The organism is Corynebacterium variabile (assembly GCF_006539825.1).
Taxonomy (GTDB): Bacteria; Actinomycetota; Actinomycetes; order Mycobacteriales; family Mycobacteriaceae; genus Corynebacterium; species Corynebacterium variabile.
Map to the genome: position 1 here is coordinate 55,902 of NZ_BJNT01000005.1, position 57,671 is coordinate 113,572.

50 protein-coding genes, 2 tRNA genes and 4 pseudogenes (2 of these 56 cut by a window edge) are annotated in these 57,671 nt (G+C 65.3%); 37 read left to right on the forward strand and 19 right to left on the reverse strand.

Translation table 11 applies throughout. The annotated features are described in order from the left end of the window. The 5 genes and pseudogenes from clpB to CVA01_RS03555 form a co-directional block, all read right to left on the reverse strand. Positions 1–1,525: the 5' portion of an ATP-dependent chaperone ClpB gene (gene clpB / locus CVA01_RS03535; protein ID WP_141328681.1), read on the reverse strand. It extends 1,058 nt beyond the left edge of the window; only the first 1,525 of its 2,583 coding nucleotides appear in the window; its start codon is at positions 1,523–1,525; the stop codon falls past the left edge of the window. 411 nt (positions 1,526–1,936) lie between these two features. Continuing rightward, positions 1,937–3,154, reverse strand: a complete 1,218-nt coding sequence (locus tag CVA01_RS15180; RefSeq protein WP_244938149.1) for an FAD/NAD(P)-binding protein — start codon at positions 3,152–3,154, stop codon at positions 1,937–1,939. A 131-nt stretch (positions 3,155–3,285) separates the two neighbouring features. Next, a pseudogene (locus CVA01_RS15185) lies at positions 3,286–3,618 on the reverse strand (FAD/NAD(P)-binding protein); the annotation flags it as partial. Then, positions 3,615–4,307 carry an LLM class flavin-dependent oxidoreductase gene (locus CVA01_RS03550; protein WP_141328687.1) on the reverse strand — a complete coding sequence of 231 codons (693 nt, stop codon included), beginning with the start codon at positions 4,305–4,307 and terminating at the stop codon, positions 3,615–3,617. The pseudogene CVA01_RS15185 and the gene CVA01_RS03550, both read right to left, overlap by 4 nt. Next, a complete protein-coding gene (locus CVA01_RS03555; protein WP_373862658.1) occupies positions 4,304–6,046 on the reverse strand; it encodes an NtaA/DmoA family FMN-dependent monooxygenase in 1,743 nt (580 codons plus the stop codon). The genes CVA01_RS03550 and CVA01_RS03555 overlap by 4 nt, the downstream gene beginning before the upstream one ends. 86 nt (positions 6,047–6,132) lie before the next feature. Here CVA01_RS03555 and CVA01_RS03560 point away from each other — a divergent pair, with 86 nt between their 5' ends. Together CVA01_RS03560 and CVA01_RS15420 are read left to right on the forward strand one after the other, a co-directional pair. Next, positions 6,133–7,455: a ferredoxin reductase domain-containing protein gene (locus CVA01_RS03560; RefSeq protein ID WP_141328689.1), complete on the forward strand. Its 1,323-nt coding sequence runs from the start codon at positions 6,133–6,135 to the stop codon at positions 7,453–7,455. Beyond that, positions 7,452–7,943, forward strand: a complete 492-nt coding sequence (locus CVA01_RS15420; protein ID WP_280528058.1) for an iron chelate uptake ABC transporter family permease subunit — start codon at positions 7,452–7,454, stop codon at positions 7,941–7,943. Before CVA01_RS03560 ends, CVA01_RS15420 begins: the two co-directional genes overlap by 4 nt. On the opposite strand, the gene CVA01_RS03570 is transcribed toward CVA01_RS15420, so the two are convergent. After that, positions 7,940–8,869 (reverse strand): carbon-nitrogen hydrolase family protein, encoded by a 930-nt coding sequence (locus CVA01_RS03570; protein ID WP_073884392.1) that lies wholly within the window; start codon positions 8,867–8,869, stop codon positions 7,940–7,942. The two genes, CVA01_RS15420 and CVA01_RS03570, sit on opposite strands and share 4 nt — an antisense overlap. Positions 8,870–9,002: 133 nt before the next feature. Between CVA01_RS03570 and CVA01_RS03575 the strand changes: the two are divergent. Next, a pseudogene (locus tag CVA01_RS03575) lies at positions 9,003–10,070 on the forward strand (SulP family inorganic anion transporter); the annotation flags it as partial. A 1,206-nt stretch (positions 10,071–11,276) separates the two neighbouring features. Here CVA01_RS03575 and CVA01_RS03580 read toward each other — a convergent pair. Beyond that, a complete protein-coding gene (locus tag CVA01_RS03580; RefSeq protein WP_141328691.1) occupies positions 11,277–11,576 on the reverse strand; it encodes a hypothetical protein in 300 nt (99 codons plus the stop codon). 171 nt (positions 11,577–11,747) lie between these two features. Here CVA01_RS03580 and CVA01_RS03585 point away from each other — a divergent pair, with 171 nt between their 5' ends. After that, positions 11,748–12,446 carry a recombinase family protein gene (locus CVA01_RS03585; protein ID WP_141328693.1) on the forward strand — a complete coding sequence of 233 codons (699 nt, stop codon included), beginning with the start codon at positions 11,748–11,750 and terminating at the stop codon, positions 12,444–12,446. Positions 12,447–12,953: 507 nt separating this feature from the next. Here CVA01_RS03585 and CVA01_RS03590 read toward each other — a convergent pair. Next, entirely contained in the window at positions 12,954–14,195 is a 1,242-nt protein-coding gene (locus CVA01_RS03590) for a tyrosine-type recombinase/integrase (RefSeq protein WP_170209683.1), read from the reverse strand. A gap of 111 nt (positions 14,196–14,306) precedes the next feature. Between CVA01_RS03590 and CVA01_RS03595 the strand changes: the two are divergent. The 7 genes and pseudogenes from CVA01_RS03595 to CVA01_RS03630 all read left to right on the forward strand — a co-directional run. Next, positions 14,307–14,747, forward strand: a pseudogene (locus CVA01_RS03595) (STAS domain-containing protein); the annotation flags it as partial. A 72-nt stretch (positions 14,748–14,819) separates the two neighbouring features. After that, a complete protein-coding gene (locus CVA01_RS03600) occupies positions 14,820–15,062 on the forward strand; it encodes a hypothetical protein (protein ID WP_141328697.1) in 243 nt (80 codons plus the stop codon). A 156-nt stretch (positions 15,063–15,218) separates the two neighbouring features. Beyond that, entirely contained in the window at positions 15,219–15,527 is a 309-nt protein-coding gene (locus CVA01_RS03605; RefSeq protein WP_041629754.1) for a hypothetical protein, read from the forward strand. After that, positions 15,524–16,999: an alpha/beta hydrolase gene (locus CVA01_RS03610; protein WP_141328699.1), complete on the forward strand. Its 1,476-nt coding sequence runs from the start codon at positions 15,524–15,526 to the stop codon at positions 16,997–16,999. The genes CVA01_RS03605 and CVA01_RS03610 overlap by 4 nt, the downstream gene beginning before the upstream one ends. 22 nt (positions 17,000–17,021) lie before the next feature. Next, positions 17,022–18,230, forward strand: coding sequence for an NAD(P)-binding domain-containing protein (locus CVA01_RS03615; protein ID WP_141328701.1), 1,209 nt, complete (start codon positions 17,022–17,024; stop codon positions 18,228–18,230). Positions 18,231–18,302: 72 nt separating this feature from the next. After that, the gene (locus CVA01_RS03620; RefSeq protein ID WP_141328703.1) at positions 18,303–18,500 is read left to right on the forward strand and encodes a hypothetical protein; all 198 of its coding nucleotides are present in this window, start codon (positions 18,303–18,305) and stop codon (positions 18,498–18,500) included. Positions 18,501–19,134: 634 nt separating this feature from the next. Further along, on the forward strand, positions 19,135–20,214 hold the full coding sequence (locus tag CVA01_RS03630) for an LLM class flavin-dependent oxidoreductase (protein ID WP_073884388.1): 1,080 nt from the start codon (positions 19,135–19,137) through the stop codon (positions 20,212–20,214). Here the strand turns inward: CVA01_RS03630 and CVA01_RS03635 are convergent. The 3 genes from CVA01_RS03635 to CVA01_RS03645 form a co-directional block, all read right to left on the reverse strand. Next, positions 20,190–21,071 (reverse strand): exodeoxyribonuclease III, encoded by an 882-nt coding sequence (locus tag CVA01_RS03635; protein WP_141328705.1) that lies wholly within the window; start codon positions 21,069–21,071, stop codon positions 20,190–20,192. The genes CVA01_RS03630 and CVA01_RS03635 overlap by 25 nt on opposite strands. Before the next feature lie 179 nt (positions 21,072–21,250). After that, positions 21,251–21,547: a hypothetical protein gene (locus tag CVA01_RS03640; protein ID WP_141328707.1), complete on the reverse strand. Its 297-nt coding sequence runs from the start codon at positions 21,545–21,547 to the stop codon at positions 21,251–21,253. Between the two features lie 120 nt (positions 21,548–21,667). Next, positions 21,668–21,856: a hypothetical protein gene (locus tag CVA01_RS03645; RefSeq protein ID WP_141328709.1), complete on the reverse strand. Its 189-nt coding sequence runs from the start codon at positions 21,854–21,856 to the stop codon at positions 21,668–21,670. Between the two features lie 243 nt (positions 21,857–22,099). Between CVA01_RS03645 and CVA01_RS03650 the strand changes: the two genes are divergently transcribed. From CVA01_RS03650 to CVA01_RS03675, 7 genes and pseudogenes are all read left to right on the forward strand, one after another. Further along, the gene (locus tag CVA01_RS03650) at positions 22,100–22,474 is read left to right on the forward strand and encodes an ArsR/SmtB family transcription factor (RefSeq protein ID WP_141328711.1); all 375 of its coding nucleotides are present in this window, start codon (positions 22,100–22,102) and stop codon (positions 22,472–22,474) included. 12 nt (positions 22,475–22,486) lie between these two features. Further along, positions 22,487–23,494, forward strand: a complete 1,008-nt coding sequence (locus tag CVA01_RS03655) for an SRPBCC family protein (protein ID WP_014008894.1) — start codon at positions 22,487–22,489, stop codon at positions 23,492–23,494. 15 nt (positions 23,495–23,509) lie between these two features. Then, positions 23,510–24,799, forward strand: a complete 1,290-nt coding sequence (locus tag CVA01_RS03660) for an alpha/beta fold hydrolase (RefSeq protein WP_141328713.1) — start codon at positions 23,510–23,512, stop codon at positions 24,797–24,799. Between the two features lie 180 nt (positions 24,800–24,979). Continuing rightward, positions 24,980–26,530, forward strand: coding sequence for a basic amino acid/polyamine antiporter (locus CVA01_RS03665; RefSeq protein ID WP_141328715.1), 1,551 nt, complete (start codon positions 24,980–24,982; stop codon positions 26,528–26,530). 242 nt (positions 26,531–26,772) lie between these two features. Beyond that, positions 26,773–26,955 (forward strand): annotated as a pseudogene (locus CVA01_RS15425) (lipase family protein); the annotation flags it as partial. A 103-nt stretch (positions 26,956–27,058) separates the two neighbouring features. After that, a complete protein-coding gene (locus CVA01_RS15430) occupies positions 27,059–27,571 on the forward strand; it encodes a lipase family protein (RefSeq protein ID WP_280528059.1) in 513 nt (170 codons plus the stop codon). Between the two features lie 96 nt (positions 27,572–27,667). Continuing rightward, positions 27,668–28,039 carry a DoxX family protein gene (locus tag CVA01_RS03675; RefSeq protein ID WP_014008880.1) on the forward strand — a complete coding sequence of 124 codons (372 nt, stop codon included), beginning with the start codon at positions 27,668–27,670 and terminating at the stop codon, positions 28,037–28,039. A gap of 25 nt (positions 28,040–28,064) precedes the next feature. Here the strand turns inward: CVA01_RS03675 and CVA01_RS03680 are convergent, their stop codons facing one another. Both CVA01_RS03680 and dnaJ read right to left on the reverse strand, forming a co-directional pair. After that, complete coding sequence (locus CVA01_RS03680; RefSeq protein WP_014008879.1) at positions 28,065–28,493, reverse strand: heat shock protein transcriptional repressor HspR; 429 nt, start codon at positions 28,491–28,493, stop codon at positions 28,065–28,067. Positions 28,494–28,539: 46 nt separating this feature from the next. Beyond that, on the reverse strand, positions 28,540–29,706 hold the full coding sequence (gene dnaJ / locus CVA01_RS03685) for a molecular chaperone DnaJ (protein ID WP_141328717.1): 1,167 nt from the start codon (positions 29,704–29,706) through the stop codon (positions 28,540–28,542). A 120-nt stretch (positions 29,707–29,826) separates the two neighbouring features. Here dnaJ and CVA01_RS03690 point away from each other — a divergent pair, with 120 nt between their 5' ends. Together CVA01_RS03690 and CVA01_RS03695 are read left to right on the forward strand one after the other, a co-directional pair. Continuing rightward, positions 29,827–30,843 (forward strand): DUF1444 domain-containing protein, encoded by a 1,017-nt coding sequence (locus CVA01_RS03690; protein ID WP_014008877.1) that lies wholly within the window; start codon positions 29,827–29,829, stop codon positions 30,841–30,843. A gap of 4 nt (positions 30,844–30,847) precedes the next feature. Beyond that, positions 30,848–33,517: a hypothetical protein gene (locus tag CVA01_RS03695; protein WP_141328719.1), complete on the forward strand. Its 2,670-nt coding sequence runs from the start codon at positions 30,848–30,850 to the stop codon at positions 33,515–33,517. Positions 33,518–33,620: 103 nt separating this feature from the next. On the opposite strand, the gene grpE is transcribed toward CVA01_RS03695, so the two are convergent. Together grpE and dnaK are read right to left on the reverse strand one after the other, a co-directional pair. Beyond that, positions 33,621–34,226, reverse strand: coding sequence for a nucleotide exchange factor GrpE (grpE, locus tag CVA01_RS03700; protein WP_014008874.1), 606 nt, complete (start codon positions 34,224–34,226; stop codon positions 33,621–33,623). Next, positions 34,223–36,070 (reverse strand): molecular chaperone DnaK, encoded by a 1,848-nt coding sequence (gene dnaK, locus CVA01_RS03705; protein ID WP_141328721.1) that lies wholly within the window; start codon positions 36,068–36,070, stop codon positions 34,223–34,225. Before dnaK ends, grpE begins: the two co-directional genes overlap by 4 nt. A gap of 203 nt (positions 36,071–36,273) precedes the next feature. On the opposite strand from dnaK, the gene CVA01_RS03710 reads away from it, so the two are divergent. From CVA01_RS03710 to CVA01_RS03730, 6 genes are all read left to right on the forward strand, one after another. Further along, positions 36,274–37,197, forward strand: coding sequence for an alpha/beta hydrolase fold domain-containing protein (locus tag CVA01_RS03710; RefSeq protein WP_244938123.1), 924 nt, complete (start codon positions 36,274–36,276; stop codon positions 37,195–37,197). A 71-nt stretch (positions 37,198–37,268) separates the two neighbouring features. After that, positions 37,269–38,153 carry a hypothetical protein gene (locus CVA01_RS03715; protein WP_141328725.1) on the forward strand — a complete coding sequence of 295 codons (885 nt, stop codon included), beginning with the start codon at positions 37,269–37,271 and terminating at the stop codon, positions 38,151–38,153. Positions 38,154–38,190: 37 nt separating this feature from the next. Beyond that, positions 38,191–39,447, forward strand: coding sequence for a pyridoxal phosphate-dependent aminotransferase (locus tag CVA01_RS03720; RefSeq protein ID WP_073884241.1), 1,257 nt, complete (start codon positions 38,191–38,193; stop codon positions 39,445–39,447). A gap of 57 nt (positions 39,448–39,504) precedes the next feature. Then, on the forward strand, positions 39,505–40,641 hold the full coding sequence (locus CVA01_RS03725) for a sensor histidine kinase (RefSeq protein ID WP_141328727.1): 1,137 nt from the start codon (positions 39,505–39,507) through the stop codon (positions 40,639–40,641). 13 nt (positions 40,642–40,654) lie between these two features. Beyond that, positions 40,655–40,831: a hypothetical protein gene (locus tag CVA01_RS14860; RefSeq protein ID WP_170209684.1), complete on the forward strand. Its 177-nt coding sequence runs from the start codon at positions 40,655–40,657 to the stop codon at positions 40,829–40,831. 78 nt (positions 40,832–40,909) lie between these two features. After that, entirely contained in the window at positions 40,910–41,575 is a 666-nt protein-coding gene (locus tag CVA01_RS03730; protein WP_244938146.1) for a response regulator, read from the forward strand. On the opposite strand, the gene CVA01_RS03735 is transcribed toward CVA01_RS03730, so the two are convergent. Then, positions 41,527–42,849: a UDP-glucose dehydrogenase family protein gene (locus tag CVA01_RS03735; protein WP_141328729.1), complete on the reverse strand. Its 1,323-nt coding sequence runs from the start codon at positions 42,847–42,849 to the stop codon at positions 41,527–41,529. The genes CVA01_RS03730 and CVA01_RS03735 overlap by 49 nt on opposite strands. A gap of 259 nt (positions 42,850–43,108) precedes the next feature. Beyond that, positions 43,109–43,717, reverse strand: a complete 609-nt coding sequence (gene dcd, locus CVA01_RS03740; protein WP_141328730.1) for a dCTP deaminase — start codon at positions 43,715–43,717, stop codon at positions 43,109–43,111. A 101-nt stretch (positions 43,718–43,818) separates the two neighbouring features. Between dcd and CVA01_RS03745 the strand changes: the two genes are divergently transcribed. The 6 genes from CVA01_RS03745 (at position 43,819) to CVA01_RS03770 (ending at position 50,951) form a co-directional block, all read left to right on the forward strand. Next, a tRNA-Gly gene (locus CVA01_RS03745) sits at positions 43,819–43,889 on the forward strand. A 27-nt stretch (positions 43,890–43,916) separates the two neighbouring features. Continuing rightward, positions 43,917–43,992 (forward strand) — tRNA-Thr (locus tag CVA01_RS03750). Between the two features lie 442 nt (positions 43,993–44,434). After that, on the forward strand, positions 44,435–45,964 hold the full coding sequence (locus CVA01_RS03755) for a sugar transferase (RefSeq protein ID WP_141328731.1): 1,530 nt from the start codon (positions 44,435–44,437) through the stop codon (positions 45,962–45,964). Beyond that, entirely contained in the window at positions 45,964–47,061 is a 1,098-nt protein-coding gene (locus tag CVA01_RS03760; protein WP_141328732.1) for a glycosyltransferase, read from the forward strand. The genes CVA01_RS03755 and CVA01_RS03760 overlap by 1 nt, the downstream gene beginning before the upstream one ends. Beyond that, entirely contained in the window at positions 47,062–49,740 is a 2,679-nt protein-coding gene (locus CVA01_RS03765; RefSeq protein WP_141328733.1) for a polysaccharide biosynthesis tyrosine autokinase, read from the forward strand. 59 nt (positions 49,741–49,799) lie between these two features. Next, positions 49,800–50,951 carry a hypothetical protein gene (locus CVA01_RS03770; RefSeq protein WP_141328734.1) on the forward strand — a complete coding sequence of 384 codons (1,152 nt, stop codon included), beginning with the start codon at positions 49,800–49,802 and terminating at the stop codon, positions 50,949–50,951. On the opposite strand, the gene CVA01_RS03775 is transcribed toward CVA01_RS03770, so the two are convergent. After that, entirely contained in the window at positions 50,945–51,811 is an 867-nt protein-coding gene (locus tag CVA01_RS03775) for a polysaccharide pyruvyl transferase family protein (RefSeq protein ID WP_141328735.1), read from the reverse strand. The two genes, CVA01_RS03770 and CVA01_RS03775, sit on opposite strands and share 7 nt — an antisense overlap. Beyond that, positions 51,808–52,977: a glycosyltransferase family 4 protein gene (locus CVA01_RS03780; RefSeq protein WP_170209685.1), complete on the reverse strand. Its 1,170-nt coding sequence runs from the start codon at positions 52,975–52,977 to the stop codon at positions 51,808–51,810. Before CVA01_RS03780 ends, CVA01_RS03775 begins: the two co-directional genes overlap by 4 nt. A gap of 174 nt (positions 52,978–53,151) precedes the next feature. Between CVA01_RS03780 and CVA01_RS03785 the strand changes: the two genes are divergently transcribed. The 5 genes from CVA01_RS03785 to CVA01_RS03805 all read left to right on the forward strand — a co-directional run. Next, positions 53,152–54,231: an acyltransferase family protein gene (locus CVA01_RS03785; RefSeq protein WP_141328738.1), complete on the forward strand. Its 1,080-nt coding sequence runs from the start codon at positions 53,152–53,154 to the stop codon at positions 54,229–54,231. After that, a complete protein-coding gene (locus CVA01_RS03790) occupies positions 54,228–54,737 on the forward strand; it encodes an arsenate-mycothiol transferase ArsC (RefSeq protein ID WP_141328740.1) in 510 nt (169 codons plus the stop codon). Before CVA01_RS03785 ends, CVA01_RS03790 begins: the two co-directional genes overlap by 4 nt. Before the next feature lie 3 nt (positions 54,738–54,740). After that, entirely contained in the window at positions 54,741–55,313 is a 573-nt protein-coding gene (locus CVA01_RS03795) for a hypothetical protein (RefSeq protein WP_244938124.1), read from the forward strand. Positions 55,314–55,465: 152 nt separating this feature from the next. Continuing rightward, on the forward strand, positions 55,466–56,521 hold the full coding sequence (locus CVA01_RS03800; protein WP_141328742.1) for an acyltransferase family protein: 1,056 nt from the start codon (positions 55,466–55,468) through the stop codon (positions 56,519–56,521). Positions 56,522–57,069: 548 nt separating this feature from the next. After that, positions 57,070–57,671, forward strand: partial view of a (Fe-S)-binding protein gene (locus tag CVA01_RS03805; protein WP_141328744.1) — the 5' portion only. 223 nt of this gene lie beyond the right edge of the window; the window shows 602 of its 825 coding nt (coding positions 1–602); the start codon lies at positions 57,070–57,072; its stop codon lies beyond the right edge, outside the window.

The following is a 57,671-nucleotide window of genomic DNA, read 5'->3' on the forward strand; positions in this document are numbered from 1 at the left end:
GGATCCGGCCGTAGCGCAGCTCGGCGACACGGGCGTAGTCCCCGTCGCGCTCGGCGATCTCAGACTCGGTCTTCAGCGAATCCAGTTCCTCCTTGATGGAGCGGACCGCGTCGATGGAGCCCTTCTCGTTCTCCCAGCGCGCGGTGAGTCCGGAGAGCTTCTCACGCTCGTCCTCCAGCTCTGCGCGCAGCTTCTCGAGACGGTCCTTGGACGCGTCATCGGTCTCCTGGCTCAGCGCCATCTCCTCGATCTCGAGGCGACGGACGATGCGCTCGGCGTCGTCGATCTCCTCCGGGCGGGAGTCGATCTCCATGCGCAGCCGGGACCCGGCCTCATCGACGAGGTCGATGGCCTTGTCCGGCAGGAAACGGCTGGTGATGTAGCGGTCGGACAGGGTTGCGGCGGCGACCAGGGCGGAGTCCTGGATCCGGACGCCGTGGTGGACCTCGTAGCGCTCCTTGAGACCACGGAGGATACCGACGGTGTCCTCCACCGTCGGCTCACCGACGTAGACCTGTTGGAAACGACGCTCCAGGGCGGCGTCCTTCTCGATGTACTTGCGGTACTCGTCCAGCGTGGTCGCACCGACCAGGCGCAGCTCACCACGGGCGAGCAGCGGCTTGATCATGTTGCCGGCGTCCATCGCGGAATCACCGGTGGCACCGGCGCCGACGATGGTGTGCAGCTCGTCGATGAAGGTGATGACCTCGCCCTCGGCCTCCTTGATCTCGTCGAGGACGGCCTTGAGGCGTTCCTCGAACTCACCGCGGTACTTCGCACCGGCGACCATGGAACCGAGGTCGAGGGAGATGAGCTTCTTGCCGCGCAGCGACTCGGGCACGTCGCCGGCGACGATGCGGCGGGCGAGGCCTTCGACGATGGCGGTCTTGCCGACGCCGGGCTCGCCGATGAGGACCGGGTTGTTCTTCGTGCGGCGGCTCAGCACCTGGACGACGCGACGGATCTCCTGGTCGCGGCCGATGACCGGGTCGATCTTGCCTTCGCGGGCGCGGGCGGTGAGGTCGGTGGAGTACTTCTCCAGGGCCTGGAACTGGCCTTCGGGCTCCTCGGTGGTGACCTTGCGGTTGCCACGGACGGACTCGAAGGCGCCGCGGACGGCCTCGAAGGTGCCGCCACGGTTCTGCAGCGCCTCGGCGGCGTCCCCGGAACCCTTGGCGATACCGGCGAGCAGTACCTCGGTGGAGACGTAGGTGTCGCCGAGTTCGGCGGCGAGTTCCTGGGCCGCGGTCAGGGCGTTGAGTGCGTCCCGGTTGAAGTTCGGGTTGGCCAGGCCGTCGCCGGCGGCGGTGGCGTAGCCGGCGACGAGGTCGCGGGCGTCGGCGAGGACGCCGTCAGCGTCCACACCGGCAGCCTGGAGGACCGGGCGGGCGATGGAATCCTCCTGCTCGAGGATCGCGACCAGCAGGTGGGCGGGCCGGATGTCCGGATTGCCCTTCGCCGAGGCAGACTGCAGTGCGGCCTGCATGGCCTCCTGGGTACGGGTGGTGGGGGTGAAACTGCTCATGTGACTCCCTTTCTGTCTCGACGGCGCTCGACTGTGCTCTGCTGCTTTAGTTTAGCGCGATACTGTCAACTCTGTGTTTCTGCCTGTTCCAACGCGACTTAAGTTGAGCCTGTTCCACTCAGGTAGGGATATTAATGTGATGTGCGACACTTCTGTGGACAACTCTGTTCCGATTCGCGGCAAGTTGTCCACAGGTTCAACGGTCGCATTGGACGGACCGGCAAAGCTGCGCCATCATCCCCAACAGCATTTCGGAAGCTTCGGCTGCAGGGCTGGAACTCAGCACGTCCAACGGCTACTCCACGATCTGGCTGGCGGACGCCCTCGTTGACGGCGCCCCCTTCACCACGGTCGACAACGACCCGGGCCGGGCCGGCGAGGCTACGGGGAAGATCGCCGCCGGACTGCAGGTCATCGCGAAGCAGGGCTGAGTTTCTGCGGCCGCCCCACCAACGCGTCCGCCACCGCCTCCGCGACCCGCCGGTTCGCCGGGAAGACCCGGGTCCGCTGCCCAGGGCGTCCGAACCCCTCCCGCACCGGGTCGGAGGTCGACGGTCCCACCAGGAACAACCCGTCCCGCGCCACGCCGTCCGCTCCGACCGCCCGGTTGTCGCCGTCGACGACGAACACCGACTCCGCCGCACCGGACGCCCCGGTCCCGGCGACGAGTTCCCCGTCCGCCAGCAGACCACGCAGCACCGGATCCGTGACCCGCGGCACCGTGACCTGGGCCAGCCGGGCGTCCACCAGGTGGTCGGCGGTGACCGGGTCGCCGACCACGACGGGACTGTCGGCGAGGAAACGAGGACCGGCACCGGGGTTCCGACGGAACCGGGTATCCGGGCCGAGGCACCGGACCACCCCGGCGCGGTGCAGTGCCAGCAGGTTGCCGAGCCGTTCCGGTGGCGGACCGGAGCACACGTAGGAGAACGAGCCCTCCACCTGCGCGACGAGGTCACGGTCCGCATCATCGAGCAGCCCCTCGGCGAGCAGTGAGTGCAGCACAAAGTAGGACGCCACCAGCGTGCTGTACAGCAGGCCGTCCTGCGGGTGCCGCCGGTCGGTCGCCCGACCGAGGTTCGTCAGCACCACTGCCTCCACTTCGCGCTCCACGGCGTGGCGGTCCGGGAAAGCGAGACCGTCGAGCGGACGGTCGATGCGGCGCAGGTCCAGCGGCTCGTCGGTGACCGCCGACCACTGACCGTGCAGTTCGGCGGTCAGCAGTCGCCGCAGGTGACCGGGTTCCAGGTGCCCGTCGGGTGTCCGCGGTATCCCGTCGAGGGTCGCAGGGACCAGGTGGTGCAGTTCCACGGCCGGTGGCCCGTCGACCGGCTTGGACCGGTAGGGCACCCCGCGCCGTGAGCCGACCCACAGCACCGGTTCCCGCCCGGAGGGGACGTAGGTCGGGACAGCATCACCGGCACCACGCTCGAACCGGCCGCCGCGTCCTTCGGTGAGGATCTCCATGAGGTCGATGAAGGCCAGACCGAACCCGCGGACGAGGACGCCCTCTCCCGCCGGTATCGCGGAGAAGTCCTGGTCGACGGTGTAGCCGGGCGGGATATGTCCCTCCCCGACTGTGCCGGGATCGCCCGGGTCGACATCGAGATGCCCCTGGGCCAGCAGCACCGCATCGGCCCGGAGTTCTGTGCCGTCTGCCAGACGCGCCGTCCGGACGCCGCCGTCCGGCGGGGTGACGTGCTCCGCGCGGTGCGGTGTTCGGTGACGGTGATGCCGGGGTGGGTCGCCGGGTCGGTGAGCACCGCGACTGCGCGGTCGAAGGCGTCCCGCAGGTAGGCGGCGGCGTCCCGGCGGGGGACGAAGCGCCGCTCCCCGGCCCACTCCGCGAGCCCGGGGCCGGGCACCGCCGCCGGTACGGCGGGGTCACCGTCGGCGTAGACGGTGATCTCGTCGGAGGTGTTGTTCATCCACACCTCGGTCGGCTGGGCGGCGCGCCAGATGCGGCCGGGACCGGCAGGGTACGGGTCGATGACGTGAATCTCGGTCGCCGGTACCTCCGGGAGGGCCGCCAGCGCCAGGAGGATACCCGTGGTCCGTGGCCCGGCACCGACGATGACCAGTGCCCGGCTCATGCGCTGACCTGTGCTGCGAGGGCGAGGAGGCCGATGACGTCCGTGATGTGGCGAACCTCCCCTGCCACGCCGTCCGAGGTGTGGAAACGGTCGCCGAGGATGGTGACGGTCGGCAGCTCGCCCTGCGGGGGACGTGGCACGATGGACGGTCCCTTGACCGACCACGGCTGCCCGACCGAATCAGTGCCGGTGACGTCGACGTAGTGGACCTTGTCCCGGTCGATGAACCGGTGGGTGACCTCGTCACGGATCTCCGCGTCCGACTCCCAGGAGGTCCACAGCGCCCGGACGGCGGCGACGACATCGGGGACCTCCCCCCCCCACGCCGCGTCGACGGAGGCGGCGGGTCGGCGCCCGACGGCGTCGGCGGCGGCATCCGTGGTCTGTGCGACAGGCGACCAGCCGGCACGCCCGGAGGCGGCGTAGTCCAGGGTGGCGGTGGAGGTGGCGACGTGGAACGGCTCGGTGTGCGTCACCGGCACCTCGGGCACGATGCGCAACCGGGTGGTCTGCAGTGCGAGCCAGGCGACGAGGGTGACGGCGTTCTGGCCGGAGGTGTAGTCGTCGCCGAGGATGAGCAGGTAGTCGTCGGTGTCTGCACCGGACGCCGCGTCAAGTGCCCGGGCGGTGGCGGACAGCGCGTCGAAGTCGAGCGCGGCGGTCGGTGAGACGTGGTAGGCGGTGGTCATGCGGAGACCTCCTGACTGGTGGAGTGGTTGTATGCGGGCAGGTCGAGGTTGTCGCGCAAGGTGGTGCTCCCGGCGTAGCTGGTCCGGTACACACCGCGGTCCTGCAGTTCGGGGACGACCCGGTCGACGATCTCGTCGAGCCCACCGGGGGTGATGTGCGGGACGACGATGAAGCCGTCAGCGGCACGCTGCTGCGTCAGGTCATCGAACTTCGCGGCGACCTGGGCCGGGGTGCCGATGAGGGTGCCGCCGCGCCCGGAAACCTCGGTGACCAGCTCACGGATGGAGAGGTTCTTCTCCTCCGCCAGCGCCCGCCAGCGCCGGGCGACCGCACCGTAGTCCTTCTCATGGCGGACGCGGCCACGGGTGATGTCGGCGTTGTCGAGGTCCGGCCCGACGTCCGGCAGTGGGCCGTCAGGGTCGTAGCCGGAGAGGTCGCGGCCCCACACCTGCTCGAGGAAGGCGATCGCGCCGGGTCCGTGGACCTGGGCGTGCCGGACCTCCCGGTACCGTTCCTGAGCCTCGGCCTCGGTGTCACCGAGGATGTCAGAGATACCGGGGTAGATCTTCAGGGAGTCGGGACGTCGCCCCACCGCTGCGAGCCGCTGGTCGATGTCGGTGCGGAAGGCCTTCCTGTCCTCCGCTTCGGTGTGGGCGGAGAAGATGACCTCGGCATGACGGGCGGCGAAGTCGCGGCCCTCGTCGGAGTCCCCGGCCTGGAAGATGACCGGGGAGATCTGCGGGGTCTCGGGGACGGGGAAGGTGCCGTGGACGTCGAAGAAGTCGCTGTGCCAGTCGAAGGAACCGTCACTCCCGCGGTGGGACTCCCACAGGGTGCGGGCGAGGGAGACGAAGTCGGCGGCACGCCGGTAGCGGTCGGCGCCGTCGAGGTAACCGCTGCGCCGGAAGTTCGCCCCGGTGAAGGCGTTGTGGCTGGTGACCACGTTCCACGCGGCACGGCCGCCGGAGACGCGGTCGAGCGTGGCGAGGGTGCGGGCGAGGTCGTAGGGCTCGTTGAAGGTCGAGTTGAAGGTGCCGGTCACTCCGATGTGTGTGGTGACGGCGGCGAGGGCGGAGAGGACCGTGGCGGTCTCGGGGCGTCCGACGACGTCCTGGTCGAAGACCTGTCCCTTGTGTTCGCGCAGGCGCAGGCCCTCGGCGAGGAAGAGGAAGTCGAAGAGGCCGCGTTCGGCGGTGCGGGCGAAGTGCTCGAAGCCTGCGAACTCGATGTGGGAGCCGGAGTCGGGGTCGGCCCACACGGTGGTGTTGTTGACGCCCGGGAAGTGGGCGGCGAGGTAGGTCGAGCCCAGGGAGGATTTCGCGCCGAGGTCGACTATGCCCTCCAAGTTGTCCTTCACCGACTGTGCGGTGAACGGGGTGCCGTCGGTGAAGGTCACGCCGTAGCGCAGGTGGAAGGTGAAGGTGGTCGAGTCGTCACTGACGTCCCAGCTCTCGGCGAGCCAGGGAACGATCTCCCCTGTCTCCGGGTCCTGGTCGGTCAGGGAGTCGGCGATCTGCCGGGAGACGTTGAGGGCGGTGTTGTTGCCGGCCTGTTGGCCGTCGGCGCAGGTGATGTCCGCGTCGAAGGCGACCCGCAGCGTCCCTCCGTTCACCGGTGGGCCGGTGTAGTCGTCGTCACCCTGACCGGCGGCCGTGCCGCAGGAGGTGAGGACGCCGAGGCAGAGGACCGCGGTGAGGGAGGCCGCCGCCGTCACTGTAATAGACCGAGCTGTCTGCATGGAGCGCAACGCTAGTCCGGGGTCCGCCCCAGCCCACACCCTTAGGATCACCGCGAACAGAAAACGCCCTGTGCCAGAATGAATCCATGAGCCACGAGCCGTCCCACCCGGGGTCCCGACATTTCCGCGCCGTCAGCGCACCGGACCTGTCGACCCTCTCCGGCGCCGTGAACGCGACCTATGACCGGCTCGACGACCTCGTCCGGGTCGCCCAACGGCACTACAGCCGTCTCGCACCTCCGGTCGGCGAGGTGCCGCAGCCGACCACCGCCGACGGCACCGTCCTGCCGCCCCATGTCCCGGACGTGGCCTGGGTTCGCCGCGCCGCCCTCATCGCGGCCGACGGCCTGACCATCACCGCCAACGGCACCGCAAACTTCGACGGGAACAGCACCGCCTTCCTCGCCGATCTTGGCCGTGACCTGCGCAAGGACGGCATCACCGTCGCACACGTCGCGGCCGCCGCCGAGGCTCTCGGCCGGGCCCTCTGCGACCTCTACAACCACTCCTACCCCGGCACCGACCTCACCTACCAGGCCGCTGAACAGGCCGGTATCCCTGTCGGGCTCACCGAGCTACTGCAGACCGTGGACCTCGGCGTCCGCATCGCCGCCCTCGGCGCGGTCGAGGACGAGGACGCCGGCATCCCCGCCGCGGCCGACGCCGAAGTCCTCGAGATCCAGCACCGTTCACCCCGCGTGACGGTGGTCCGGCTGACCGCCACTCCGCCACAGACCGGCTGGGCCGGACAGTTCCTCGAGGTCCGCACCCCGGCAGAACCGGAGCAGTGGCGGTCCGCGGCGTCCGCCATCCCGCCGAACCACGGCGGCCTGCTGGAGTTCCCGCTTGTCCACCCGGTCGGCGCCCCCCCACAGGTCACGGTCGGTGAACACTGGGTGGTCGCCAACCCGACCGGCGGGCTGGAACTGTCCACGGACACCCCGACGCTGATGATCGCCCTCGGCGCCGGCCTCGCCCCGTTGCGCGCCCTCATCCTGGACGCCTCGACCCACGACACCGTCCCGCCGGTGCACCTCTACTGGCAGGTCGACAATCCCGATGACCTGCACGAGTACACCGGCCTGTTGGGGCTCGCCGGTGTCTTCGACTGGCTGACCGTCACCCCGGTCGTCACCGACGCCACCGCCACCGGGGACGAGGACTGGTTCGCCACCCCCGAACGCGAACGCTTCACCATCTACTCGCGCCCCGGCCCCGAACAGCTGGTCAACGGCGAGGACCTGCGCCACGGCACCGCCGCCGAGGTCGCGGTGGCAGACAACCGTCAGGCAGGACGCCGCGTCCTCGTCGCCGGTGGACCGGAGGACGCCACGGCAGTCAACGAGGCGGTCAACGCCCTCACCGCTGCCGGCGTCGACCCGGCGATGATCACCGCGGAGCCGATGTGACCGACCTCGCCCTCGAACCGGCGGAGATCACCGCCCCCTTCGTCATCCTCTCGGAAGGCCAGTGGCCGCGCGTCCCGGAGCACTGGCCGTGGCACACCCACTCGGTCCACGAGCTGGTCTGGGTCCGCCACGGGACAATGACCACCCGGATCCGCACCGACGACGGCGAGCACCTGTTCACCGTTCCGGAAGGTCGGGGCATGTGGCTGCCCGCCGGGGTCCACCACGCCGGACAGCTCACCGCGGTGGCGGTCGTGGCGGTCGGGACTGTCGGCTTCGTCGGTCCGGTCGCCCCGCACCTGGCCCGCTCACTGGTCGGGGCGCGGCATGGGCGCGTCATCCCGGTGTCCATGCTGCTCGGCGCGGTTCTGGTCGGGGTGGCCGACATTCTCGGCAGGACGTTCATCGCCCCCTCCCAGATCCCGGTGGGCCTGATGATCGCCCTGATCGGCGCGCCGTACTTCGTGTGGCTGCTGCGGAAGAGCTAGTCCTTCTGCTCCCCCAGCGCCCGCACGCCCTCGGCGTGCACGTCGACTCCGCTGACCTTCAGGTCACGGTCGTGTCCGGCGAGGACCGGCAGACCCTTTCGGACCTTGTCCACCCGGTTGGGGTCGATGTCGACGAGCAGCACCTGGGAGACATAGCCGGTCTCGGCGAGACGTGCCCCGTCCGGCCCGATGACCATCGAATGGCCGATACCGGTGGGCCCGTCGTTGACGCCGTAGCGGTCCGGGGACCCGGGACGGGACTGGCCGGCCGCGACAAGGTAACTGGTGGTGTCCAGGGCGCGCGCCGAGGTCAGCGTGCGCCACTGGCCGAGCTTGCCCGGACCGTCGGTCCAGGACGTCGGCACGACCATCACCGTCGCCCCCGCCTTCGCCAGCGCGTAGAAGTGCGCCGGGAAACGGATGTCGTAGCAGGTCGCCAGTCCGATGGTGACACCGTCGATCTCGTAGACCACCCGACGGTCGCCGGGCTTGACCGTGTCGGACTCCCGGTAGCCGAAGGCGTCGAAGGTGTGGATCTTGTTGTAGTGGTCGGTGCCGTGCGGCCCGGTGATCAGCAGGGTGTTGTAGACCCGGCGGAACCGGTTCGTCTCCCCCGCCCCGGCGATCGGCTCGGTGGTGCGGCGTCCGTCCGGGTACCGGTAGACGGTGTCCGCCGGGGTGAACATGCCGACCACCACGGTCACGTCGTGCTCGACCGCGGCCTTCGTCACCGCGGTGGCGAAGGGTCCTGACAACGGCTGCGCGACGATGTCGAGGCGTCCCGCATCGAAGGGGAACATCGCCGCCTCGGGGAAGACCACGAGGTCAGCGCCCAGGCGCGCGGCCTCGGCGATGTAGGTGCGGATGGTCGTCAGGTTCGTCGCCACATCCGGTTCGGAACTCATCTGGATCGCTGCGATGCGCATGCGCCCCAGGGTACGTGAGGACGTGTGTCCCGCACGTCCACAATCAGACGACGGCGACGACGAGATCCTCGCCACCGACCGGGGTGAGCCCGTCGCCGCGGTCCCCTGCGCCCGCTCGGGATACCATCACTGCGTGCCCGAACAGTCCACACAGCCCACCTCCGCCCAGCCGAAGCCCGCGACCGTCCTCGCCGCGCTGAAGAGCCCGAAACTGCTCACCGTGGAGATCCTCGGCGGGCTGGTCACCGCGTTCGCCCTGATCCCCGAGTCTCTCAGCTTCGCCATCGTCGCCGGACTCGACCCGAAGATGGGCCTCTACGCCGCCTTCACCATGGCGTGCGTCACCGCGCTGCTGGGTGGACGCCCCGGCATGGTCTCCGGTGCCGCCGGCTCTATCGCCCTGGTCATCTTCCCTGTCGCCCGCGACCACGGGGTGGAGTACCTCGTCGCCACCGTCATCCTCGGTGGCGTCCTCCAGGTCGTGATGGGTGCGCTGGGCGTGGCGAAACTGATGCGTTTCATCCCGCGGTCGGTGATGACCGGCTTCGTGGACGCCCTGGCGATCCTCATCTTCACCGCCCAGCTCGACAACCTCATCGACGTGCCCTGGGCCGTCTACCCGCTGGTCGTCGCCGGCCTGGCGATCATGGTGGTCTTCCCGAAGCTCACCACCCGCGTGCCCGCGCCTCTGGCATCCATCCTGCTGGTCACCCTCGCCGTCGTCACCCTGTCGATCGACGTGCCGACCGTCGGTGACCAGGGTGAACTTCCCGAGTCCTTCCCCGGGTTCGGCATCCCCGACATCCCCTGGAACCTCGACACCCTCGGCGTCATCGCCCCCTACGCCGTAGCCCTGGCGCTGGTCGGCCTGATGGAGTCCCTGCTCACCGCGAAGCTCGTCGACGACCTCACCGACACCCACTCCGACAAGACCCGCGAGACCTTCGGTCAGGGCATCGCGAACATCGTCACCGGCTTCTTCGGCGGCATGGGCGGCTGCGCGATGATCGGCCAGACGATGATCAACGTCAAGCAGGCCGGGGCGCGCACCCGGATCAGCTCCTTCCTCGCCGGCGCATTCCTCATCATCCTCTCGGTCAGCCTGTCGGACATCGTCGGCAAGATCCCGATGGCAGCCCTCGTGGCGGTGATGATCATCGTCGCGTTCACCACCTTCGACTGGAAAAATGCTCGTAGGCTTTTGAGCAGGGGTTATGAGAGTTTGGGTTTCAAGTTGGGGCATGTTGGGACATGTGTTGGGACTTTTTTGTTGTTGGGTCATAACTTTTTTGTGTAGTGATTTGTTTTGTTGGTGTGCGGTCATGTGTTCTATTGTTTGTTTGTGGGTTGTGGTGAAAAAAGAAAAAAATGGGTGGTTGGTTTTTGTTGTGTTGGGAGAATTGATAACTCTTAACCCTCAATACTGTTCTTAAACTTTTTCTTTAAAGTTTTAGAATGGTGTTGCGCTTTGCGTAATTTTTAGTTTGGGGTTGAGGCTTGGGTGTGATAGCGATGGGGTTTATGTCGTGTTAAATGCGCGACTCCCCTGAGCTATTAGTGCTGATTCACCACTGCCCTGTGATGGTGCGCATACTTTGTCAATTTTCGTCAATTCATATCTGTGATATGTGTTGTTGTTTTTTTTGCGTTTTGTTTTTGGTGCGATATTTTGTTTGGGTTTTTGGTATAATTGCTGGTGTGGGGGTGTTTTGGGCTATATAAGGGTTGTTTTTTCTATACATTTTTTGCCTAACAGAGTGTTTTTTAAAAAAGTTTTGATATAATGTAGTAGCTTGATACCACTCTAGCGACCTCCCAGGGTTTTTGATTCTGGGAGGTTTTTTTTATGCCCATTTTGTTGTTGGTTGTGATTGTTTTAAAAAAGTTTTGATATAATGTTTGTAGATACACTTTCATACCGTTGAAAAAATTCATATTATCACTTGGCAGTGGTTGAAAGTGGGCGTTTAAAAACTATTGTAGGCCGATAGTTATAGCTGAGCGCCGTTAGAATAGAGCAGTGTAGAGTGGTATCAAGCTGTTCATGTAGAATATTTTTTCTATCTGGAGCTCGTGGGGCCGCTAGGGAGAAAGGCAAGTTCTCCGGACGCGGGCACTGTTATAAGGGTAGAGCAGAACTATTGATACTACGCCTGTTTTTGCAGGGACAGCCCATTGGGAAAGCTTGTTTTTAAAGTTTTTCTTTCCCATAGGGTTAAAATTCTAGGCATGCTTTTTTAATGGTTTAGTTTCGTAATGGTTCAATAATTGTTGGTTTCAACAAGGTTCAATAATGTTTTATGTTATTGAAGGTTATTGAAGTTTGTTGTTGTTGAAGGTTATTGAAGTTTGTTAAACCACCTGTGATTGTATAATTACAGGTGGTTTTTGTTGTGTGTTGGTTGTTTTAGAAGAGTTGTTTGTTGTTCGTTTGTGTTTGTGGGTATGGTAATTTGTTTTTTTTGATGAAGCCTCTGGCTGTGCTTTCTGCTACGTTCGCTTTTTGTGCTGCTTGTCTAAATGTTTGTTGTTCTGTTTGTATGTGGTAGCAGATTTGGTAGTATTTTTGTTGTGTCATTTCGTCCCATTTGTTCTGTTTTTTGTGTTGTGTTGGTTGTGTTGGTTGTTGTGTTTGTATTGTTTGTTGTATTTGTTGTATTTGTTGTGCGATAATGTTTAGTGCTGTTGTGATTGTTGTTTCTGTCATTTTTTCTCCTGTTGTGTTTTGTCTGTTGTTGTTTATATCTATTTTTTGTTGTGTGTTAGTGTGTTTGAGAGTGCCCCCTCTTGGATACACACTTTTGATACCACACTTTTAAACACGTTTTGATATTAGAAGTGTGTAGAGCGCACGATTATTAAAATATGGAGGTTTACGATGGGTAAAATTAAAACGCTTGGTTATGTGAGATTGTCGAGAAAGGAGGAAAGTTCGTGGAGTGTTAAAAACCAGGTCAAGGAGATTAAACAGTATAATTCTGCTGCTGTTATTTATGTGGATGATGGTGTTAGTGGAAAGGATAATTTGGTTAGTGGTGATGGTGCGTGGAGTGATTTGTGGAAAGAGTTTTTGAAGGAACCACAAAACAGTGAGATTGTTGTTTGCCATTTAGATCGGTTGGGCAGAAGGAAGGGTAAAATTCTGTCTATGAGTGAGGATGTTTTTGATTTCGGTGGTAGTATTTTAGATTTAAGTAGTAATATGCGCTATGATTCGTCGGATGATTTTTCAAAACAGGTTGGTTTTACGTTTAGTGCTTTGATGAGCGATGCGTATCGGCAGGAGATTGCCCGTAAAAGTAAAATTGCGCAGGATTCTTTGAAGGATGCCGGTTTGTTTTTCGGCCCGGTGCCCAAGCTTTCAAAAAAGGATTGTGATGAGATTCGTGATTTACATAATAGAGGTTTGGGTTTGAGGAGTATCGGGAAGGTGGTTAGAACTAAAAATTCAAAAGGTGTTTGGGTTAATACGGGGCCTGCTGTGGTGAGGAAGGTGTTGGATGGTGTGTATGTGCCCCGGGAGGCGTTTTTGGCCCACAATGCGGCTGTCAGGGCCGGTTTAAGGGGTGTTAGATAATGGTTGCAGCGTGTAGTGTTCTGTTGTGTTTTGTTGTGGTTGTTGTCGTAATGTTTATGTATTTGCAGCGCCACACAAAATATATTGAGATAGAGTATTTGAAAGTTTTTGTTTATGTGTTGATGGTTTCTGTTTTGGTGCTATCATTTTGGGTTTTGTTTTTGTTGTTGTTGTAGTTTGATTGTTTTTGTTTTTAGAGCAGCACAGGATTGATTCTGTGCTGTTTTTTTTGTTGTTTGTGGGGGTGGATACGTGTTTTGTAAAATATGGTGTTTGACCTGCGGTTTTGTGTTTGGTGTTTTTTGATGGTTGTTGTTTGGTAATAATGCCGGTTTTATGGGGGTTTTTCGTGTTTTGGTGGGTTTTTTGGAGATACAGGAGCGTTTTTGTCGTGTTTTTGTTGGGCAGCGTAAAAGCCCAGTTTTGTGTAGAACCGGGCTGTATGGCTGTTTGAGGGGTTTTTGGGGGTTGTTGTGGGTGGTTGGTGGGGTTGGGTGTTTCAGGCCGTTAGAACAGTGTTGTGAGCCATTTTTGTAGTTGTTGTGCCGCCTCCTGCTGTTGTTTGCGTGAAGCGTGTGAATAGTATTTGTCCAGAACCGCCTCCTTGTCTCCGATGATTGATTGTGTTGTTTGTGGTGATTGTGATTGTAGAAGCAGGTTTGCTGCTATGTGTCGCATGTAGTGAATGGTGAATTTGTTAGATTCATAATTCTCCCTGTAGAACTCTTTCCAGATTCGTTTCCAGATCCCGCGTAATTTATTGGGTGTTATGATTTCTCCGGTGTCGTCAATAAATACCAAGCTTTCAAGATTTTCGTATTTTTCAATGTTGTTGTAGATTTTTCGGTTTTGTTGTTTCCTTTTTAGTAGAGCGTGCCGTATATCCTCTGGTAGATAGATTGTGCGTATTTCGCTTGTTTTTGTGGTTGGCTTGATTCTAAAACCTTTTTTGTCGTCAAGCTGCTGTTTTACGAGTAATTGTGCTTGTCCCTTTTTTTCGATGTTTAATATGCAGTCCCAGGTTAGTCCTAAAAGTTCCATTCTGCGTAAACCCATTAGCAGTAATAGTAGTAGTAGTGTTTCTGTTTCTTTGGTTTTGTCCTGGCTGTATTGTTTTACGATGGTTCTAACGTCGTCGGTGGCGGTATCAATGATAGTGTTATTGCGGGTTTGGTTTTTGGGGGTGTATTTGGGTTTGGGTATTTGTGATAGTGGGTTTTGTGCGATGTAGCCGTAGTTGATGAGATACGTGGTTAGTGCTCTAATTTGTGAGTAGATGGTTTTTGTTGTTGCGGGTTCCGTTGATTTGTTGAGTATTTTTTCTATTAGTTCCTGGTTGTAGTTGTCTATTGTAGTATTATTAACATATGGCAGAATGTGTTTTTTGAAGATGCCCTGCCGGTTGTCGTTTGTTTTTTGTTGTGTGCGTTCCTCTTTGTATGGCAAGTATTTTGTTTCAATGATTTCTTTGATTGTGATGTTGTTTATAGCGTTAGTGTCTGTTTGATGGTTGTTGAAGAATTGTAGTAGTTCCTGAATTGTGGGTTGTTGTGTTTGTGGTTGTGTGATTTTTTTCACAATGTTTTTTTCCAGGTTTGCTTTTGCCTCTTTTTGTGTTTCTCCAAAACCTCTAATTTTTTTTCGTTTGCCGTTTGGGTTTTTGCCTGCTGCTTTTTCGGCACACCATAATTCTTTTCCTCGCACTTTTGTTCTATAAATGCTGCCGGTGCCGTATGCTCGTCTTGCCATAATTGTGATTGTATCATGTTGGGACATGTGTTGGGACATTTTTTTGGTAGTTTTTTGCTTAGTGTTTGTTCTCAATGCCTGGTTGTTGGGTTGTTGGTTCTGAGCGCTTAATTCGACTGGAACTCGGTGCGCACCCTGCGCGTCATGCCCCTGTCGGAGACCTGCGTCCTGCTGGTCACCGTCATCGCCACGGTCGTCACCGACAACCTGGCGGTGGGCGTCATCCTCGGCGTCCTCACCGCGATGGTCGGCTTCGCCCGGCGCGTCGCCCACCTCACCCGTGTCGAGCGCACCGGCGAGGGCACCTACCGGGTGGAGGGGCAGCTGTTCTTCGCCTCCTCGAATGACCTGGTGTACCAGTTCGACTACGCCGGAGACCCGGACGAGGTCTCCGTCGATTTCTCGGCGACGACCGTGTGGGACTCCTCCACCGTCGCCGCACTCCAGGGCGTGCGTGAGCAGTACGCCCGGCGCGGCAAGCAGGTCACGTTCACCGGGTTGGACGCCACGAGCCAGGGCTACATCGACCGCCTGGAGGGACGCCTGGGATAGCGGCGGGGGTGACGCAGGCGCGTAGGGTCAGTCGGCACGGACACCATTTCCGGTCAGAACGGACCTTCCACCATGTCCGCACGTCGCATCACCACCGCTGCCGCCGCCGTCGCTCTCGCTGCCGGCACCGCATTCACCGCAGTCCCCTCCGCCGGCGCGGAGACCACCGGTCTCCCGCCGGTCTCTGAGGTCACCGACGGGATCCAGCAGTCGGTCCTGGGTTCCGTCATCCTCCCCGTGATCGCCGGCGGTGCCGTCTACTGCCTGATCACCAGCTCCTTCTCTCCGACCGGAGAGGACACCTGCCCCTCCTGACCTGGTTGTCCACAGGCGGTGGCACGAACCGGAAGAGAGTTGTCCACAGGTTTGCCGACGAACATTGACCCTTTTCCGGAGACGCCGCTACTGTCCTGATCCACCGGAGCCGCCGACGGAGTGGCCAGGACGGACAACCGGACACCGGGAGGGGTCATGGGATCAGGGGATTTCGGCATCGAGCCGACAGCTGTGGAACAGGCGGCAGGGGAACTGACGGGGTACGGGGACCGGATGGAGGCGGCCGGGCGGCTCCTGCAGGTCACCGGGGTCGCACCGCCTAATGCTCTACCTGGCGGACTCGTGGCGAAAGCCCTGGCCGTCGCCGCGACCACGATGTCCCGGTCGGTGGCCGGGGAGGGTGCCGCCACCTGTGCGACAGCAGGCAGTCTGCGCACTTTCGTCGCTACGGTCTGCACCGCGGAAACCGAGGCCGCGACGGATCTCGAGGGGGCCGCGTCATGAGGATCAGGGACATCGCCGACGCTCCTGTGGCCGTGGCCTCTCTCGCCGCGGACAGCTGGTCGAGCACCGGCACGGAGTTGGAGGCGGTCGCCACCGGTACAGACGGGGTCGCCGTCCTTCCGCGGTGGGAAGGGGCTTCATCTGACAGCATGAGGGGCCGCCTGGCCTCCTCATCCGGTCGGATCCGGACGCTCGGAGGCACGGCAGACACGGTGTCCGGGGTGCTGGACGGGCACTGCGGCTTTCTCACCGTCACCCAGGCCATCGTGAATGCGACGATCACCGCCGCCGAGACCGCCGGCATGACCGTCCACGGCAACGGGCTGGTCACGTCGGGGAGAAAGAGTCTTGCCGGGGTCGGGATGCTGGTCCTCGACACCCTGCCCGGGGTGGGCACGGCGACGGATGCCGCCGAGACGGCGTTCACCGTGACACTTCGGACGGCCATGGCGGCAGTCGCTGGAATGGACGTCGCCGCCGCCGCCGCGATCACCGCCGCCGCGCTGGTCGATGCCGGAGGGCAGGGCACCCCGGGTGTTGTCTCCCCCGGCGTCCGGGGAAAATCCGCGAAGTCCCCGGACGGAATCCCGGACGGGGTACGCATCGACCGGGCACTCGATGCATCCCTGACCCCGGAGGGTCGGGAAAAGGTACTGGAGATCGCCGACGAAGCGATCAGGGAACTGCGCGCCCACGGGCAGGACCCGGCGGAGATCGGGGTGGAGATCTCCATGGACGGCGGGAAACTGGGCGTGACCCTCGGCAATATCGACACCGCCGACAAGATCACCACCGTGGTCTCGGGCACCGGATCCGGAGGCATGTCGGGGCTGAAGGACGGGGCGGCTTTCGCCGGACGGTTCACCGGACCCGGGCAGGCGACTGTCGTCTGGCGTGAGTGGTCGCCACCGTCCAACCTGTTCGGCGCGGCAGTCAGCGGTCGCGCCGAGGCTGCGGGATCCACACTGCGTGCCCACCAGTCGGCCCTGCGGCAACGGAACCCGGATGCCGAACTGAGCGTCGTCGGGCACAGCTACGGCACCCGCGTCATCGACGAGGCGGCCGGGGACGCCATCCTCGCACTGGAGGCGGACCAGATCCATCTCATGGGCAGCCCCGGTATGACAGCGGGCTCCGCCGACGACCTCAACCTCCGGGCGCTGGACGGGGACGCCGAGGTCCACGTCTCCAAGAAGTCGGGGGACATGATCGGGATCATGGCGGATGAACCGCAGCTCCACGGGGACGACCCCGCGGACCGGGACTGGGGCGCCGACTACGTCAACGGGAAGGACCCCGGTGACCGGAGCCTGTGGGACCGCGCCAAGGACGCACTCGGTCCGGTCGGGGAGCTGGTCGATGACGGTGAGGATCTCGCGGGCAGCCTGTGGGGTCTGTTTGACGGGGACCTCGGCGACGAGCACAGCAGCTACAAGACCGACGAGAACGTGCTGGAAGCGCTGAGGAAGTAGCCGGACGACTAGCCTCGGCACCATGACCGCACCCACCGGCATCCCCGACCGCATCCCCGCCGTCATCATCGGCGCCGGCCAGGCCGGGCTCGCTGCCGCCCACGAACTCGTCCACCGCGGCCTTGTCCCCGGCACGGACTTCCTGGTCTTCGACGCCGATGACGGCCCCGGCGGGGCATGGCGCCACCGGTGGGACTCCCTCACCCTCGGCAATGCCCACGGCATCGCCGACCTGCCGGGGCTCCCCCTGGAGCGTCCGGACCCGCAGGTCCCGGCGTCCCGCCTGGTCGCCGACTACTACCACCGCTATGAGGAGAACTTCGGGCTGCAGGTCGTCCGTCCGGTGAAGGTCGTCGCCGTCCACAGCACAGGCGGGACGCAAGATGCAGACCGGGGCGCCGACCTCGAACTCACCGTCCTGCAGAACGGCGCCTGCGCCACCGTGCGCACCGGGCTGCTGCTCAACGCCACCGGCACCTGGACCCATCCGTACATCCCGTACACACCGGGTATCGCCGACTTCACCGGGCGCCAGCTCCACACCGCCGACTACGTGAGCAAGGAGGATTTCGCGGGGGATCGCGTCCTCGTCATCGGTGGCGGGCTCTCCGCCGTCCAGTTTCTCCTGGAGCTCAACCAGCCGGGATCTGCGGCACAGACGCTCTGGGCGACACGGCGTCCGCCGAACTTCACCCCGGACCAGTTCGACCAACGCTGGGGCTACAAGGTCGAGGACCGCGTCCGTGAGGCGACGACGCAGGGGCGGCGTCCGGACTCGGTGGTGCGCAACACCGGCATCCCGCCGTGGCCGGAGTACCTCGACGCCGTGGCGTCCGGCGTCCTGGTCTCTCGCGGAATGATCGGACACATCACGCCCCACGGCGTGGTGTGGGGCGAACCCTCCGCACAGGCGCAGGAGGACGCCGCCACGCTGGAACAGCCCGCCAGCTGGTCCCCCTTCGAACCCGGCCACACCGAGGACGTCGACGTGCTCTTCTGGAACACCGGCTTCCGTCCTGCCCTGACCCACCTCGCTCCTCTGCAGCTGCGGGAACCCGGTGGCGGGATCCGGATGACCGACGACGTGACCGTGGCGAAGGACCCCCGCGTCCTCCTCGTCGGCTACGGGTCCACTGCCTCGACGGTCGGGGCGAACCGCGCCGGGCGGCTGGCCGGGAGGGCTGCGGCGCGGGTGCTGGTGGGGAAGCCACCACGTCGTCCCCCGGTATGACCCCGCCTGGCCTGCAGGTTCAGACTACGGGTTGCTCCGTGACCCACTACCCGGACCGTAGCGTGAGCTCCCATGAGAACAACCCACCTCCTCGCCCTGTCCGCCTCTGTCGTCCTTGTCGGCGGACTTGCCGTCGCCGGTGTCTCCGCCGAGTTCAGCGCCCAGTACGAGGCGGAGAGCACCGTCCGGTCCATCGTCGCCCGAGTAGCCGCGGACGCCACCGCCTACGCCATCGACATCCACGGCCGCCTGCTGTTCCTCGCTGACTAGGGAACCGTCTCCACCGCTTACATCGATGTCACCAGCGGGCAGGAGAAGGCCCGGTGGATCGTCCAGGACTACCGGGACAACACCGTCGGCCTGCTCGACATCTACGTCCCCGTCACCCTCCCCGGTGGCCCGACCGCCCAGCCGGATCCGCTGCCCGCCGCCGACGGCAACTTCACCGACCACGCCAACCAACGGCGCGGTGGCGCTCAGGTATGCGACCCGACGTTGATGACCGTCCCCCGCGGAGTCCCGGTAGAAGAACCTGCTCACGCCCCAGGGTTCCTCACTCAGCAGGTGCACCACCTCAAGACCCTGCTCCACCACGCGGCCCAGCACCGTCTGCACCTCGTCCACCGTGGTGAGGAAGCAGGAGACGGCGGGGTTCACGGACGCTGGTTTCGAGCGCCACCCGGTCCGGGACGGTGATGTTCGGGATGGTGCGGTCGATACCCATGACCCCGACCGTACCGCGTGGAGTGTCCGCATCACGCGACCTGAGGCTGTTCGGACGCCCCCGAGCGACCTCCGGCGGCGTGGTGCGGACATCCCGCCACGAATGCCCCCGGACCCCTTGCATCTGCCCTCCGCGCAAGATATAGTTGACACATCAACTACTTGACTTGAAGGAGCACCCGTGAAGGCCTTCGGCTTCCTCAGCTTCGGACACTACGACCTCAGCGGTTCCGGCCGCATCCCCGGCGCGAAGGAGAATCTCAGGAACGCGCTGGAGATCGCCGTCGGCGCCGACGAACTCGGCGTCAACGGCGCGTACTTCCGCGTCCACCACTTCGCACCCCAGCACTCCGCCCCGATGCCACTGCTCTCCGCCATCGCGGCGCGGACCAGCGGTATCGAGGTCGGCACCGGCGTCATCGACATCCGCTACGAGAACCCGCTGCAGCTCGCCGAGGAAGCCGCACAGCTCGACCTGCTGTCCGACGGCAGGGTCGCCCTCGGCGTCTCCCGGGGATCACCCGAGCCCGTCGACCGCGGCTACGAGGCCTTCGGCTACCACCCGGCCGCCGATGACCCCAAGGGGGCGGCAATGGCCCGCGAGAAGTTCCTCCGCTTCATGGCCGCCGTCGACGGGGAAGGCATGGCGACCTCCCTGCCGCTGGACCAGCAGTACCCGCGGATGTACCACCCGGACGTCCCCGTGCCGGTGATGCCGCACTCGATGTCCCTGCGCAAGCACGTCTGGTGGGGCGCCGGTTCCCGCGACACCGCCGTGCGCGCCGCCCACGACGGCGTGAACCTCATGAGCTCCACCCTGCTCACCGAGGCCAACGGCGACCGTTTCGAGGACCTCCAGGCTGACCAGATCCGCGCCTACCGCGCCGCCTGGAAGGAGGCCGGCCACCAGTGGACGCCGCGCGTCTCCGTCTCCCGCTCCATCATCCCGGTGACCTCCGAGGACGACATGCGGATGTTCGGCATCGGCGGCGACGAGGGCGGCATCGGCTACATCGATGACGGCCAGGCCACCTTCGGACGCACCTACACCGACGAACCGGACAAGCTCGTCGAACAGCTGAAGAAGGACGCCGCCCTGTTGGAGGCCGACACCCTCATGATCACCATCCCCAGCCAGCTGGGTGTGGACGCGAACCTGCGCATCCTGCAGAACTTCGCCGAGCATGTCGCCCCGGAGCTCGGCTGGGAGCCGAACACGAAGGGCACGGTCACCGGCTACCCGATCGCTGAATCGTCGTAGTCCACGACCACCGGCGAGTGGTCCGAGAGTCTCATACCGCGGAAGTCCCGGTCCACCCCCGCAGATGTTGCGGTGCGCGCCAGACGGGGTGTGGCGAGGTGGTAGTCGATGCGCCACCCGGCGTCCTTCGCGAAGGACTGTCCGGCCCATGACCACCACGAATAGGGTCCGTCCTCGTCCGGGTGCAGTGACCGGACGACATCGACCAGGGTTCGCGGCGAGAGCTGCCGGTCGAACCACTCGCGTTCCTCGGGGAGGAAGCCGTCGTGGCTCTGGTTGCGCCGCCAGTGGGTGAGGTCGTGGCGGGTGTGGGCGATGTTCATGTCCCCCATGAGCAGGAACTCCCTGCCCTCCGCGAGCGCTGCCCGGCGCGTGGCCGTGAGATAGCGTCCGAAGCCGGCGAGGAACCCCATCTTGCGCTCGTAGCGGGCACCTCCGTCGGGTGCCTCACGCATCCGTTCCGGACGCTGCATCTCCGCCGGCAGCCCGCCTTTGGGCAGGTAGAGGCAGGCGACCGTGAAGGGAGCATCCGCAAGGTCGACCTCGATGTAGCGTCCCTGCGCGATGAAGGGACGCAGCGTCCGGGGCAGCGGGACGCGGTCTGATCCGTTACTCCAGGTGCGTACCGCAACCGGTGGCGTCCTCGTGAGCACCGCGACGCCGTTGCGTCCCGGAATATTCCCGGTCTCCAGGGCGACGTGGTAGTTCCCGAAGGCGTCCTCCGGGATCTTGTCGGGCTGTGCCCGGACCTCCTGAACTGCGATGACGTCGCAGTCACGTGCGTCCAGCCAGTCGCCGAAGCCCCGGCGTTGCGCGGCGCGGATCCCGTTGACGTTGGCGGTGGCGATGCGGAGCATGCCGGTGAGGTTACCCGGTGCCGGTCAGGACGCCCTGAGCCGCTGCCACCACCGCTCCTTCGGCATGATCTGCAGCTCGTCGATGGCATTGGGTGGGACGTCCTTGCCGGGCTCCTCGTAGATCAACCGGGGCAGGATGTCGTTGGTGTGCTTGTTCGCGTTGTACGCGGCGCGTGCCTTCAGGTGGAGGATGTGCGCTTCCTGCGCTTCACTCGGTCCAGTGCCAGTGACCTCACCAGCGGCACCTCGGTATGCGTGATCAGTGCACTGTCCCCAAGTTCCGTGAGGTTGAGCCACCCGATCGCCTTCGCTTCAAACTCCTCCCGCAACGACCACTCCGTCGCCTGCGCGTACCGCCGGTACCATTCAGCCCGGTTGTCCGATCTCAGCTTCTGCCCGACGGCGGGCAGTGCACCCAGGATCGCCAGCGCGGCAACGATCACCTGGACGAGTCTGATCCGTTCATCCGCGGTCATACTTCCCCTCCGTTCTTTCCCCGCCCCCTCGGCGAGATGTCAGAACGGTACGTCACCTGCGAGCACGCAAGCGGTCGGCCGCAGACAAAACCCCAGGATCCTGTGGACAACGTTCAGGGACTACTGCCCCGAAGCGTCCACCGCCGTCACGGCGAAAGCCAGGGACCGGATCCAATCCGGCATGACCTCAACTCCGGTCTCATTGGCCATGAACGCCAACGAGGCCGGCACATTGTGGTCCATGGTCTCGTCGGGGTCGGTGCCACCTGCAGCATCAACGAGGAATCCGGAGTACTCCAGACGTGACACGAGGCCGTCAGTGAGTTCTTGACGGCTGCGATCCACCGTGAGGCTCGATCCAGAGAACGCATCGCCCATCACTGTAGAAGGAACGTGAGTTGTGCATGTTCCAGCTGGCGTACCGGGCGCAACGAAATCTGCGAGCACAGATCCGCCGAACTGCCGGGTTCGCGGGATCCCTGCTCGGATATTTCGAGCCAGGCAGCCACCACCCATTGCCAGAGCACTCTCCTGCCACTAACATACAACCATATGGTTTCGCATACTTACGACGGTACCACCGCCGCGCTCACCGACGATGACGTCGACCGGATCTTCCGGGCACTCGCGGACCGGACCCGTCGGGACATCATGCGTCGCACGCTCACCGAGGAGGCCTCACTGACGACCCTCGCCCACGACTACGACATGTCCTTCGCCGCCGTCCAGAAACACGTCCGCGTCCTGGAGACCGCCGACCTCGTCGAACGCATCCCCCGCGGACGCGAACGGATCATCCGGGGCAACCCGGCCACGATCCGCCGGGCACAGGAACTCCTCGCCCGGTTCGAACACCTCTGGCGCGCACGCATCGACCGCCTCGACACCTTCCTCACCGAAGACGCCGGAGATTCCACCACCACCTGAAAGGCCGACATCATGCCTGTCACCTCTGTCACCACCGACGAACAAGCCCTCACCCTCACCATCGTCGCCGACTTCCCCGTCCCCGCCCGACGTCTCTGGGATGCCTACACCGACCCCCGTCAGATCGAGCGCTTCTGGGGTCCGCCTGAGTACCCGGCCACCTTCACCAGGCACGACGCCTACCCCGGTGGACGCAGCCACTACTTCATGACCGGCCCGGACGGTGACCACAGCCCGGGGTTCTGGGAGTGGGACTCAGTCGAGGCCCCGCACCGATTCACCGTCCGCGACGGCTTCGCCGAGGACGACAACGGCACCGCGAGCGCCATCATGCCGACCATGACCATGGACTTCGAGTTCACGGACACCGGCACGGAAGACGCCCCGGGTTCCCGCGTCACCACCGTCACCTCGTTCAACTCCCTCGAGGAGCTCGAGAAACTCACCGCCATGGGCATGATCGAGGGCACCCGCGCCGCCATGGGCCAGATCGAGGCGGTCCTCGCCGATCTGGCGTCCTTCGCGGCGGGCAACGGCACCGGACTGCAGCGCATCGGTGAGACGCAGGCCCGCGTCTCCCGGGTCATCTGCGGCAGCGTCGACCAGGTCTGGCGGGCGCACACCGAGGCCGAACTCCTGCAGCGCTGGCAGCTCGGCCCTGACGGCTGGAGCATGCCGGTCTGCCAGGCCGGCACCTCCGTCGGTGACATCTACCGCTCCGAGTGGCGCAACGACGCCACCGGCGAACAGTTCGGCTTCACCGGCGAGGTCGTGGACATCGCCGCTCCGCACCGGCTGGTCACCACCGAGACCATGATCTCTCCGGACGACCCCACCGGCGCGAAAAGTCCCCGGACCCTCAACGAGATGACGCTCACCCCTGTCGGGGACGGGACGCTCCTCAGCTACCTCATCACCTATCCGGACGCCGACATCCGTGAGCAGGTCCTCGCCACCGGCATGGTCGACGGCATGGAGTCCAGCTACGCGCGGCTGGAACAGGAGGTGCTGCCGCAATGAGGTAGAACCGAGGTCATGAACCTCACCTCGACCTCGACCCGCCGCCACGGCCACACCGTGACAGAACACGTGCTGACCACACCACTCGTCCACGGCGACACGGCCGACGACCGCACCATCGACGTCTTCGCCCGCGAGTACGTCCCCCTCGGCGGCGAGGACCTGCCCGCCCTCCTCTTCCTCCAGGGCGGGCCCGGTCACGGCGCACTGCGTCCCACCGCCCCCACCCGCGAGATCGGCGGCTGGCTCGGCGAGGCCCTGAAGAACTACCGGGTCATCCTGCTCGACCAGCGCGGCACCGGCCGGTCCACGCCGGTGGATGCCGCCGTCCCCCTCCCTGCCGGGTACCTCACCCACCTGCGCGCCGACAGCATCGTGGCGGACGCCGAGCTGCTCCGCGAGGCCCTCGAGGAGAAGCCGTGGTCGTTGCTCGGCCAGTCCTTCGGCGGCTTCTGCATCACCACCTACCTCTCGCAGCACCCCGAGGGTGTGGCCGAGGCCTTCTTCACCGGTGGTCTGCCCGGTCTGGTCCCGATCGACGACGTCTACCGCGCCACCTACGCCAAGACCGCGGTGCGCAATGAACGTCTCCACGCGCAGTTCCCCGGGTCCGCTCAACTCATCCGGGACATCTGCCGGCACCTCGACACCCACGAGGAGTTCCTCGCCGACGGTTCCCGGCTCTCCTCCCGCCGCTTCCGCATGGTCGGCATGAACCTCGGCCGGACCGGCGGCTTCGACACCCTGAACTACCTCCTCGAGGACCCGTTCCACACGGTCGGTGGCGAGAAGCGGCTGCGCACCCCCTTCCTCCTCCACGTCGCCGACGAGGTCCGCTTCGCCGACGCCCCGCTCTACGCCGTCGTCCACGAGTCGATCTACGGCACGGACACCGCGACCAACTGGGCGGCGTCCCGCATCGGTGAACAGACCCCCGGCTTCACCGAGACCATCGAGGACGCCGACCCCGTGTACCTCTACGGCGAGCACATCCGCCCCTGGCTCTTCGACGAGGATCCGGCACTGCGTCCCTGGAAGGACGCCGCGTCCGAGCTCGCCGCGAAGGACGACTGGATCCCGCTCTACGACAGCGACGCCCTGGCCGCCACCGCGGACAACGGCATCCGCTCTGCCGCAGCCGTCTACCTCGACGACATCTTCGTCCCCTTCGAACTGTCGATGGAGACGGCGTCCCACATCGGCGGGCTGCGTCCCCACGTGACGAACCGGTGGGAGCACAACGGTCTCGGCGTCGACGGGGCCACTCTGTTCCGCACCCTGCGTGACCTGGCCCGGGACCACTGAGCAGCAACCACTGACGGGGCCTTGTACACAGAAGTACACAAAGTACACAGATGTGCACAGGTGGCCGTGCAGAACTGGCCCCGTTCCAGCCACCGCCACCCGACCTTTGACCGCCCCACCCCCGCGACACGGCGTCCGGCGTTAGGCGACCGGAATCCGACGGCACTAAGGTAACCGGCCGTGACCACCGCCCAGACCGCCGCCTCCGCAGGCTCCTCCCCCGCCGCAGGCGGCCGCACCGACACCGTCCGGCTGCCGACGCTCATCTCGCTGATCCTCGGCGCATGTGTCGGATCCGGCATCTTCGCCCTGCCCCAGAACGTGGCGAGCGTCGCCTCCCCGGGCGCGGCCGTCATCGGCTGGCTCATCACCGGCGTCGGCATGCTGTGCATCGCCTTCGTCTTCCAGTCCCTGGCCCAGCGCAAACCGCACCTCGACTCCGGCGTGTACAGCTACGTCCGCGCCGGGCTCGGCGACTTCGTCGGCTTCGCGTCCGGCTGGGGCTACTGGCTGGCGTCCATCATCGCGCAGGTCGGCTACGCCACCCTGTTCTTCACCGCGGTCGGCTACTTCATCCCCGTCTTCGACGGCTCCTACCCGCTGGTCAACGCCATCGGCGTCTCCGTGATGACCTGGGTCATCTTCGGCGTGCTGGCCCGGGGCGTCCGGCAGGCGGCGCTGCTCAACATCTTCACCACCGCCGCGAAACTGCTGCCCATCCTCGCGTTCCTCATCATCGTCGCGTTCGTCGGCTTCCACCCGGAGGTCTTCACCGCGGACTTCTGGGGACGCCTCGCCACCTTCGGCGAGGACGGTACCGGCGCCGGCGACCACACCGCCAGCCTGTCCACCCAGGTCCAGGGCATGATGCTGTTCACCGTGTGGGCGTTCATCGGGGTGGAGGGCGCCTCGGCGTACTCGCGCCGGGCGAAGACCCGCCGGGACGTCTCCCTGGCCACCCTGCTGGGCTTCCTCGCCGTCTTCCTCCTGCTCGTCCTCGTCAGCTTCCTATCCTACGGTGTGGTCCCGCGCGACGAGCTGGCGCAGATGGGCGACAACTCCCTGGCCGAGGTTCTGGAGATCGTCGTGGGCCCGTGGGGCGGGGCACTGATCTCCGTCGGCCTGGCCCTGTCCGTGCTGGGGGCGTACGTCTCCTGGCAGATGCTGTGCGCCGAGCCGATCACGATGATGGCGCAGGACGAACTGCTGCCGAAGAAGCTGGGCGAGATCAACGTGAAGGGCGCGCCGGTCATCGCGCAGTTCATGTCGGCCTGCGTCATCCAGCTGTTCATCGTCGTGTTCTTCCTCAACGAGTCCGCGTACACGACGATGGTGCAGCTCGCGACCTCGCTGTACCTCATCCCCTACCTCTTCGGTGCCCTGTACCTGCTGCTGCTGTCGACGAAGGGCAGCGGTCTGCAGCATCCGGACGCCGGACGCCTGTTCAACCTCGACGGCCCCGCCGTCTCCCGCCGCACGAATGCGCTGCACGCGGTGATCGCCGCAGTGGGCGTCCTCTATTCCCTGTGGCTGTTCTACGCCGCAGATCCGAAGTTCGTGCTGCTCGGCATGGTGCTGGTGGTGCCGGGCATGGTGGTCTACGTACTCACCCGGATCCGCAACCACGGCCGAATCTTCAACGCCTTCGAGTGGGTCGTCGTCGCGGTCGTGCTGGTCGCCGCCATCGCCGCGGTCGTGGGCATCGCCCAGGGCACCGTTACCCTGGACTGATCACCCCGGACCGGTCGATCCGGGTCAATGTCCGACGGTGCTAGACTGTTCCACGGCTCATACATTTCGGCGCTCCCCAGCCCGGTCAGGCCCACCCAGCGGCCACCACAGTTCCATACAGCACCTGCTCCAGCGCATATTCTGCGCTGTCGAGCCGTGCGTACTGTCGACATGAGCACCCCTGGACCTCCCAGACTTCCCAGACGTCCCTGCCCGCCGCGTCCGCCCTGGGCATCCGGGTCATCGCCGCCGACCTCATCGGCCTGGGCACACCCGGCCAGCACACCTACGTCAACCACACCGAGGAGGGCCACGCCACCCTCGACGCCGCCCGGGCGGGGCTCGCCTTCTCCGGGGTGCCCACCGATTCCCCGGTCGCCTTCTACGACTACTCCCAGGGCGGCGGGGCGGCCGCCGGTGCCGCGGAACTCGCCGCGTCCTACGCCCCGGAACTCAGCGTGAAAGGAACCTTCGCCGGCGCTCCCCCCGTCCGATCTGCTGGAGGTCGTCAAGTCTGTCGACAACCACATGATCGCCGGGGTCGCCGGCTACGCAGTCAACGGCGCCCTCACCCGTTACCCCGAACTCGGCCCTCTCATGGACCGCTACCTCAACGACGAGGGGAAGCGGTACCTGGCCGCCACTGCGGACGAGTGCATCGGCCAGTCGGTGGAGAACTGGGAGAAGACGGACACCCGCACGCTGACGGTCGACGGCCGGTCGCTCGCCGAGATCCTCCAGCAGGACCCGCAGGTCAACGCGGTGTTCACCGGCCCGAACTACCGGTTGGACGACCGTGCCCTCAACGCGCCGATGCTGCTCATCAACGCCCTGCACGACGACACCATCCCCTACGGCCAGGCGCGGGAACTGGCGGACGCCTACCGGGGGCTCGGCGGCACCGTCGACTTCGTCACCGACCCGCTGCCGGAGATGATGCCGCAGACCGCCATGAACCACGCCATCCCGATGTTCTCCCAGGCAGGAACGGCCTTCGAGTGGCTCGTCGACCGGTTCAACGGAGTCCCGGCAGGGGCCTGACGCCGGACGTCCACGTCGGCTAGTATCCAGGGCACTACCACCTACCACCTACCACCGACACCGCCGCACGGTCACCGTCACCGGAAGGACACCAGCATGACCGTCCTGCTCTGGATCATCAACATCATCCTCGCCGTCTCCTTCGTCGGATCCGGCCTGATGAAGATCAGCCGCGCCAAGGAGAACCTCGTCGACGCCGGTCTCGAATGGGCCGACAACTTCTCCGAGAACACCGTGAAACTCATCGGCGCCGTGGAGTTCCTCGGCGCGCTCGGCCTCATCCTCCCCCGGTCCCTGGACATCCTGCCGGTCCTGACCCCCGTCGCCTCGGTGTGCCTGCTGCTCGTGATGGTCGGCGCGGTGACCACGCACGTCCGCCGGCACGAGCTGACCACGCAGGGACTGCCGGCACTCGGGCTCGGCGTCCTCACGGCAGCCAGTGCCGTCCTCGGCTTCGCACTGCTCTAGCTGCTCCAACTGCTCCAGCGCTGCTCTAGGCGTCCGCGGTGCCCGCGTCCCCCCTGCCGTCGCGGTCGTTCCCCCGCCGCCGACGCCGCTGCTCCCACAGCACCACCGCAGTGGAGCGGGGAACGTGGACGATCTCCCCGCTGCGGCGTCCCGCCTGCTGCCGCAGGCCGTCGTTCTCGCGTTCCAGTGCTGCGACCCGCTGCTGCAGGTCGATGATCGCCTTGATGCCGGCGAGGTTGACCCCCTCGTCGTGACTGAGACGCTGGATCTCCATGAGCTGCCGGATGTTCTCCCGGGAGTAGCGGCGTCCGCCACCGCTGGTCCGCTCGGGGCTGACCAGGCCCATCCGGTCGTAGGTCCGCAGCGTCTGCGCGTGCATGCCTGTGATCTCTGCGGCGACAGAGATCACGTAGACCTCACGGTCACACAGATCACCTTTCCGCTTCTCCGCCATGTGCGCTCACCTCAGTTCTCCGTCAGTTCCCGGATCAGTTCCCGGATCAGTTCCCTGCCCAGTTCGCCCGCGGGTCGATACCGGACCTCTTCTCTTCCTCGGCGTAGCGGCGCAGTGCACTGGCCGCTCCCTCGTCGAGATGCTTCGGGACGCTGACCCGCACCGTGACCAGCAGGTCACCGGAATTGCCGTTGCGCTTGGCGACGCCGCGTCCACGCACCCGTAGCGTCGTGCCGTCGGCTGTGCCCGCCGGGACGCGCACCCGGACCTTCGAGTCGAGGGTCGGGACAGTGACCGTGTCACCCAGGGCGAGCTCGGTGAAGCTCACCGGAACGGTGATCTTCAGGTCGTCTCCGGAGCGGGTGAACAGTTCGTCGGGGCGGACGTGCACGGTGACGAAGAGGTCACCGGCTGCGCGTCCGCGTTCCCCGGCCTCGCCCTGACCGGCGAGACGGACCTTCTGGCCGTCTACGACACCGGCGGGGACACGGACCGTGATGGTGCGCGTGCGGGTGACGCGGCCGGATCCGCCACAGTCGGTGCAGGGGTCGTCGATCCGGGTGCCGGTGCCGTTGCAGTCCGGGCAGGGCCGGGAGAAGCCGAAGGCACCACGGTTCTCGGAGACGAGGCCTTCACCGTGACAGGTCGAGCAGCGGGTCGCCGAGGTACCCGGGGTGGCGCCTGAACCACGGCAGGTGGTGCAGGGTGCCGGGCTGGTCAGCCGGATCGGGACGGTGACGCCCTTGGTCGCCTCGCGGAAATCGAGGGTGATCTCGGTCTCCACGTCGGCGCCACGGGTGCGACGCGGGGCGCGGGTGCGGTTGCCGCCACCTGCGCCGCCACCGCCGAACATGCCGCCGAAGATGTCGCCGAGATCGAAACTCTCGCCGGTGCCGCCGCCGAAGCCGCCGCCACCGAAGCCGCGGGAGAAGCCGCCGCCCGTACCACCCATGCCGCCCATGCCGCCCATACCGCTGGCGGCCATGGACTTGAGTTCGTCGTACTCGGCGCGCTTGTCCTTGTCACCGATGACCGAGTAGGCCTCGGAGGCGGACTTGAACTTCTCCTCCGCGACCGCGTCCCCCGGGTGCGCGTCGGGGTGGTTGTCCCGCGCGATCTTCCGGTAGGCCTTCTTGATCTCGTCAGCGCTGGCCGAGGATGAGACGCCGAGGACACCGTAGTAGTCCTTGTCGATCCACTCCTTCTGTGCCACTGTGGTGCGCTCCCTTCCCGGCTTCCCGCCTGTAATTGAAACTTGAGTCTAACACGCTAAGGTCTAACTCCTCCAACGCCCCGGGGGCGGGCGACATTCCCGGCCGGTAGGGTCATACGCATGTTCTTCAGAGGCCAACGGACACCACCCGACGACACCCCGGACACGATGTTCCCGCACCTGTCCCGGATCACCGCCGACATGCTCCGTGACGAGGCCCTCCGTGAACTCCACCGGCTCGGATTCACCACGACCTGGCGTCCCGACGGGTACATCTCCGCCACCCGCGGTGAGGACACCGAACTCATCGGCCTCGACAACCTCTCCCTCCAGACCGCGCAGGCGGTCCAGGCCGGCGAGGACCTCACCCGCGAGGACATCGCCACCCAGGTCCACAACCTGCTGGACGCCATGTCCCACCGCATCGACCCCGCCGAACTCTCCGAGGCCGACTTCCTCCGGCAGCTCAAGGTGCGTCTCGTCGCCGGGGACATGCTCACCCCGGTCGCCGAACGGGACTCCGAGCAGTTCTCGCTGTCCACCCGGCCCTGGACCGACGACCTCGTCGTCTCCCTGGTCATCGATACCCCGACCACCGTCATGACACTGCCGGACAAGACTCTCGAAGCCCGCGGACTGACCTCGCAGGCCGACCTCGAGGACCTCTGGCACGCCGGCTACCGGAATCTCTGGCAGGAACTCACCGAGGCCGAGATCGACGTCAACGAGATCCACGGCGACGATCCCGGCGCAAACTTCTGGGTCATCGAATCCGGGTCGTTCTTCCTGGCGTCCGCCGTGCTCTTCCTCGACGAACTGCTGCCCGACTGGGCCCCCGACCTGGACACGGAGGCCGGGATCATGGTCGCCGCCCCGCACCGGCACCTGCTCCTGGTCCGGTCGGTCACCTCCGGTCAGGACCTGCTCGCCGGGATCAACACCGTCACCTCCGTGGCGGTCGCCCAGTTCACCGAAAACCCGGGGCCGGTCAGCCCCAAGCTGCACCTGATGCGGGAGGGCGCCGAGGTCCTGCCGTTCACGGACATCACCGACAACGATGACGGTCAACGCGTCATCCAGGTCTATCCGGACGCCTACCTCATGGACCGGATCAACGAAGGAAGAGACGAAGACTGACCCTATGCCCCCCTCCCCTCACGCACGTTCCATCCACCGCCGGGTCTTCCTCGCGGGTGCCGGCCTGACCGGCACCGCCGCCGTCGGCGGACTCGCCGCCCTCCACTTCCTCTCCGACAGCTCCGACGACTCCGACGCGCCGGACACCCCTGCCGCCGTCGACCCCGGTGACCTGCAGCTGATCACCGGGGACGCCTCCCACCCTGGTCGCGTCACCGTCACCACCGCCGACGGTCGCGAACTGGTGCACTTCGACGGGTACCGGTTCAGCGGCAACCTTGGCACCCGCGGCGCCACAGTGGACACCTCGTCGCCGGGCACCGTCCACGTGGACTTCGAGGTGCCTGGGGACGGCTACACCGCTGCCGTGACCTGGCGGGCGGTCGGCGGCACCGTCACCGACGACTGGGAGTTCACCCTGCCCGGGGACGCCGACGAGGACGCTCTCTCCGGGGGGCGGATGATCCGGACGTTGATTGACGCCGACCCCACCGTGCAGGTACCTGCGACCAGATGGGCGAGGGACCCCAGAGGCGGTGTCCCGTATCTGGAGCGTGTGACCGAGCACATCTTCACCGACTGGGCGGTGGATGACGCGCGGATCTGCGGCGTCTTCACCGTCGCCGGGTGCCGGGACAGCATCCCCACGAGTATCCACGTCCCGCCGACCCGCGGGGATGACGGGATCTGGCGCGCAACGGTGGTCTTCCGGACAGACCCCGCGGTCGCCGAGGCCCGGGAGCTCGTCCATGACGGCCGGCTTCTGCTCGCCGGCGGTGTACTCGGCCATCCGGAACTTCCTGAACCGTTGATTGACGTGCATCTCCCGGACACCTACAACGTCTTCGAGGAAAGCGGGACACGCACCGTCACGGTCGGTGTCGCGGGGGCACCCGGTGAGACCGCAGTAGATCTGCTCGTCCGCGACTACGACGGGGCCGAGGTGCACCACTCCTCCGTGACGGTGTCGGTCCCGGACAGCGTCCGGCACCAGGATGCGCAGGTGGAGATCACCCTGCCGGACGACCGGAACTGGTACTGCCTTGATGTCACCTCCGGGAGCTCGTTCGCCCGGACAACCGCAGCAGTCTGGCCCCGGTACGACTTCGGTCCGGCGGAGCAGTCGATTATCGGACTGGGAGGATTCTCGACACTTGACCAGGGCAGTCAGGAGCCGGGGCTGGAACCCGTCGCGGAGGAACGGGCACTGTGGGAGCGGCTCGGTGTCCGTCACCTACGGAATCCATGGCTCTCGGCCGAAGAATCCGAGGCAACGGGAATCCGCACAGGCCTGTTGCCGTCCGGGACCCCCGGGCAGTTCGACGACCCGGACGCACAGAGCTTCGATGACTGGACAGAAGACGCCCTGACCAGGGGCGAAGACTCAGGCGTGGAGATCTACGAACTCCTCAATGAGTGGAATGCCAGAGGGTCCGGCGATGAGATCTCTGCTCTGGCCACCGAGTACTCCGACCGCTGGCTGGTCCCCTTCCACGCAGCCAAGGAGCGGACAGGCTCGGATGCCGCACTCCTCGCCGCGTCCATGGCAGGTTGGGACTCCACCTTCCTCGACACCCTCCGCGACCGGGGCAGCTGGGAACTGCTCGACGGCATCGCCGAGCACGCCGGACGAGGCAACTACACCGCCGACTATGACGGAGCCACCTGGAACTTTCTCGGTCAGACCCGCCAGGCCCGGGCATATCTGGACGAGCATCCCGGGCCCGACCAGCTCTGGCTCACCGAAGCCTACGCCTGCACGAGGCCGAATACGTGGTGGAACGACCCACCACGCGTAGCAGCGGACGCGGTCTTACTGTCACTTCTGCTGGCCAAGGCCTGCAACGTCAAGGGGGTGCACTGGTACCAGCTCACGGACGGCCTCTGGCACGACAAGTACGGGGTGGATCCGTCCGACCCCGAATACCACTACGGCCTGTTTCACGTGGACCGCTCACCGAAGCCCTCAGCGGCTGCCTTCGCCCACGCCTCGGAGGTCCTCGACGGCGCGTCCTTCCTCGGGTGGCTCGAATCCGTCCATCCCGATCTTCACGGGCTCCGTTTCACGACAGGTGGTCGCGAGGTCAGGGTGCTGTGGAGTCGACAGAACGGGTACATCACCAACGCGACCCGCGTAGGAACTGACTTCCATCCCTTCCCCGAGCCCTGGGAAACCTCCGGGGAACCGACGCTCCGGGTGTCCGTGCCCGATGGAGCGACCTGCAGCGATGTTCTCGGCCGCCCGGTCGCAGTGACGGACGGTGCCGTTGAGGTCGGTGGATCCCCGGTGACGGTCGTTGACGATGCTGGAGACGGCGACTGGCCCACTGTGGTCGACGGGGAGGCGTCCGTCGCCCTGACCGGGGTGTCCGTACGACGGGACGGGACCTCGCTGACCGTCGACGGTGACAATGCGACCGGCGGGACACTGACCCTGCGTATCACCGGACGCCAGGTCGGGGGTGAGGTGACCGAGACGGAACTCAAGGTCCCGGCGGGTGGGTTCTCGGAGTCCGTGGATCTCGGAGAGGCGATGCCGGAGGACAGCTCCGCCGTGGGCGTGAATCCCGGACAGCCCGCGCAGGTGCGGATCCTCGCGGAGCGGAGGGAGAAGCTGACCCCGGAGGCAGCGCAGCCCCAGGTGTGGCGGGCGGAGTACTACCGCTCGGTGTGAGTGCCCCAAATTCCCACCACCTGGGGAACGCTCCGTTGGCCGGGGCGTACTTCAGATGGTGGGAATTTCGGTACTGAGGGCGGCTGGAGGACCGCCGAGGGGCCTACTGCGGGTCGGCGATGATGACCATCGCGGTACGCAGGGTGCGGTCCCCGAGGCGGAAGCCCTGGCGGAGCACCGTACCGAGCACCTTCTCGTCACCCGTGGAGGTGTCCTGGACAGCCTCGTGGAGCGACGGGTCAAAGGTGTCGCCCTCGGCGCCGAAGGCCTCGATCTTCAGGCCGCTGAACAGGGAGTCCAGCTTGTCGGCCACGGACTTGAGCGGTCCGGTGAGGTCACCGTGCTGCTCGGCCAGGGCGAGGTCGTCGCGCAGCGGGATCAGCTGGGCGGCGACGTCGGCCTTCGCGGACTCGCGGATGCCGACCCGGTCGCGCTCGGTGCGCTTGCGGTAGTTGGCGTACTCCGCGGTGACCCGCTGGAGGTCGGCGGTCCGCTCGGCGAGCTGCTGCTCGGCGTCGGAGAGCTCTCCGGAGCCGTCGATGTCGGCGTCGGCGGTGTCAATGACGACATCTTCGTCACCGGCGAGGGTCTCGGCGGCGTCGGCGCCCATGGCGTCCTCCTCAGGAGTGGTCTCGGGCATGGCGGCCTCGGTGAACTCCTCGTCGGTCTCCGACGGGGAGCCGGGGTCGGCGGGGTTGGGTTCGGTCACTTCTTCTCATCCTCGGCATCGTCGACAACTTCGGCGTCCACGACGTCGTCGTCAGCGGAGTCACCCTGGGCACCCTCAGCGCCCTCGGCGTTGGCGGCCTCGGCCTCGTAGATGGCCTTGCCCATCTCCTGGCTCTCGGCGGACAGCTTCTCGACGGCGTCCTTGACGGCCTCGATGTCGTCGCCCTTGAGGGCCTCGTCGACGGCGTCGGCGGCCTCGGTGACCTTGGTCTTCGTATCCTCGGAGACCTTGTCCTCGTTGTCGGCGAGGAACTTGCGGGTCTGGTAGGACATCGACTCGGCGGAGTTGCGGACCTCCTGCTCCTCGCGGCGCTTCTTGTCCTCCTCGGCGTGGGCCTCGGCATCCTTCACCATCTGGTCGATCTCGTCCTGGGACAGGCCGGAACCGTCCTGGATGGTGATGGTGGACTCCTTGCCGGTGCCCTTGTCCTTGGCGGTCACGTGCACGATGCCGTTGGCGTCGATATCGAAGGTGACCTCGATCTGCGGGACGCCACGCGGGGCCGGGGCGATGCCCCCGAGCTCGAACGAGCCGAGCAGCTTGTTCTGCTGGGCCATCTCGCGCTCACCCTGGAAGACCTGGATCTGCACGGAGGGCTGGGAATCCTCGGCGGTGGTGAAGGTCTCGGACCGCTTGGTCGGGATGGTGGTGTTGCGCTCGATGAGCTTGGTCATCACGCCGCCCTTGGTCTCGATACCGAGGGACAGCGGGGTGACGTCGAGGAGCAGCACGTCCTTGACCTCACCGCGCAGGACGCCTGCCTGCAGGGCAGCGCCCACGGCGACAACCTCGTCCGGGTTGACGCCCTTGTTCGGCTCCTTGCCACCGGTCAGTTCCTTGACCAGTTCGGAGACGGCGGGCATACGGGTGGAACCACCGACGAGAACGACGTGGTCGATCTCGGAAACGGAGACGTCGGCGTCCTTCAGCACGGCGGCGAAGGGCTTCTTCGTCCGGTCGAGGAGGTCCTGGGTGATGCGCTGGAACTCGGTGCGGGACAGGGTCTCGTCGAGGAAGAGCGGGTTCTTCTCCTGGTCGACGGTGATGTACGGCAGGTTGATGCTGGCCTGCTGGGAGGAGGACAGTTCGATCTTGGCCTTCTCCGCGGCCTCACGCAGACGCTGCAGGGCCATCTTGTCCTTGGACAGGTCCACGCCGTTGGCGGACTTGAACTTGTCGACGAGCCAGTCGACGATGCGCTGGTCCCAGTCGTCGCCGCCGAGAGCGTTGTCACCGGAGGTGGCACGCACCTCGACCACGCCGTCGCCGATCTCCAGCAGGGAGACGTCGAAGGTACCGCCACCGAGGTCGAAGACCAGGATGGTCTGCTCCTTGTCGCCCTTCTCCAGGCCGTAGGCCAGGGCGGCGGCGGTCGGCTCGTTGACGATGCGCAGGACGTTCATGCCGGCGATCTGGCCGGCATCCTTGGTGGCCTGACGCTGTGCGTCGTTGAAGTAGGCGGGGACGGTGATGACGGCGTCGGTGACGTCCTCACCGAGGTAGGCCTCGGCGTCCCTCTTGAGCTTCATGAGGATGCGGGCGGAGATCTCCTGGGCGGTGTACTTCTTGTCGTCGATGGACTCGGTGGTCCATGCGTCATCACCGATGTGCCGCTTGACGGAGCGGATGGTGCGGTCGACGTTGGTGACCGCCTGGTTCTTCGCGGGCTGGCCGACGAGCACTTCACCGTTCTTGGCGAAGGCCACGACGGACGGGGTGGTGCGGGCACCCTCGGAGTTGGCGATGACGGTGGCCTCGCCACCCTCCAGAACAGAGACCACCGAGTTGGTGGTTCCGAGGTCAATTCCCACTGCGCGTCCCATAATGACGTCCTCCTGTGTGTTGGTGCTGATGATGTTGCACTGTTTGTTAAGCGAGCCGGACTCAAGTCTGCACCCGGTTCTCCGGACTGTCAAACCTAGTTGAGCATATCCGGCTCAACTTGATGACACACGGTACAACGGCGAAGCCCGCGAACTTGTTCCCGGTGCGCTCAACTTTTTTTCGGGCACTACGATCAGACCCCATGAGCCTGCAGATGAAGCTTGTCGCCGCCTATCTCCGGCGCACGCGACACCCCCTCCTGGCCTCCCCGGAGAAACTCCGCCGGGCACTGGAGCAGCCCCGGACCTCCGCCCCGGTCCCCCACGAGCTCTACCAGGTCAACCACGTGGTCAGTGACGAGGTCACCACCCCGGCCGGCACCTTCGCCGTGCACAGCCTCGTCCCCGCCACCGACGCCCCGCGTGACACCCCGCTCGACATCTGCGTCTACCTCCACGGCGGCGCGTACGTCTCCGGCCTCGACGTCCGGCACTGGTCACTGATCAGTGACCTCGCCGCCACCGGGACCCGGGTCATCGTCCTTGACTACGGCCTCGCCCCCGAGCATGACGCCGAGGACGCACTTTCCCTGCTGGACACCGTCATCGGGGACGCCGCGGCGGAGGCGGAGCGGTCCGGACACCGGCTGCGGCTCGCCGGGGATTCCGCCGGCGGCGGTCTCGCACTCGGGTGGATGCTCACCACCGGACACCGGGACGCCGCGTCTGCGGTCAACCGCGTCGGACTGATCTCCCCCTGGCTCGATGTCACCTGCTCCACCCCCGGTCTCGACGCCCTCGTCGCCGACGACCCCTGGCTGCATCCGGCAGGACTGCGGGTCGCAGGTGAGGCCTGGGCCGGCGGGCGGAGCCTGCAGGATCCTCTGGTCAGTCCGCTGGCCGCGACGGACAGCGTACTGGCGTCCCTCCCTCAGGTGAGGGTGTGGACGGGGACGCGCGACATCCTCCATGCGGACGCCCTCGCGCTCGACGGTCGCCTGACCGGATGCAAGATCCGGACAACCCCTGGTGCGGTGCACGTCCACCCGCTGACACCGACCCCTGAGGGGAGGGCCGCGCGGCAGGAAGTCATCGCGTGGCTTAGCGGGGGCACCGACTCTGACTAGTATGGAACAGTCAATGCACCCCTGAACCCGACACAGAGACCGACGCAGGCCCGACGGAACGAAGAGATCAGATGAACGAACCCTCAGACCCTCAGCGCCCCACCGGTGATGACCGGCCCCGGGAGACCGCGGCGTTCGAGGACACCGAGTTCTCTTTCGGCGATGCGGCAACCCGCTCCGGCTTCACCGCCGATATCGTGGAGAACGAGGACGACGCCGGAAACACCACGGACGGCTCCGTCGTCGACGCCGATGTCGTGGGCGAGGAGGCGCTCGGTCACACATCCGACCCGGAGATGACCGGCATCATCCCGGCGATCCGCGACGACAGTCCACGGCCCGCGGATCTGGCGGCACCGGCGGCGGCCGTGGAGTCACCTGCTGAGGCACCCGCCGTGACCGCTGCCGGTGGGGACGACACCGAGGAGGACGACCGCAGTGGCTTCCGCCGGATTCCCCCGTGGGCCTGGATCCTCATCGTCGGCGCGATCCTCGCGGTCGTGGTCGGCCTGATCACCGCGGCTCTCATGCGCGGCAACGAATCCTCCGGCCCCACGCCCCTGACCAGCGTGCAACCCAACTACCAGCACCCTGAGGCCTGGAACGGCGAAGAGTCCACCCCGTCCGGGGATATGCCGTCGGCGGGCCAGAACTACGGGTACGACCCCTACAGCGACGGTACCGGTGGCCAGTCCTGGGACAGCGGAATCACCGACGACGGGAGCGGGACCGGGGACGACGGGAACGCCACCCCGACCGACACCACAGACGACAGCACCGGGAACACCGTTGTCCCCGATCCGGGGACCGGCGGTACCGGCGAGGCCCCGGGTGAGTCCGGCACCCCGGGCACCGGCACCCCGGGCACCGACACCCCCGGCGGTGACACAGGCGACACAGGCGACACCGGTGACGCAGGTGACACGGGTGACACCGCCGGAGAGACCACCGAATAGCGGGGTATCGCGGACGCAGTAGTCCCACGCTGGCATGATGGGAGGAATGAGCACCACACCGAAGCACCCCGTGGAGCTTCGTCCCCTGGACCAGTCGACGAAGCTCCAGAATGTCCTCTACGAGATCCGCGGCCCGGTGAACGCCGAGGCCGAGCGTATGGAGGCCGACGGCCACCGGATCCTCAAGCTCAACACCGGCAACCCTGCCGCCTTCGGCTTCGATGCCCCGGACACCATCGTCCAGGACATGATCACCGGCCTGCCCTACGCCGCCGGGTACTCCCAGTCCAAAGGCATTCCCTCTGCCCGCCGCGCCGTGGTCACCCGCTACGAGCTCATCCCCGACTTCCCCGCGTTCACCACGAATGACGTCTACCTCGGCAACGGTGTCTCCGAGCTCATCTCGATGACCACCCAGGCCCTGCTCAACGACGGTGACGAGGTCCTCATCCCCTCACCCGACTACCCGTTGTGGACGGCGGCGACCACTCTTGCCGGCGGTAAGGCCGTCCACTACCTCTGCGACGAGGAGAACGACTGGGCCCCGTCCATCGAGGACATCGAGTCCAAGGTCACCCCGCGGACCAAGGCGATCGTCGTGATCAACCCGAACAACCCGACGGGCGCGGTGTACAGCCGCGAGGTGCTCGAGCGGATCGTCGCCGTCGCCCGGGAGCATTCACTGCTGGTGCTCTCCGACGAGATCTACGACAAGATCCTCTACGATGACGCCGTCCACATCAACACGGCGTCCCTCTGCCCTGACCTGCTGTGCATCACCTTCAACGGTCTGTCGAAGGCCTACCGTGCCGCCGGTTTCCGTTCCGGCTGGATGGTCCTGACCGGGCCGAAGGAACATGCACGGGGTTTCATCGAGGGCATCGAACTGCTGTGCTCGACCCGCCTGTGCGCCAATGTGCCCGCCCAGTACGGAATCCAGGTGGCACTGGGTGGACGCCAGTCCATCGACGATCTGGTGCTCCCCGGTGGTCGGCTGCTCGAGCAGCGCAACGTTGCCTATGAGAAGCTCAACGAGATTCCCGGCGTGAGCTGCGTGAAGCCGATGGGTGCGCTCTACGCGTTCCCGAAGCTGGACCCGAACGTCCACGAGATCCACGACGACGAGCAGTTCATGTTCGACCTGCTCCGTGCCGAGAAGATCCACCTGGTCCAGGGCACCGGCATGAACTGGCCGACCCCGGACCACTTCCGCGTCGTCACCCTGCCGTGGGCCCGGGACCTGGCGGAGGCGATCGAGCGGCTCGGCAACTTCCTCGCCAGCTACAAGCAGTAGGGGGGAGGTGACGGTGATCAGGCTGCGAGGACGAGTCCCTTCCGGGGCCCGGAGGTGGTGCTGGCGGTGCTGGTGCTGGTCACCGAGTTCACCGTCTCCTCCGAACCCATCACCCTGGCGTCCGTGGTCTGCGCAGTGGCCGGCGTCCTCCTCGTCGCCGGGGGCACGCGCTGGCCACAGACCATGGCGGCCCTGTCCGTCCCCTTCGCCGCGGCTTCCTCCTATGTCGCCGAGGACGGCAGCACATATGCCGTCTTCTTCATCGTCATCATTATCGAGGTGGTCACTGCCGCTGGCCTGGCGACGGCGGGACTGCTACTGGTGCTGGTGCACACGGCCCTCTCCATGGTGGACTTCTCCGGCGGCGCGGTGAATGCGGACCCCACGGTCCTGGTGGTGGTCCTCGCTATCCTGGGTACCGGCCATCTCATCGGTCGTAACCGCCTCACCCAGGAAATCCGCAACGCCGACTTACGTCGGACTCTGGCTGACAGCCAACGGCGCCAGCGACTGGGCATGGCCCGCGAGCTCCATGACTCAGTCGCCACCAGCCTGACCAGTGTCGTCATGCGGTCCCAGACCCTGGAGCTCACGGCCACCGGAGACGATAACGCAGAGATCCATGAAGGTCTGGAAGACATCTCCCGGACCTCGAGGGAAGCCCTGGAGCAGGTGCGGACCATGCTCCGACTTCTCAATTCCGAGATCCAGTCCGGCCCGGACTCCACCGAATCCGCACCGCCGCCCACTGTCCGTGCGGGGCTCGCCACCGCCACCCGTGAGCTGCGGGCCCACCGCCTCCGGGTGACCTCCACGATCACCCTGCCGCGGACCGGGGAACCACCGGTCGACCGGCGGACGCTCTCACGCGTCCTCACCGAAATGACCTCCAATGCGGTGAAACACTCCCCCAACCACGCCACGGTGGAGATCCGCTGCCGGACCATGGATGGTGCGCTCATCGTGTCCATGACCAACCCGGTGGTCCCTGCCGGCGACGGTGAAATGGATCCCGCACTGACCACCCGTCTGGGCATCGGCTCCATGACTGCCCGTGCCACCGCCGCCGAGGGTCACCTCACTGCGGGGCCGATCACGCAGGACAGCGACACTCAAGTCTGGCGAACCACAGTCACCTTGCCTATTGTTGACAGCGTTCCCGAAGATTCTGTCACTCTCCGTGACACCCCCTGACAGAGGAGAAGTCATGCACGCCCCTCACAAGAAGTCCCTTCTGCGTCGTCTCGCCGTCGGAGCCCTCACCGTCGGTCTGTCCGCCGGTCTCACCACCGGTGTCGCCTCCGCCGGCCCGACCCACGGAGACTACAAGGCGTCCCTCGGCCAGATCTTCGCCTGCGGCAAACACAACTACCCCTGGTGCTGACAGGTTTCCGAGACTCCGGTGACCACGCCCGCCCCCGCCACGATCCGACTTCTGCTGGTCGACGATGACCCCCTGGTCATGTCATCTCTCCGGCTGTACTTCTCGACACCCGCCGCGGCGGCCATCAAGATCGTCGGCGAGGCGACGGACGGTACCGCCGCACTGGACCTGCTGACAACCGTCGAGGCGGATGTCATCATGACGGACATCCACATGCCCGGCATGGACGGCGTCTCGCTGCTCCGGGAGGTCCGCGCCCTGGACAGTCCCCCGGTCTTCATCGCCATGACCGCCCTGGACGAGGACGAGACGATGCTCTCGATCCTCTCCCTCGGCGGCGCGGGCTACATCCTCAAGAGCTCCCGTCCGGAGTTCATCATCGACACCGTCCACCAGGCCCTCGCCGGTGGCACGGTGGTCAGCCCGCAGCCGGCCACCCGCCTGGTCCAGCATCTTCCCTCCCCTGACAGCCCGGTACCCGGGGACGCTGCGCCGGTCGCGGTCACCGCCGCACCGGACGAGCCCGGGACCTCCTCCAGGCTGGCCCAGTTGTCGACTGCCGAGGAACGCGTCCTCACGCTCATCTGCGCGGGGCTGTCGAACTCCGAGATCGCCCGCGACACCGGCCGGTCCGCGAGCGCCGTGAAGAAGGCGGTGTCCTCCCTGCTGGCGAAATTCGGGACCGAGTCTCGGATTCAGTTGGCGGTACTCGCCGTCGAGGCGGGGTTCCACCCGGAGGACTGAGCCCGGCGTCCTGTACCGCGGTAGTCCCACCCGGCGTCGGTCCACCGGGCGACCGGCAGACAGTTGAGCCCGTCGACGACGGTCGGCACCGCCACCAGGTCACGGGCCGCCACCGGGTCAAGGTCCCGGAACTCCGGCCAGTCTGTCGCGATCACCGTCACCTCCGCCCCGCGCAGCGCCCCGGACAGGTCACGGCTGTACCCCGGTACCGCAGGGTCGCACACCGTGACCAGCCCCCCGGCGTCCTCAAGGTCCCCGATGACGGTCATGGCAGGAGAGTCCCGGATGTCGTCACTGCCCGGTTTGAAGGACGCCCCGAGCACCGTGATACGCCTGTCCGAGACAGAGCCGCCGCAGGCGTCGGTCACCTGGTCGACCAGACGGTCGCGTCGGTGCATGTTCTCGGCGTCGACCGCCCGGAACAGGTCCGCCGCCTGTCGGGCGTCCACCTGCTCCGCGCGGGCCGTCAGCCCCCGGAGGTCCTTCGGCAGGCATCCCCCACCGAAACCGAGCCCCGCACTCAACGCCCCCGGCCCGATCCTGGGGTCCAGCCCGAGAGCGGTCGAGAGCACGGAGACATCGCCACCGGTGGCGTCGCAGAGATCGGCGACGGCGTTGATGAAGCTGATCTTCGTGGCCAGGAAGGCGTTGGCGGAGACCTTGACCAGTTCGGCGGTCGTGAGATCCGTGACAAGGAACGGGACCTCGCCGAGGTCCGCGTAGATCTCCCGCACGGTCTCCCCGGCGGCCGGTCCGGCGACGGTGTCCGGGATGCCCAGGACGATACGGTCAGGTTGCAGGGTATCCGCGATGCCGTGTCCCTCCCGGAGGAATTCGGGGTTCCAGCACACTGCGACCCGCTCCGGCATCCTCTCCTGAAGTCCCTGCGCGGTACCGGCGGGCACTGTCGACTTGCCGACGATCAGATGGTCACCGTGGTCGAGGTGCGCCACCAGCTCGTCGACGGCACTGTCGACGGCGGAGAGGTCCATCTCCCAGCTGTCCGCCGACTGGGGCGTCCCGACGCACAGGAAATGCACCCGGGCATGGTCGGCGGCCTCCGTCACGGACGTGGTGAAGCGGAGGCGTCCGGCCTGCAGTCCGGCCGTGAGCAGATCGTCGAGCCCCGGTTCCAGGACCGGGGAGTGTCCGTTGTTCAGGGAGTCCACACGGACGGGATCGATGTCGACACCCAGGACGTCATGACCGAGGGACGCCAGGCACGCGGCATGGGTGGCCCCGAGATATCCGGTACCGAGGACGGTGATCTTCATACCCCGGTTCTATCACGGGTGGTCCGTATCTGATCCCCTGGAAGATCCCCATCGACACTGCAGGCCGTTGCCAGGATCCTCCAAGACACGGATCGTAGATTGATTCTCACCGGCACAGTGACAGAGCGAAAGGAACCGTATACGGCAGCTGCATTCTCCTCTTGAAACGTCAGCAGAGAACCCCCGCCGAGCATCCGCTCGACGGGGGTGATCTGTGTCTGCCGGAAGCGGCCAGGCAGTTACCGGAAGTTACCGGAAGTTACCGGAAGTTGAGGTAGGCCTTCGAGGCCGTCGGCCCGCGCTGCCCCTGGTACTTCGACCCCAGCTCACCCGAGCCGTAGGGGCTCTCCGCCGGGCTGGAGAGGTTGAAGACGGCGAGCTGTCCGATCTTCATGCCGGGATACAGCGCGATCGGCAGGTTGGCGGTGTTCGACAGCTCCAGGGTGATGTGCCCGGTGAAGCCGGGGTCGATGAAGCCGGCGGTGGAGTGGGTGAGCAGGCCGAGACGTCCGAGGGAGGACTTGCCCTCCAGGCGGGCGGCGAGATTGTCCGGGACCGTGACATGCTCCAGGACCGAGCCGAGGACGAACTCGCCGGGGTGGAGGATGAAGGCGTCCTCGGCGATGCCGCCCTCCGCCAGGGGGACGCCGTTCTCGCCGAGGTGGTCGCCGACCTCCACGAGGGTGGTCAGTTCCTCCTGCGGGAGCTTCGGGTCGATGTGGGTGTACTTCGAGTTGTTGAACACCCGGAAGTACCGGTCGAGGCGCACGTCGATGCTGGACGGCTGGACCATCGCCGGGTCGAGGGGGTCGAGGGACAGTGCCCCGTCGTCGATGGCGGAGCGGATGTCGCGGTCGGAAAGAAGCACGCGACCAGAGTAACCCAGCGGGTTGCGCAACGGGTCGGGTGGCTGTGTTAGAGTACTGACCGTCGGTCGGACTGCGGCACGCGCTGCGGATCCGGTCTACTGCCGATGTAGTTCAATGGTAGAACTTCTGCTTCCCAAGCAGACGGCGCGGGTTCGATTCCCGTCATCGGCTCAGCGGATGCTACAGTGCTTTCCGCACGCCCCCTTAGCTCAGTCGGTAGAGCGTTTCCATGGTAAGGAAAAGGTCAGCAGTTCGATTCTGCTAGGGGGCTCCATTTCTTTCTACGGCCCGGCGCACTGTATCCACGGTGCACCGGGCTGCGGTGCATCGGCGGCGGGGACCGGAGGAAATACTTGCCGACACAACTGTCGGACGCATGGCGGACACACAGGAGAAATCTGTCGTCCTTGTGAGTGACGAATATCACACCGGAGACCGTCGCGGCAGGTCATGGCGACAAAGTGCGGCACCGCCACTTTTCTTCCACGGCGATTTCCCCTGCTCATGGAGCACGGCAGAACTCAGTTGTCGCAGTCAGGGAACGCGGTGACCGGTTGAGGCGTTAGGCTCGACCCGTCTACTCTTCCACCCTCACGATCTCCCTCACCCCCACTCTCCGACTCTTCCCCTCACTTTCCCTCGCGTTCCCTCACCTCTCCACACCCCGGCCACCCCTCTCACCCCCCACCGGCCGGCCCACAAGAAACGACTCTCCCATGGTTCTCCACACCTCCACTGTGGCCCCCGGAACACCGTCGGTCACCGCCGAACCGTCCTCGCGTCGGATCACCCGAAACCGCGACACCCGCCGGTTCCGTCATGCACAGCGCACCTGGCTCTATGTCGCCGGTGACCTGCTCGCGATCGTCACCGCGACCGTCATCGCCGACCTGCTCTCCATATACACCTGGGCACCCAGCGTCGGCCTCGTCGCCGACCATTTCTTCTCCGAGCGCAACCTGCTGCTATCCGTCGGTGTCATCGCCTTCTGGCTCAGCGCGATCGCCTTCACCCACGGGTACAGCCACCAGGCCCGGACGTTCCCCCGGATCGGCCGGGAGAACGTCATCAAGGGCAGTCTCGTCTTCGCCGCCGTGCTCGCCATGGTGGACGCGGTGTCCAGCTACTCCCTGTTCCGCCACTTCGCCCTCTTCGGACTGCCGGTCGGCCTGTTCCTACTGATGGTCTCCCGCATGGTCTGCCTCCGCGTCACCAAGCGCTACCTCGCCGAACTGCAGCACAACTTCCTCGCGATCGGGCAGGTCCGGGACATCAACCGTCTCCTGCGGTCCTTCCATGACATCCAGGAGGCCGGCACCCTCATCCACGGCATCCTGCTGACCGACCCGGAGAACCGCGACCGCCTCCTCGATGCAGGACCGGTGCCGGTGGACTCCGTCTGCATGAGCGTCCTGACCACCGAGGACTTCATCCAGACCGCCGCATCCTATGACTGCGACGCCGTCTGGGTCGCCTCAATCAGCGAATTCGGCCACCGGAATCTGCGACGGATGTCCTGGCAGCTCAACAAGCTCAACATGCGTCTCTACCTCGACCCGATGCTCGAGGGCATCAGCGGTACCCGTCTCGATGTCGTCCCCTTCGGCCCCCGGCATGCCCTGTATGTCGACCGCCCCCGGTTCAGTGCCGCCAACGGCCTGGCCAAGCGGGCCTTCGACATCGTCGTCTCTGCCGTCGCCCTGGTGTTGATCTCCCCGATCATGCTGCTCACCGCACTGGCCATCAAGATCGAGGACCGTGGTCCGGTGTTCTACATCAGTGACCGGGTCGGCTACCACGGGCAGTCCTTCCGGATCTTCAAGTTCCGCAGCATGCACACCGATGCCGATGAGCGGCTCCAGAAGCTGCGCGACGAGGTCGGCGCCGATGGTCTGTTCAAGATGAAGGACGACCCCCGCATCACGAAGGTCGGCAAGTTCATCCGCAAGACCAGCATCGACGAGCTGCCCCAGTTCATCAATTCCCTGCTCGGCACGATGAGTGTCGTGGGTCCCCGCCCCCACCTCAGCCACGAGGTGGACGCCTTCAGCTCCGACATGCGGATGCGTATGGAGGTCCGCCCGGGTATCACCGGCCTGTGGCAGGTCTCCGGCCGGTCCGACCTGACCCCGCAGCAGGCCGAACAGCTTGACCTCTACTACGTGGACAACTGGTCCCTGTCCCTCGACATGAAGACCGTCGCCCGGACCTTCCGCGCCGTCGCACTGTCCCGGGGAGCGTACTGATGCGCATCCTCCATGTCACCGACTGCTTCCACGGCGGCGTCGCCACCGCGGTCGACCAGTACGCCCGACTGACCCCGGAGCACGAGCACCTGCTGCTCGCGAACAACGCCCGGGGGTCGGACGCTCCGGTGCAGCGCACGCCCGGTGTCTTCCTCACCGACCTCGAACTGCCCGCGTCCCCGGTCGCGGCAGTGCGGGCCGTGCGGGACGCCGTCCGGACCTACCGACCGGACGTCGTCCACGCCCACTCCAGTTTCGCCGGAGCTTACGTGCGTACCGCGGCGGCTCTCGACCGGGTGCTACCGGGCAGCGAGGCACGCCCGGTGCTCTACACCCCGCACAGCTTCGCCTTCGAACGGGCGGACATCCCCACCTGGAAGAGGTCCCTGTTCCGCGGCATGGAGAAGGTCCTCTATCCGCTGACTTCCGTCGGTGCCCCCTGCGCCGACCGGGAAGGCGAGCTCATGGTCGGCCTCGGCAACAGGTTCGGCCGGGGTGTGCCGGTGATCGTCGTCCCCAATGTCCTGCTCGACGACCATCCTGCTGTCCCGGACAGCTGGGCGCCGACCGAGCCACCGACCGTGGGCGTCGTCTCCCGGGTCACCCCGCAGCGCGATCCGGCGTTCTTCGTCGAGACCGCGACGCGGATCCGGGCGGCCCGACCCGACGTACGTTTCACGTGGATCGGTGACGGGGACGGCAAGGACACCACCCTCACTGACCTGCTCACCGAGGCGGGCATTGAGGTCACCGGGTGGCTGTCCGGCGAGGAACTCCGCCGACGCATCTCGGAGCTGTCCCTGGTCATCCACACCGCCCGGTGGGACGGCTTCCCGATGGCGGTTCTCGAGGTGCGCCGGATCGGTGTCCCTCTTCTCGTGCGTGACATTCCCGCCCTGCAGGAATGCCCGGCCACCGCCCGCTTCGGCACACCGGAGGAGGCGGCGGAGAAGGCCCTCACCATTCTCGGCGAGGGGACAGATCCAGCCCGGTGGGACGGCCTCGACCGTGCCCACACCCCCGACCGACAACGCGACCGGCTCACCGAGGCCTACCGCCTTGCCGTCGGCCTCCCGAAGGAAAAGGTGACCGTGTAAATGCCGGGAACAGTGACGGATCTCAGGCGCACCAGTGGAGCAGCATCCTCTCCGCTGGTGCTCTCGGTCGTACTCGGCGCGATCGCCGTGGCCGTCGGACTGGTCATCCGCCCGGCACTGACCGGCAGGTTCGGCGGATTCGGCGGCGACGCAGCAACGATCCAGTCGATCATGTCCTCGCCGTTCGATGCCGTTGACCTGGGCTACGGCTCCTACTCCGTCATCGCCGACTTCTACATCAGGATCGGGCTGTCGGACGCCCCGACCGCCGCCGGCGTCCTCGGCGCGGTGGTCGGCGCAACTGTGCTGGCCATCGTGCTGATCCGGGTCGGAAGTGTCCACCTCGGACGCCTGTCACTGGCACTGGCGTTTCTCGCACCCCTGACCATCGGCATCTACCAGGCCGCCTACACCAAGGAGATCATCATCTCCCTGGCGATGCTGGTCGTGGTGCTGATGCCGGTGAACTGGCTCGGCGAACTGCTGGTCATCGGCACCCTTGTGGTGCTCGGCGCCGAGTACCGCACCTACTGGCTCCTCGTCGCCGGAGTCTACGTGGTCGTCCGCTTCGTGCTTTCCCGCCGTGACGGACGCACCGTCGGCCGGGTGGTGTGGATGATCGTCCTGCTCTCGGTACTCGTCGGGCTGGCGATGTGGGTGACACAGGGTGTCCCGGCGGACAGCTTCCGTGGAGACGTCAATGACACCGCCTCCCGCCAGTCGGACACCGGCTCCCTGATCACCAGGTTCATCGAGGCACCCGAACCTGTCGGTGGTGTCCTGAACTCCACCCTGACCTCTCTCTTCTTCATCGTCCCACTGCCGATGCTGCTGAAGCTCTCGCCGTACTACCTGTTCATCGGCATTCTCTTCGCCGTGATCTGGATCAGTGCGGTGCGGGCGGCGACCGTCGCCGGCCGCAGCACACCGATGCTGGGACGCTTTATCTCCCTGCCTCTGGCATTCCTCGTCGTCCAGGGGCTCTACGAACCGGACTGGGGCTCCGCACTACGGCACGCCACCCCACTCATTCCGTTCATCGTCGGAGCCGTGGCGCTGTCGGAACAGATCAGGGCGGCACCACCGGGCTCGCCGCCTCCGGACCACGCGTCCCCCTCCCCCACGCCCCCACGACCAGTTAGGACCCTCATGACCCCGCGAACCACTGATCACACCGACGGCTCCTCCGCGCGCAACGTGCTCGCCGACTACCTCGGACATCTCCGCCGGTGGTGGTGGATGCTGGTCGTCGGCCTCGTCGTCGGTGGACTCGTCGGATGGGGAGCCTCCGCGGTGATGCCGAAGGAGTACACCGCAACCTCCCAGCTCTACGTCGGTACAGCGTCCTCCGGAGGTTCCGCTGACGCCTACAACGGCGCAATGCTCAGTCAGAAGCAGGTCGGTTCCTACGCCGAGATGGCGACCGGGCGGGCGCTCGGCCAACGGGTCGTCGATGACCTGAACCTCGACGAGACGGCCAGTGACGTCGCCTCGATGATCAGCGCCGGCGCGCACAAGGACACCGTCATCCTGGACCTCAGCGTCGCCTCGGATGACGCCGAGTTCTCCCGCGACGTGGCGAACTCCGCCGCCGTGCAGCTCCAGGCTATGGTCCGCGACCTCAATGCGCAGACCTCCCCGACCGGACAGTCCGGGGCGCCGCAGCTCGCCGTGCTCAATGACGCGGAGACCCCGGAATCGCCCTCCTCGCCGAACACCCTGCTCAACATCATCCTCGGCCTGGTGCTCGGCTTGGTCATCGGCGCGGTCGTCGCCGTGGTCCGCGGTCTCACCGACCGCCGGATCGGCGGGAGCGACGAGGTCCGCGAGATCGTCGACGCCCCGGTCGTGGGAACCATCGGTACAACCGAGGCTCTCGCCGAGCGCCACACCATCGACTTCACCGCCGCCCCGACCCCCGCTGCAGAGCAGTTCCGTGAACTGCGCACCAACCTGCGCTTCCTCGACGTCGACAATGCCCCGACCGTCCTCGCCGTCACCAGCGGTATGCCTGGTGAGGGAAAGTCGACGCTGGCGGTCAACCTCGCTCTGGCACTGGCCGATGACGGCGAGAGCGTCTGCCTGGTCGACGGCGACCTCCGCAATCCGAGCATCGCCGACTACGTCGGCGGCAACCTGCAGTCTGCGGTCGGCCTGTCCACCAGCCTGGCCGGGGCCGCCGAGATCGATGACGTCGTCCAGCTCACCGCCGTCGACGGCCTCAGCGTGATCACCTCCGGTCCGATCCCGCCGAACCCGGCCGAGCTGCTGGGCTCGCGACGGTTCGGGGAGGTTCTCGCCACGCTGGCCGCCCACTTCGACCACGTCATCATCGACGCGTCCCCGGCGCTGCCGGTCACCGACGGCGCGCTCGTCGCCGCGTCCGCAGACGGTGTCATCCTCGCTGTCCGTCACAACCACACAACCACCGATCAGCTCACTGCGACGGTCGACGGCCTCGACGCCGTCAATGCGCGTGTCCTCGGCGCTGTCGTCACGCTGACCCCGTCAGCGAAGGGCAAGGGGTACCACCGCTACGGGTACGGGTACGGTACGACCGGTCAGACGGCTCCGGCGTCCACCGAATCCGCCCCCGATTCCGCTGCGGCCCGATCGGCCGCCCATCGCATGGACGACATCAAGGAGAGCACCCAGGAGCGGGCCGAGGTGGAGAGCTGAGCGCCGCCCGGCACCGAGGACCCGGCCGATTCGGCCGGGTCTTTTCCCGTGTCTGGAACATGGGTGGAGCCCTGTTCGGTCAGGGACTGAACTTCCTGGCGATGCTCCTGCCGATCATCGGCGGAGAAACAGGCCAACTCGCCTATCTCATGATGCCACTGGCCCTGGCGACCGTCCTGTCACGGACGTCGATCCTCGGTTTCCACAGCCGCTATCTGACGGTGCCGGAGGAGCGGACCAGGACCTCGACAGCGGTATCGGCCACGTCACTGTCGGTGACGACCCTGCTCTGCCTGGTTGCCGGAACAGCCGTTGCTCCGGTACGGGACGTCGCCCTGTGGACCGGACTGCTCGTGATTACCAACGGGCTGTACCTCATGGCCGTGGCCGTGGCGACGCGCGAGCAGCGGATGGACGTCTACTCCACCGCCCGACTCGCCTTCGGCGTCACCAACATGGTGATCACCAGCCTGGTGGTCTTCGTCGTCCCGTTCGAGGCCGGCCTGATCGTCGCCGCAGCAATGAATCCTCTGGTGGGCGCGGTCCTGATCCTCGCGAGGACGGAGAACCGGGTCCTCCCTGCCACGTTCGAGGATCTGCCGCGCATGCTGGACCGCGAGCACCGTTTCTATCTCGCCGGATCCGGACGGGCGACGGGGGGAGTTCTGCTCTCCGAGATCGGCTTCCAGTTCCAGGGTTTCATCACCCCGTTCCTCGGGCAGTACCAGGAGATCTGGGCCGTAGTGGTGCGTCTGACCGGTGGTTTCGGCACCCTGGTGCAACAGATCATTGCACCCCCTTGCGAAGCGAAGCTTGCCGGGTGCATACGTGCCGCCGACAGTGACGGCACCAGAGCATGGTTCAGGAAGATGATCCTCATCGGAGCCGGACTCGGCGTCGGCAGCGCTGTCGTGCAGACTGCCGCAATCCTTCTATTCCTGCCTGATGATGATGCCGTGACAGCCGGTTCGCTCGTCGCGGTGAGCGTGTTCTGCCTCTTCTGGATGCCGTCGGCCATGTGCGGGAAGATTCCACTCATGAAGGGGCTCACCCGTCCTTACCTGGCATGGTCGGTCACCAGGCTGGTTTTCCTGCTTCCCCTGCTCCTGTTGCGGGATGGGAGCCTCTTTGTCGCCGTTGTCACAGTCATGTCGGTCACCTCGGTGATCATCATCTGGATCAGCGCTCGGCCTGCCACAGTCAATCAGTAGCTGCGGGCGGCAGCCAACAGCCCTTCTTTCGCTTCGGACACACTCGAGCGCCGCAAAGCTGCAGCCTCTGCACACGATGCGATGAGCAATTCACGCTCACGGTCAGACGCGGAATACAGAGCATCATGCATCTTCAATTCGGTTTGAGCGCCCACCACCCCCATGTAATCGTGGTACTTGAATGAACTTTCCGCACCGCTGAACGGCAAAAGCGGCACAACAGGTACACCGTAGGAATCCGCGACAATGATTCCGTGGAGGGAAGCAGAGAAAACTACGCCCGCGGCACCGATCTCTCGCACCACCTTTTTCGGTTTGGCAGTCGGGAGAACCAGACGCGCACCGATCCCATCACAGAACTGGTTAAGCCGACTCCACTGAGCAAGCTCCGAGAAGTGTGGAACATAGACGATGTCCTGCTGCTTCACAGGGTGCCCGAAGACCTCTTTCGACAGTAGACCGGGATCACCCAACGGTACGCTTTCCTTGATCCCTAACCGTTCTGCCGTCAGGTTTCCCCGCACCGCAAGGAATCTCATCTCTCGCTTGGTGTTCTCCTCGGGCAACGCACCCGAACGTAGGCCACTACCCCACACAGAAACAGGGGTACCCGGCCGTTCCATCCGTTCCAGGACAGATCCGATGGCGACCAGGTCGGCTTTTTCTGCTGCACTCCAAACGACTTTTCTTCCGAATGCCGCTTCCACGATCTCCCGGGACATCTCATCGCCGAAATTGAGAAAAAGTTCCCTGGAAGCCACGATCCCTCGAATCCAAGACTTGGGCTTGTAGACCAATTCAGCAGCCAGCGACCTCGGACTGCGGCGGAGATTCCACCAGTACAGCCTGATGTGGTTCATCCGATGGTCTCCTCATTCTTCGTACTGGTGGAGATTCCGGTCCGCACCAGGGTCGCCAGATCCGACCAGTCCGGCTGTTCAGCGACACGGCGGACGGCGCCGGCGGACAGTTCCCGGTAGAGATCGGGATCGGTGATCAGGGGTTCCAGAGCATCCGCCACGGACTCAGGAGTGGTTTCGGCGGACACGGCACCGAAGCCCTCGAGCTGTTCCGGGATCGCACCGACCGGTGTACCGACGCAGGGCACGGCATGAGCCAAAGCGAGCGTCACCGGTCCGGACTGGCTGGCTTCGGTGTACGGCAGCAGCATGACGTCCATGCCCCGGACGATGTCGGTGACCTCCTCGTCGGGGATCCACCGGGTGTCCCAGACGGCCTGGGAACCGAGGTCGGTCTCCCGGAGCCGTTCCTCGGGGCCGCTGCCGGTGATCCGGAGCTCGAACGGCGAGACGCCACGGTCACGGAGGATCTTCGCAGCCGCCAGGGCGATGTCGATGCCCTTGTACTGCTGCAGCCGACCGAACAACCCGATCACCGGTAGGTCAGGGAGTTCCCGTGGATCCGTGGCGGCGTCCTGCAGGTCGAAGGGCGGGTGGGAACCGGTGGCGACAGGCACGTCCACCCGGCCGGAGAGTGCCCGGGTCACGGCGTCGGAGAAGGTGACGATCCGGTCTGCACGGCGTAGTTCATTGCGCTTACCGAGGATCTGGAGGATGTTCTCCTCCCCCGGGTGGATGGTCGCGTCATGGATGCAGGCGACGTATTCGACATCCCGGGGAGTGAGCACGGGAAGCGCGAGCGACTGGTAGACGCTCTCCATCACACAGACGACGCGGTCGATCTTCTGGGTCCGGAGCCAGCGACGCACCCGCAGTGAATTCCACACCAACCGGGGAACGCCGAGGATGACGCCGAGAGTGGAGGTGTAGGTGCGCACCGGGAAATCTCCGGCGCAGCGGGTGCCGGTCTCCGCGAGCCGCGGGGCGATCTCGGCGTCCGGATTCCAGGAGAGGTAGGCATTGTCGGTACGGGTGGGCAGGTCGCCTGCAGCGAGATCCCCGTCGACAAGGTCGGCGAGGAAACGGGGGCCGCCACCGGTGCGACCCCAGTGGACCCAGAGGGTCCGTGCATCAGGCGACAGGGTGAGGGACCTGTCGTTGGACATGTCTGTCACTGTACGGCCCTGCTGCCGGTGCCGCACTACCGCACGCCTCATATTGCCGCTGCCCGGAGCCGGGGTTAGCATGAGCGGCAGAACCTCTCCGCTCTCTGCGCTTCCTCTCCTCTTTCTTTACCCTCTGTTGCTCCTGTCCCCTCACACCTCCCAGGACGAACCCTCATGACGTCCGATCAGACGACCCGTGCCCCGGCGTCGCCGACAACGCCGTCCGGCCGACACCGTAAATCTCAGACCCGAAATATCCCGGTCGACACCCTCCGCGGTCTCGCCTGTATTCTGCTGGTCACTTTCCATGTCATCGGTGACAATGCCGCTGCGGGGATCCACGTATCCGACGACAGTGCCTGGCGGTACTACACCGAATCAGTGGAGTACCTGCGCATGCCGCTGTTCACCCTGCTGTCCGGTCTGGTCTACGCCTGGCGACCGCTCGCCGAGCCTTCCCGGTACCGCGATTTCATGACGAAAAAAGCCCGACGGCTGCTGGTGCCCTACGTGATCTTCGTGCCGCTGCTCGGTCTTACACAGATGGTCGCCCCTGATGTGAACGGAACCGTGGAGTTCGAGCCCCTGAGCTGGTTGGTGTACTCCCTGGGCCCGTACTGGTTCCTGCTCACCACCTTCTGGATGTTCGCTGTCGTGGCACTCGCGGACTCCTACGGCCTGTTGCGCAGCCCGTGGGTGTTCGCAGGCGTGTTCCTCACTTTCTCAGCCATCGTCGTCCTCGTCGATACCGGGGGCCTCCGGGCATTCCAGCTCGGCCAGGCACTCACCCTGTTCCCGTTCTTCCTCGCCGGTATCGGTATCCACCGCTTCCGTCTGATTCCCCGGTCCGTCACGGTGGCGATGTGCTGGACGGTCGCACTTATCGCCCTTGTCGTCGCAGTACAGCTGTCGCTCAACGACCACCTCCCGGAGTTCGATTCCCGGCACAGCGTCGTCGGTATCGCCCTGGGCATCGTCTTCCCCGTCACCTTCCTCGGCTGGTCTCTGCAGTCACGGGCGTTGGCCTGGATCGGCGGGTACTCGTCCGGGATCTTCCTGCTGCATTCCTTCGCCATCGGGTTCTTCCGGGCGCTCACAGGTGCTGTCGGCATCGACAGCGACATCCCGCAGTTCATCCTCCTCTCCCTCGGCGGCCTCTTCGGCTCCGTGCTCGGCGTAATCGTCCTCCGCCGTTTCCGCATCGGACCGGTCATGGTCGGTCGCATCATGCTCGGCGAGAAAGGAAAGAAGTGAACATCCTCTTCGTCTGTACCGGCAACATCTGCAGATCCCCTGTCGCCGAGTACCTGCTGCGGGGCCTGGTTGGTGCCGGCCTCACCGTCTCCAGCGCAGGCATCGCGGGGCTGACCGGATACGCCATGGACCCCCGGTCCGTGGAGTACCTGCGACTCCGCGGCATCGACGGGAGCGATTTCACTGCCCGACGGGTCAGCCGTCGGATCCTGAAAGAACCGGATCTCATCGTTGGCTTCGAACAGGAGCACGTCAACGAATGCCTGGCCCTGGAGCCTGCGGCGATGTCCCGTAGCTTCCGCCTCTGCCAGCTCGCCAACTGGCAGCGCAACGGAGACCTGACGTCACTCACCGACCTGCCGGCGTTGCGACGGACGCTGCCTGCCCTGGACTGCGAACTCGAGGACCCGGTGACCTTCCAGACCTTCGACGACTACTTCCGGGTGCTCGACGTGATCTCCGCCGATGTCGCCGCCCTGGCCGAGCTCCTGCCCGTCGAGGTCTGACCGGTGCCGCGCCGGATCAGCCCACTGGCCCGGCGACGCCGCCTCATGACCGTCCTGGCCGCCATCCTGGTGATTCTTGTCGGGGCCTGGAGCTGGTTCGCCGTGACCAAGATCTACTTCCCCCGTCTCGACCCCGCGCCGAAGGACGCCGATGTCCTGGTCCAGGTCGGCGGAATCCCGTGGAAGGACTACCAGACCGCACGGGACACCGCGCAACGCCTAGGCATCCGTGATCTCGTCCTATCCGACCCGTCTTCCGGCAGTTCGGTGCGCGACCGCTACTGCGGTCCGTTGGAAGGTGTCCGGGTCCACTGCTTCGCTCCGGATCCGTCGACGACCCGGGGCGAGGCCCGGGGTTTCGCCGAGCTCGCGGAGCAGAACGACTGGCACTCCGCCTACGTCCTTGCGACCGGACGTGAGCACGTCGAACGGGCCCGGCTGTACTTCTCACGGTGCTGGGACGGGGAGTTGGCTGTGAACCGGCCGACGTCCGGAAGACCGTTCAGAACCCACCTCAGCCAGTCCTGGTACCAGACCGCTGGGTGGTTGAAGGCCGTACAGGACAGTTCCTGTTAGCCCCGCGGAGCAACAGTGCCGATGATACGGTCGGACTACCACCTCTCCACCACCCTCAATGAGACACTCTCCCCCTCCTCTCCCGTTTCACCCCTCACAACACCTAAGGAACCGGCATGTCCAGCTCCTCAACCCCAACACGCCTGTCCTGAATCGACACCGTCAAAGGCCTGGCCATCGTGCTCGTCGTGCTCTACCACGCGGCAGGCCTCGCAGCGGCCAAGAGCTGGTCCGGTGACCAGCTCAACACTCTCACCGACGCACTGCTCACCGTCCGTATGCCGCTGTTCTTCGCCATGTCCGGATTCTTCTTCCTCCGGCGCGTTGACCGGCCATGGTCCTGGCAACTGAGGAACCGGGCCGGCCCGTTCCTCTGGTTGTACGTCCTGCGGACCGTCCTCTGGGTTCTCGCATTCCACGTGATCCCCTGGCAGCGCGAATCCGAATACGGATTCGGGGATGCGGCACGACTCTTCTTCGAGCCCGGCGTCGGCCCCTGGTACATCTACGCGCTGGCCATCTATTTCGTCGCCGTGAAACTTATGCGGCCACTCCCCGTCTGGGCACAGTTCCTCATCGGCGCCGCAGTCTCCCTCCCTGTCGCCTGTGGATTCATCGAACCCAACTCCTGGGCCTGGACCACTCTGCTGTCCCATTTCATCGCTTTCCAGATCGGCGCCCTGGGCTCTGCAGTTCTCGCCGGGATCGCCGACCGCGCCACTCTCATGAGGTTGCTGGGGTTCGGCCTGCTGTGGGGGTTCGGCAGTGGCGTTCTCTTTTTCCTTTTCGACAGTCTGGACAACCTCGGCCGCATCCCCGTGACGCTGCTCGGCATGGCCATGGGTATCACCGCGGCAAGCCTGATGGCACGCCACATCCCGTGGCTCCATTTCGACCGGCTCGGCCGACACACCTTGCCGATCTACCTGCTCCATGTCCCGCTGCTCGGGGTCCTCTACAGCATCGACGTGGACCTCCCCGCAAATCCCGCCGTCTCCATCGGCGTTCCTCTCCTGTTCACCGCACTCGCCGTCGTCGGCTCCCTGGCGATCTGGCGTGTCCGGCGGCCGATCCCCGGCCTCTTCACTGCACCGTGGACCGGCGACGGTGCGAACACGAGGTCTCCCCGAATTTCAGAGACCCCCTCCGGACGACACCGCTCCGACGCTCAGAAATCCTCCGAAAAAGCAGGACGACCTGCGCGTTAACCTTCGGGACACCCTGCCGATATACTCGCATAACTTTACCTACCCTGACCCGTTTCCACCCCCGTGTAGCGGATTGTCAAATCCCTGCATCGTTACCGGGTCGTGATTATCAATACCCCTTCACCTGCATCTCCCTGGCAGAAGTAACCACCCGGTTACCCCAGGGGGTACCCGGGTGGTACCCCCCATTGACCAACTGGTCCGATTGCCATACCCCACCTGACCTGCATATTCTCTCTGCACACCCCGAGGAGAACGGGCCCCTCCAGCCCAATCCCCCACTCCCCGGAGGTCTTCTCCACAGGCACCACCCGGACCGCTGCCGGATACACCCCTCAGACGACCGTTCCTCTCCTATGACGGTCACCCCCTCTCCCGCAGCGACTGTCGGCACCGGAAACTCCTCACTCCGGCGTCCGATGCCGGTGGTGCCTGAACTCATCTCCCCCGCACACTCCCCCACACCCCTGTGGTCAGGCCAATACTCCGTTCCAGGTATACCCTGGTGCGTGACTGACTGTCCCACAACTTTAAGGGGTGACTCCCCCATGAGAATCGCACTATTCGCCACATGCATCGTCGACGCGATGTATCCGGAGGTCGCGCAGGCCACGGTAAACGTCCTGGAAAGACTCGGCCACACGGTCACTTTCCCGGAACGCCAGGCCTGCTGCGGCCAGATGCACATCAACTCCGGCAAATTCAAGGACGCCTACCCGGTCGTCCGCAACCATGTCCGCGCCTTCGAAGACGAGAGCTGGGACTACGCTGTCGCGCCGTCCGGCTCCTGCGTCGCCTCCCTCGGCCACCAGCACCCGATGATCGCCGAATACAACGGCGACCCGGACCTCGGTGCCCGGGCCACCCAGATCGCGGACCGTACCTACGAGCTCTGCCAGTTCCTCACCGACGTCTGCGGTGTCACCGACGCCGCCGCGGAACTCGGGTCGTACTTCCCGCACTCCGTCGCCTACCACCCGTCCTGCCACGGCATGCGGCTGTTGCGCCTCGGCGACCGGCAGCGTGACCTGCTGGCGTCCGTCGAAGGCCTGGACCTGCGCACCATCGGCAACGAGGACTCGTGCTGCGGGTTCGGCGGCACCTTCTCCGTGAAGAACCCGCAGGTCTCCGGGGCCATGCTCGGTGACAA

Excerpts from the sequence above, each read along its gene's own strand:
- CVA01_RS03550 (WP_141328687.1), bottom strand. The coding sequence starts at position 4,307 with ATGACCACCGCCTACCACGTCTCACCGACCGCCGCGCTCGACTTCGAC.
- CVA01_RS03555 (WP_373862658.1), bottom strand. The coding sequence starts at position 6,046 with ATGCAGACAGCTCGGTCTATTACAGTGACGGCGGCGGCCTCCCTCACC.
- CVA01_RS03560 (WP_141328689.1), top strand. The coding sequence starts at position 6,133 with ATGAGCCACGAGCCGTCCCACCCGGGGTCCCGACATTTCCGCGCCGTC.
- CVA01_RS03570 (WP_073884392.1), bottom strand. The coding sequence starts at position 8,869 with ATGCGCATCGCAGCGATCCAGATGAGTTCCGAACCGGATGTGGCGACG.
- CVA01_RS03580 (WP_141328691.1), bottom strand. The coding sequence starts at position 11,576 with ATGACAGAAACAACAATCACAACAGCACTAAACATTATCGCACAACAA.
- CVA01_RS03585 (WP_141328693.1), top strand. The coding sequence starts at position 11,748 with ATGGGTAAAATTAAAACGCTTGGTTATGTGAGATTGTCGAGAAAGGAG.
- CVA01_RS03590 (WP_170209683.1), bottom strand. The coding sequence starts at position 14,195 with ATGGCAAGACGAGCATACGGCACCGGCAGCATTTATAGAACAAAAGTG.
- CVA01_RS03600 (WP_141328697.1), top strand. The coding sequence starts at position 14,820 with ATGTCCGCACGTCGCATCACCACCGCTGCCGCCGCCGTCGCTCTCGCT.
- CVA01_RS03605 (WP_041629754.1), top strand. The coding sequence starts at position 15,219 with ATGGGATCAGGGGATTTCGGCATCGAGCCGACAGCTGTGGAACAGGCG.
- CVA01_RS03610 (WP_141328699.1), top strand. The coding sequence starts at position 15,524 with ATGAGGATCAGGGACATCGCCGACGCTCCTGTGGCCGTGGCCTCTCTC.
- CVA01_RS03615 (WP_141328701.1), top strand. The coding sequence starts at position 17,022 with ATGACCGCACCCACCGGCATCCCCGACCGCATCCCCGCCGTCATCATC.
- CVA01_RS03620 (WP_141328703.1), top strand. The coding sequence starts at position 18,303 with ATGAGAACAACCCACCTCCTCGCCCTGTCCGCCTCTGTCGTCCTTGTC.
- CVA01_RS03635 (WP_141328705.1), bottom strand. The coding sequence starts at position 21,071 with ATGCTCCGCATCGCCACCGCCAACGTCAACGGGATCCGCGCCGCGCAA.
- CVA01_RS03640 (WP_141328707.1), bottom strand. The coding sequence starts at position 21,547 with ATGACCGCGGATGAACGGATCAGACTCGTCCAGGTGATCGTTGCCGCG.
- CVA01_RS03650 (WP_141328711.1), top strand. The coding sequence starts at position 22,100 with ATGGTTTCGCATACTTACGACGGTACCACCGCCGCGCTCACCGACGAT.
- CVA01_RS03655 (WP_014008894.1), top strand. The coding sequence starts at position 22,487 with ATGCCTGTCACCTCTGTCACCACCGACGAACAAGCCCTCACCCTCACC.
- CVA01_RS03660 (WP_141328713.1), top strand. The coding sequence starts at position 23,510 with ATGAACCTCACCTCGACCTCGACCCGCCGCCACGGCCACACCGTGACA.
- CVA01_RS15430 (WP_280528059.1), top strand. The coding sequence starts at position 27,059 with ATGATCGCCGGGGTCGCCGGCTACGCAGTCAACGGCGCCCTCACCCGT.
- CVA01_RS03675 (WP_014008880.1), top strand. The coding sequence starts at position 27,668 with ATGACCGTCCTGCTCTGGATCATCAACATCATCCTCGCCGTCTCCTTC.
- CVA01_RS03680 (WP_014008879.1), bottom strand. The coding sequence starts at position 28,493 with ATGGCGGAGAAGCGGAAAGGTGATCTGTGTGACCGTGAGGTCTACGTG.
- CVA01_RS03690 (WP_014008877.1), top strand. The coding sequence starts at position 29,827 with ATGTTCTTCAGAGGCCAACGGACACCACCCGACGACACCCCGGACACG.
- CVA01_RS03695 (WP_141328719.1), top strand. The coding sequence starts at position 30,848 with ATGCCCCCCTCCCCTCACGCACGTTCCATCCACCGCCGGGTCTTCCTC.
- dnaK (WP_141328721.1), bottom strand. The coding sequence starts at position 36,070 with ATGGGACGCGCAGTGGGAATTGACCTCGGAACCACCAACTCGGTGGTC.
- CVA01_RS03710 (WP_244938123.1), top strand. The coding sequence starts at position 36,274 with ATGAGCCTGCAGATGAAGCTTGTCGCCGCCTATCTCCGGCGCACGCGA.
- CVA01_RS03715 (WP_141328725.1), top strand. The coding sequence starts at position 37,269 with ATGAACGAACCCTCAGACCCTCAGCGCCCCACCGGTGATGACCGGCCC.
- CVA01_RS03720 (WP_073884241.1), top strand. The coding sequence starts at position 38,191 with ATGGGAGGAATGAGCACCACACCGAAGCACCCCGTGGAGCTTCGTCCC.
- CVA01_RS14860 (WP_170209684.1), top strand. The coding sequence starts at position 40,655 with ATGCACGCCCCTCACAAGAAGTCCCTTCTGCGTCGTCTCGCCGTCGGA.
- CVA01_RS03730 (WP_244938146.1), top strand. The coding sequence starts at position 40,910 with ATGTCATCTCTCCGGCTGTACTTCTCGACACCCGCCGCGGCGGCCATC.
- CVA01_RS03735 (WP_141328729.1), bottom strand. The coding sequence starts at position 42,849 with ATGAAGATCACCGTCCTCGGTACCGGATATCTCGGGGCCACCCATGCC.
- CVA01_RS03755 (WP_141328731.1), top strand. The coding sequence starts at position 44,435 with ATGGTTCTCCACACCTCCACTGTGGCCCCCGGAACACCGTCGGTCACC.
- CVA01_RS03760 (WP_141328732.1), top strand. The coding sequence starts at position 45,964 with ATGCGCATCCTCCATGTCACCGACTGCTTCCACGGCGGCGTCGCCACC.
- CVA01_RS03765 (WP_141328733.1), top strand. The coding sequence starts at position 47,062 with ATGCCGGGAACAGTGACGGATCTCAGGCGCACCAGTGGAGCAGCATCC.
- CVA01_RS03770 (WP_141328734.1), top strand. The coding sequence starts at position 49,800 with ATGGGTGGAGCCCTGTTCGGTCAGGGACTGAACTTCCTGGCGATGCTC.
- CVA01_RS03775 (WP_141328735.1), bottom strand. The coding sequence starts at position 51,811 with ATGAACCACATCAGGCTGTACTGGTGGAATCTCCGCCGCAGTCCGAGG.
- CVA01_RS03780 (WP_170209685.1), bottom strand. The coding sequence starts at position 52,977 with ATGTCCAACGACAGGTCCCTCACCCTGTCGCCTGATGCACGGACCCTC.
- CVA01_RS03785 (WP_141328738.1), top strand. The coding sequence starts at position 53,152 with ATGACGTCCGATCAGACGACCCGTGCCCCGGCGTCGCCGACAACGCCG.